This window comes from Nocardiopsis alborubida, from assembly GCF_012396365.1.
Lineage (GTDB): Bacteria > Actinomycetota > Actinomycetes > Streptosporangiales > Streptosporangiaceae > Nocardiopsis > Nocardiopsis alborubida.
Genome location: NZ_JAAXPG010000029.1, coordinates 55,003 through 96,131, shown reverse-complemented (window position 1 = coordinate 96,131; position 41,129 = coordinate 55,003). Strand labels below are relative to the sequence as shown.

General features: G+C 72.3%; 21 protein-coding genes and 1 tRNA gene (1 of these 22 running past the window's edge). 14 read left to right on the top strand and 8 right to left on the bottom strand.

What is annotated here, in order from left to right; all coding sequences use genetic code 11:
- Positions 1 to 99 precede the first annotated feature (99 nt).
- Together HGB44_RS25360 and HGB44_RS25355 are read left to right on the top strand one after the other, a co-directional pair.
- Positions 100 to 10,227, top strand: a complete 10,128-nt coding sequence (locus tag HGB44_RS25360; RefSeq protein ID WP_210752139.1) for a hypothetical protein — start codon at positions 100 to 102, stop codon at positions 10,225 to 10,227.
- 635 nt (positions 10,228 to 10,862) lie between these two features.
- Positions 10,863 to 12,122, top strand: a complete 1,260-nt coding sequence (locus tag HGB44_RS25355; protein WP_061083348.1) for a S8 family serine peptidase — start codon at positions 10,863 to 10,865, stop codon at positions 12,120 to 12,122.
- A 141-nt stretch (positions 12,123 to 12,263) separates the two neighbouring features.
- Here HGB44_RS25355 and eccCa read toward each other — a convergent pair whose 3' ends face one another.
- Positions 12,264 to 16,226: a type VII secretion protein EccCa gene (eccCa, locus tag HGB44_RS25350; protein WP_061083347.1), complete on the bottom strand. Its 3,963-nt coding sequence runs from the start codon at positions 16,224 to 16,226 to the stop codon at positions 12,264 to 12,266.
- 212 nt (positions 16,227 to 16,438) lie between these two features.
- On the opposite strand from eccCa, the gene eccD reads away from it, so the two are divergent.
- The 10 genes from eccD (at position 16,439) to HGB44_RS25300 (ending at position 31,466) form a co-directional block, all read left to right on the top strand.
- Positions 16,439 to 17,857, top strand: coding sequence for a type VII secretion integral membrane protein EccD (gene eccD / locus HGB44_RS25345; protein WP_082768628.1), 1,419 nt, complete (start codon positions 16,439 to 16,441; stop codon positions 17,855 to 17,857).
- Position 17,858: 1 nt separating this feature from the next.
- Positions 17,859 to 19,304 (top strand): type VII secretion protein EccB, encoded by a 1,446-nt coding sequence (gene eccB / locus HGB44_RS25340; protein ID WP_061083346.1) that lies wholly within the window; start codon positions 17,859 to 17,861, stop codon positions 19,302 to 19,304.
- A gap of 22 nt (positions 19,305 to 19,326) precedes the next feature.
- Positions 19,327 to 19,659, top strand: a complete 333-nt coding sequence (locus HGB44_RS25335) for a hypothetical protein (protein ID WP_231972647.1) — start codon at positions 19,327 to 19,329, stop codon at positions 19,657 to 19,659.
- 51 nt (positions 19,660 to 19,710) lie between these two features.
- On the top strand, positions 19,711 to 20,013 hold the full coding sequence (locus HGB44_RS25330; RefSeq protein WP_061083344.1) for a WXG100 family type VII secretion target: 303 nt from the start codon (positions 19,711 to 19,713) through the stop codon (positions 20,011 to 20,013).
- A gap of 138 nt (positions 20,014 to 20,151) precedes the next feature.
- A complete protein-coding gene (locus HGB44_RS25325; RefSeq protein ID WP_168444140.1) occupies positions 20,152 to 22,620 on the top strand; it encodes an AAA family ATPase in 2,469 nt (822 codons plus the stop codon).
- A gap of 32 nt (positions 22,621 to 22,652) precedes the next feature.
- Positions 22,653 to 25,757, top strand: coding sequence for a hypothetical protein (locus HGB44_RS25320; RefSeq protein WP_168444139.1), 3,105 nt, complete (start codon positions 22,653 to 22,655; stop codon positions 25,755 to 25,757).
- Complete coding sequence (locus HGB44_RS25315) at positions 25,648 to 25,986, top strand: YbaB/EbfC family nucleoid-associated protein (protein ID WP_168444142.1); 339 nt, start codon at positions 25,648 to 25,650, stop codon at positions 25,984 to 25,986. Before HGB44_RS25320 ends, HGB44_RS25315 begins: the two co-directional genes overlap by 110 nt.
- Before the next feature lie 47 nt (positions 25,987 to 26,033).
- Positions 26,034 to 26,387 (top strand): hypothetical protein, encoded by a 354-nt coding sequence (locus HGB44_RS25310; RefSeq protein WP_061083673.1) that lies wholly within the window; start codon positions 26,034 to 26,036, stop codon positions 26,385 to 26,387.
- A gap of 72 nt (positions 26,388 to 26,459) precedes the next feature.
- Positions 26,460 to 28,091: a hypothetical protein gene (locus tag HGB44_RS25305; RefSeq protein ID WP_061083672.1), complete on the top strand. Its 1,632-nt coding sequence runs from the start codon at positions 26,460 to 26,462 to the stop codon at positions 28,089 to 28,091.
- 66 nt (positions 28,092 to 28,157) lie between these two features.
- Positions 28,158 to 31,466, top strand: a complete 3,309-nt coding sequence (locus HGB44_RS25300; protein WP_061083671.1) for a right-handed parallel beta-helix repeat-containing protein — start codon at positions 28,158 to 28,160, stop codon at positions 31,464 to 31,466.
- Positions 31,467 to 31,562: 96 nt separating this feature from the next.
- On the opposite strand, the gene HGB44_RS25295 is transcribed toward HGB44_RS25300, so the two are convergent.
- Positions 31,563 to 32,429, bottom strand: a complete 867-nt coding sequence (locus HGB44_RS25295) for a SigB/SigF/SigG family RNA polymerase sigma factor (RefSeq protein WP_168444138.1) — start codon at positions 32,427 to 32,429, stop codon at positions 31,563 to 31,565.
- A 505-nt stretch (positions 32,430 to 32,934) separates the two neighbouring features.
- Here HGB44_RS25295 and HGB44_RS25290 point away from each other — a divergent pair.
- Positions 32,935 to 33,819, top strand: coding sequence for an aldo/keto reductase (locus HGB44_RS25290; protein WP_061081177.1), 885 nt, complete (start codon positions 32,935 to 32,937; stop codon positions 33,817 to 33,819).
- Positions 33,820 to 33,868: 49 nt separating this feature from the next.
- Here HGB44_RS25290 and HGB44_RS25285 read toward each other — a convergent pair whose 3' ends face one another.
- Positions 33,869 to 34,435 carry a type I-E CRISPR-associated protein Cas6/Cse3/CasE gene (locus HGB44_RS25285; RefSeq protein ID WP_061081233.1) on the bottom strand — a complete coding sequence of 189 codons (567 nt, stop codon included), beginning with the start codon at positions 34,433 to 34,435 and terminating at the stop codon, positions 33,869 to 33,871.
- Positions 34,436 to 34,843: 408 nt separating this feature from the next.
- Between HGB44_RS25285 and HGB44_RS25280 the strand changes: the two genes are divergently transcribed.
- Positions 34,844 to 36,097, top strand: coding sequence for an MFS transporter (locus HGB44_RS25280; protein WP_061081178.1), 1,254 nt, complete (start codon positions 34,844 to 34,846; stop codon positions 36,095 to 36,097).
- Positions 36,098 to 36,330: 233 nt separating this feature from the next.
- Here the strand turns inward: HGB44_RS25280 and HGB44_RS25275 are convergent.
- The 5 genes from HGB44_RS25275 to HGB44_RS25255 all read right to left on the bottom strand — a co-directional run.
- Positions 36,331 to 36,404, bottom strand: a tRNA-Pro gene (locus tag HGB44_RS25275).
- Between the two features lie 111 nt (positions 36,405 to 36,515).
- Positions 36,516 to 38,360 (bottom strand): hypothetical protein, encoded by a 1,845-nt coding sequence (locus HGB44_RS25270; RefSeq protein ID WP_061081179.1) that lies wholly within the window; start codon positions 38,358 to 38,360, stop codon positions 36,516 to 36,518.
- Positions 38,361 to 38,671: 311 nt separating this feature from the next.
- The gene (locus HGB44_RS25265; RefSeq protein WP_061081180.1) at positions 38,672 to 39,970 is read right to left on the bottom strand and encodes an erythromycin esterase family protein; all 1,299 of its coding nucleotides are present in this window, start codon (positions 39,968 to 39,970) and stop codon (positions 38,672 to 38,674) included.
- On the bottom strand, positions 39,967 to 40,626 hold the full coding sequence (locus HGB44_RS25260; protein WP_061081181.1) for a dienelactone hydrolase family protein: 660 nt from the start codon (positions 40,624 to 40,626) through the stop codon (positions 39,967 to 39,969). The genes HGB44_RS25265 and HGB44_RS25260 overlap by 4 nt, the downstream gene beginning before the upstream one ends.
- 84 nt (positions 40,627 to 40,710) lie before the next feature.
- Positions 40,711 to 41,129 carry the 3' portion of a phosphoribosyltransferase gene (locus HGB44_RS25255; protein ID WP_061081182.1) on the bottom strand. The gene runs 289 nt beyond the window's last position, so 419 of the gene's 708 nt are visible here — the last part of the coding sequence; the start codon falls outside the window, past its right edge; it ends in the stop codon at positions 40,711 to 40,713.

The following is a 41,129-nucleotide window of genomic DNA, read 5'->3' as shown; positions in this document are numbered from 1 at the left end:
CACGACGACGCCGCGACCACGGCCGCCCTCGACCGGGCGCGGTCCATCGCCGACCTGACCCCTCCGGGTTCGGCGGCGCGCATGAGACTGAACACGCGCATGAACGCGATGGGACTCTCCGGCCCGGACAGCTCCAACAACCTCTTCGCCTTCGCCGTCACCGACATCACCGGACAGGTACGAGACCCCGACGAGAACGACACCGGGACCAGCGGCACCGACCTCGACTCCCTCGCCCACGGCCTGGGACTGACCGACACCGACGGCCCGGAGTCGGATCTGGCGGAGGCGCCCGGCCCTGCCACCGGCGCACCCCCGAGCGACCGGACGGAGCGGGAGCCGGGGGCGCACCCCGCGACGGACTCGCTCCTGGACGCGTTCAGCGGCGCCCTCAACACGCAGTCCCCGCCGGTCCGGAGCGCACCGGCGGCCGGAGAGGGATCCTCCGACCCCGAGGCCGGACCGTCCCCGCGGCCGGTTCCGGCCCGGTCGACGCCCGAACCGAACACGGACGACGGGACCACCGAGGCCGCCCCCGCCGAGACCGGCGTTTCGCGGGAACAGGCAACACCACCAGACCCGCAGACCACCGAAACCGAACAGACGACGCAGGAAGCCACGCGCACACCCACCCCGCCCGAAACCGAAACACGCGTGCCCACGGAAGAGACACGCACCAGAAACGAAGAACACGAGGAAGCCGCACCTCCCCCACCTCCCGCACCCGCCCCGACCCAGAACGACGGCACCGAACCGGAGCCGTCCGTGCGGCCTGTCGACATCGACGCCACGGACACGGAGCACACACCCCCGCCACCCCCGCAGGAGAACACCAACACCACCACGAACACCACGCGCACCGAGAACACGGAACAACCACCCCCGCCCCAACAGCACGAGCACGACACCACCGCAGCGCCCGTCGAGACGGTGGACGCCACGGACACGGAGCACACACCCCCGCCTCCCCAGCAGGAGAACACCGCCACCGTCGGCACGGACACGGAGCTCCCGCAGCCCAACACCGACACCGACACCGGCGACACCCAGCAGCGGGAGGAGCCACCGCCCCGGAACTATCCGGGATCCGTGACGCCGGACCGGACGGATGCCCCCTACGACCTCGGCTACCTGCTGCCATCCAGCCTGGTCAACTCCAGCATGATCCACGCCGAGCACCTGCGTTCGTTCGTGAACGACACCCTCGCCAACGACGCCGGACACGTCGACGCCACGGTGCGCAACGAGGTCAGGGAACAGATCGACGCCCAGGTACGCGAGCAGACGGGCGTGTTCTTCCAACCGGGGGGATTCTCCACGACGGTCACCGGAGCGGACGGCTCCACGTGGCGGGCGGACCTGCGGCTGCGCTCCTCACCTGAGGGCTTCCACCACGCGCCCACACAACCGCAGCGGGGCTCGGCCTCCACCGAACTGAAACTGGTGGACGAGGCCGGGGAGGCCAACCCGGCCGAGGGCAGCGGCAACCACGGCGGCACCAAGTTCGTCGGACTGGGGTTCCAGGTCTCTCCCCTGCTCCTCGGCACGGTGGGCGGCGTCGACATCGGCCCCCGCTTCACCTTCAGCTTCTCGGGGGGAACGCGCCAACGGCAGACCGTGGACACGGCGGTCAGCGTCCACGACAGCTACACCAGCTACGAGATCAAGGGCAAGCCCGAGGTCTACGCCTCCGACCTGGACATGTTCTTCGATCTGACCCCGGTCCACGTCCCCCCGAGGCAGGGACCGGCCAGCGGCACCACCCCGGCGAACGGCAGTGCTCCGCCGAACAGCGGCACCCCTGCCAACAACACCGGCCCCAACAACAGCGTCGCCCCGAACAACAGCGCCCCCGCCGACAACACCGGCCCGAACGACAACGGCCCGGCGAACAACAACACCCCGCCGGACCGGGCCGTGAACGCACGGGCCGAGTCCCCCAACGGGGTGCTCCTGGTCCTTCCGGGCGGGGTCGTGGCCAACACCGGTCCGGAGTCGATCCGCATGCGCGACCCCTTCGCGACCGAGGACCACCAGCGCGGCCGGGACGACGACGCCAGGCCCCTGGGACCGCACGTGGACAAGGGGCACCCCGTGTCGGTCGGCGACATCCGGCTGAGCGACGGGTCCTCCGACAAGTCCTTCCCCGACTGGATCGCCGACCACCTCTGGTCCCCGGAACAGGACCGCGGATGGTGGAAGTCCGCGGTCGACAAGGTGACGCCCGGGTTCTTCGACAGGCGCAGGCAGCAGAGTCTGGACGCCTTTCACGACCAGGTCCGGGAGTTCTTCTCCAAGAAGTCCATCCGCAACAACCTGTCGGAGATGACCTCGGCGCCCGCGGTCTTCAGGGTCACCGACCCCTCGGGCAAGCCCCGGCTCGTGAGCATCCAGTCCGTGCCCACCGCCTACGACGCCAAGCCCCACACCATCCAGCCAGCGAAGTACATCAAGGGCAACAAGGCCGAACGCGAGAGCGGGAACTCGCTCCGGCACAGCGACTTCCTCGGCGGCACCCTGGGCGCGGGCGTCAGCGTCGACGCGGGAGCCGTGGGCGGTACCCACAAGGCCCGTGTGGACGCGTTCGCCGTGGAGGGGGGTGCGCGGGGCCGGTCGACCGTGGAGAACGCGCAGATATCGTCGGGATCGGTCAACCGCATGAACTACGGCAAGACCGAGTCGTCCGCCTACGACGTGCAGCGCAACTACTACGTGCACTTCGACGGCGAACCCGACGTGTACCGCTTCCAGGGCGACACCGTCGAGATCCTCACCGTCCAGGAGGCCCGCATCCTGAACGGGGACGAGCCCTCGGACAAGGTGCCCGCGCCCCCCGCGCCCGTCCGGACCGAGGGGGGGAACACGACCCCCGGGACTGCGGACACTCCCGAGGCCGCTCCCGACACCACCGGGAACCGACAGCCCGGGAACGACGAGAACCGGAGCGCACCGGGCGGCGACGAACGGAACGGGGACACCGGGACCGAGGGTCAAGACCGACAGCGGGAGCGCGGACCCGAGCAGGAACAACCGCCCGGAGAACAGCCCTCCGGGGAGCGTCCTCCCGGAGACGGGCAGGACGAACAGAACGGAACCCTGCGTCCTCCTCGTCCGAACCTGGCCGAGGAGCACCCGGTCACCTTCCACGGGGCCGTGCCCCGCGACTTCACATGGCCCGACGGCAGCCAGTACCGCGACGTCGACGGGAATCAGCGCAGCATCTACCAGCAGATCGCGCACGAGGTGCTGACCGGGCTGGCCGACAAGCTGCCCGGCCTGGTCCTGCCGGATATGGCACGCGACCCGAAGAACTTCGCCCGGCGGCCCGGCCACGAGAACACGGGCCCGTTCACCGGTTCCACGCGCGAGCACCGTCCCTTCCGACGCGACCACGAGATCGCCGTCTTCAACACCCACAGGGTCATAGACGCGATCTCCGCGTCCAGCTTCAAGAGCGGCACGGACAACCTGACACTGCACGGCCAGCCCGTCCACCTGGTCGACACGGGAAGGTTCGACCCCAGCGCGCTCTTCAAGCCGGGCCAGAGAGTGGTGCGCTCCCCGTTCGTCGCGATACGCATCAGCGCGGACTTCTCCTCGCTCACACACGCGGGAGAGACCACGAGGGGCACCGGAGGCGAGTACTCGGGCGCATCCGAGCGCACCACCGCGGACGGCTCGCAGATGCGCAAGACGGCCCGGTTCTCCTCCGGCGGCTACATCCGCCGGATCGACACCGTCGACGCGGCCGACAACCCGAGCGACGGCGGCGTGTTCTCGGTCGCCCTCCAACTGAGCGACACCAAGGGGAAGGGCCGGGGCCTGGGCATGAAGTCCCAGAGCGAAAGGACCATCCAGTACGCGGAGGACTCCAGTGTCTGGAACTCCGTGGTCCGGTTCAAAGCGAGGCTCTACCAGGACGACGACCTCGGCATGGTCCTGGGCGGCGACACGCCGCTGGCCGAGCGCGGACAGGACCTCCTCAACCGCCCGATCGAGGCGCTGGCCACGATGGACACGGCCAAGGCGGTGCCGGGCGGGGAACGCGGCGACCGGGACGACGCCGCCCCGCAGGTCACCCGGATCCGGCCGATACCGGTCGATCAGGCCCAGGAGATGATCGACGGCCCCACGAGGCCGACGCCGGACAGTGTCCGCAAGACGCGCGACGTGACCGGAACGGTCAAAAGGTGGTTCGGCGGGGGGCGGAGCCAGCCTCCCCCGGCCGAGCGGGTCCCCGCCCCGGCGCCGGAGAACTCCACCGGACAGCGCAACACCACCGGACAGCAGAACCCCGGGCAGCAGAACCCCGGCCTCCAGACCGGCGACGACCAGCGGACACCGGCCCCCAACACCAACCAGCCGAACACCGCAACCGTTCAGGACACCACCGGACAGCAGAACCCCGGCCTCCAGACCGGCGACGTCCGGAGACCGCCGGCGACGGAGACCACGGGCGACACCGACAACACCCACACGAACAACGACGGCGCCACCGACCAGGAGAACACCGAAACCACCCAGGCGCCCAACACCGAAGCCGCGCAGGACACTACCGGGCAACAGAACACCGCGGAGAACGCCCCCGACACCCGCCCCATCGAACAGCGCCGGGCCGAGAAGCTCCGCAGCACTCCCACCTCCGTCGAACACGTCAACACCCGGTTCTCCACCGGTGACGGCAACCGGGTGGGCAGTCTGCTCGAAGCCGCCTACGAGAGCTTCTCCTCCACCACGCCCTGGGAGAGGGACACAGGCGGCCAGCGCCCCTCCAGGGGGCTCGGCAACGAACGCAAGCTGCGGCACTTCTTGAGACGGGCCGACGGGAGCCGGGGGCACTACGAGAGCGCGCTCTCCCCGGAGAACCTCGTGGACAACCCCGCAGCGCGTTCCTCCGGCGGCGCGCGCACCCGCAACGAGATGAGCGGTGGCCTGCTCTCCCCGCACCACCTCCGCGCGACGTCGTCCACCCGGTTCGACATCGACTCGGTCGACCGCTTCGAGCAGTCCGACGGCGCGGTCGTCTTCAAGAGCAAGAACACCCTGGAGGCGTTCTCCAGGACCGGGAGAAGGACCGATCTGACCCTCCTGGCCACGGGCGCGGGCCGGGCCAACCCCAATCCCATCCAACCGGCCGAGCAGCCCGCGGGCGGGACCGCGCCCGCGCCCAACTCCGCGGGCGCGCCCCTGCTCCAGTTCGGCCCCTCCGCGGGCAAGAGCCTGTTCGACAACTACACCATCACCAAGCCCACGTCGAGGTTCAACGAGACGATCGAGTTCCACCCCAAGATCCCGATGTCGTACTCCTACTCCGCCTCGGGGCGCATCACGCAGGCGATGGAGTTCGTCAAGAACTGGAGTATCGGGCCGACGTTCTCCCGCGACGCGCGCTACCGGGGCTGGCAGGCCCACTCCGACAACCTGGAAACCGGGCTGGTCCACATCCGCGACGCCCACGCGTCGGGCATGGTCGAGGACAAGGTCCAGGAGGTCGGCGGCGAGCTGGTCCGCGTTCCCCAACCCGAACCGGACCGGCCCGGGACCGTGAGACCGCGCCCGGGTTTCGAGGACTCCGGCATGATGCTCGATCCGGTCGACCCCGGCGAGGCCATCCAGAACCTCGTCGACGACCTGGCCTCGCAGGGCTGGCGGTTGACCAAGGGGAGCCGGGAGATCATCCTCAACGCCCTCGAATCCCACACCGGGCTCAACCCCAACACCGGAATGCCGGTGACGGTGAAGATCATCCCCATCGACCACTCGATCGGGAACCTCAACGCCCCGACGACCGCGCCCCTGTCCCTCGACGCCACCGTGAAACTGCGCCTCGACAGGGACAACGCGAGGGTCGAGTACCTGGGCGGCAAGACGGAGTACCGGCAGCGTCAGGGCCCGGAGGGAGGGGACAGACTCCAGAAGGGCAGTGAGAGCTCCGTGTCCCACGGGGCTTACGGCTCGCTCCTGAACCCGCTGCCCCAGTCGGGGGGCGACCAGCCCGGGGGTACCACCCCGTCGAGCCGCCCCTACCTGATGGGTCTGCAGGGTGACGGCTCCACGACGAACGCGCACGGCGGCGGCGGGATCGTCCGGGACACGAACAAGCGCTCCACCCAGTTGACCATGGAGACGCCCTACGCGCGGGTGTCGTCGGACACGCGGCTGACGCTCGACCTGCACATCTCGGAGAAGCAGGGCGCGGCCAACTCCCTCCTGAGGGAGACCCCGGGCTCGCACAGGCGTGACTTCACCGGCACGGGGAACTCGGGCCGGGCGCAGGAGATGTACCCGGCCTTCTCCCTGGACCTGCGCAACGAAGCGAGCACGGCCGAGGGGAACAACATCCCCCGGACGTCCACCGACGGAAACAACAACCCCCGCACCACACCCGAAGGAAACAACACCACCCAAACGACCGCTCAGGGCGGCAACAGACAGCCCGGCGGCCCGCAGACGGGGAACCGGACTGCTCCGGAGAACCCCTCCAACGACCACCACGCCTCACTGACCGACATGGCGCGCTCCCTGACACCCGCAGGGGGCCCGCAGGCCCGAGACGCCTTCAACGACGCCCTGACCCTGCTCGCGTCCGTCGAGAACAAGGGCAAGGACATCCTCGACCTGGGCCGGATCGTCCTGGCGAAGTCGTGGGGCTGGAACCCGCCCGCGGACGCGGTCCGCGACGGGCGCTACACCCCGGAGGCCGTCGAGAAGGCGGCCAGTTACGCGGCGGACAAGCTCAAGCTGAACTCCCGCGACAACGCCATCGACCAGACGCTCACCGAACTCGGCATCAAGGCCCTCTTCGCCAAGGCCAGTTCGAGGACGGGCGCCGAACTGCCCGAACTGGGCCCGAGCACGTGGATGATGCGCACCATGTCCCATCCGGAGACGGCGCGCATCGTGGACTACAACCCGAGCATGCGCCTGACCGACTCCTCGGAGACGAGCAGGACCTTCTCCCCGTTCCACAACGAGTCGTCCACGACGACCATGGGTTTCGATGCGCGCCCCTCCGGACGCACCGGAACGGGGCCACCGACGACGGCCACCCACTACGGCTCGGTCAACAACACGGGATCGTCCGCGTCCGGAGGCGACACCGCACGGGGGAGCAAGCCGAAGGAGCCTCCCCACTCCGACCGCGTCCGTACCGGCCCCGGCTACCTGGTGGAGATGGACACCGACGTGTTCATCGGAGCCAGGACCGAACTGCAGGGCCCCTGGTACAAGCGCTCAGCACGTTACGTCGGGGACAAGGCCGCGTCCGCGGGCAGGGCCGTGCGCGGCGTTTTCAGCGGCCGGAGCACCCCCTCGTCCGTCCCCTCCCGCCCCGCCCGGTGGCAGCGGGGCGAGACCACCGTCAAGACGACCCAGTGGATCTCCCACGGCGACGCGGTGAGGATGGGCATCATCACGCCCGACCACGCCACCCGGATCGCCCCCCTGACCGAGCGTTTCGCCCAGATCCAGAAGGCGCTCGGAGACGCGGAGAAGGCCTACCTCGAAGCGCGCTGGCCTCTGGACCAGGCGGCCTCCGACCGCATCGCCGCACCCGACGACCCTCGGGTCCGGGAGCGTTACAGGGACCTGGAGGACGCCTACGAGGACCGGCGGAGGAACTTCAACCAGGCGGTACACGACTGGGTGACGGCGCTCCGGGAACTGCGTGACGGCCTGGGCGACCTCTCCTCCCTGCCCAGGCCGCGTACCGCGACCGCACCGGCCCTCGACACCATCCAGGAGGAGCCGCCGTCTCCCCCCGCCCCGGCCCTGCAGCGGAACGCTCCGGACCCCGCCGCCGACCCCGAGGCCATCGAGCTGCCCGAGCGGAGCAACCGGCAGCCCGAGCAGGAGGGCCGACAGCCCGAGCGGGGCACCGGACAGCGCGGCGCCGCCCCGGACCTCCTGGACGCCCTCGGCTCGGATCTCAACATCCGGCCGCGGGAGGTCGAGGTGGAGGCGCCTCCCCAGCCCCCGCAGCAGAACACCCCGGACCCCGCGAACACCGAGCTACCCGAGCACGACACCCGGCCGCGGGAAGACGTGCCGAGGCAGGCACCTCAGCCGAGCGCGGCCGAGGTGCTCGAACGGGCGCGGCAGAGACTGGCGCGGGACCTGGTGATGGGCAGGGCCCTCCAAGGCCGGGACGGCTCCTCCCGCAACGAGGCCGCCCCCGCCGACAACCGCCCGGAACGCCGTTCACGCAACCAGACGGAGGGGCCCCTCAGCCACACGGACCAGCGTTCGGGCCCCTCCTCCGAAACGCACGCACCGCCCGAGTCCGCGACGGTCCGGAGGCCGAGGACGGCGGAGCCGACCGGGGAGAACGGGGCCGGGCCGTCCCAGCACGGCGCGGACCTGTCCACCGAACGGACGGGACCGCCCCCTCCCGACCGGACGGAGGCACGGCGCGTCCCCGTCCCGGAGCGCGTTGACGACCCCGCCGACAGGCACACGGCGAACGTTCCGGAGAACCCGCACGACACCAGCGGCCAAGAGGCCGGTGACGGGGACGGGGACGAGGCACCCCGCATCCGCTGGCTCGACAGGCACTACCCGGAGGCAGCCTCGCTCAGCGGGGAAGAACGCCATCAGCTGGTGCGATCGCTCACGGAACGGTCCCTGGCGGTGGGCCCGCCCGTCCCCGAAGGGTTCCGGTACCCCCTGGACCTGGGCGGCCCCGACGACATCGCCTGGCTCGAGGCCCAGAGAGCACAGCGCTTCCCCCCGGAGTCCGACGCCACCGTCCTTCCCGGGCCCTCCACGGCCCCGAGCGCACCGCAACAGCGGGAACAACCCGTCGAAGACCAGAACCAGCAGCCGCGACCGACACCGTCCGGGGACGACCGTCCGTCCCCGGCGGACACCGGTCCGACGGGCGACCACGGCAGACCGCGCTCACCCGAGCAGACGGAGCCGCAGGGGCTGGAGGAGCGGCCCCGTGCGCAGGAGGACCCGGACGGACGGCAGCCGCTGTCCACCGAGGCGCCCAGGAGCGTGATACACGTCGGCCAGCTGGCCCGTCACCACGAGGCGAGCTTCACCGGCCCCGGAAGCGAACGCGCCCTCCAGCCGCCGGAGACCGATCCCGCACCGGAGGAACAGCGTTCCCCCGACCGGATCGAGAGCCGTCACGCTCCCGAGGACCAGCCCGCCCTCCACCGAACACAGGCCCCTGTCCCGCCCGGCCCCTCCACGGACCCGGGCCGAAGCGAGTGGGACAACCGACTCCAGGCCTTCGACGACTGGAGGACCAACTGGCAGCAGCGACAGGAGGCTCGGACGCCAGAGGGGGAGGACCGTCTACGGGAGGCCTGGAGGGCCAAGTGGTCGCTGCCGGCAAGGACCAGGCCGAGCGGGAACGGACCCGCTCCGTACGACACCGGCCTGACGGGTGGCCACGGCCAGCAGCGCTCCCCCGGCCGGCCCGAGACGCACGGTGCCTCTGAGGACCAGTCCGCCCCGCGAACGGAGACCGCCCCCGCGGGGGAGGGACCGCGCTCCTCCACCCCGACCGAGACGAACCCGGCCCCCGGCAGCCCACCGCGGAGCCAGGCGACCACGCAACCGGCCCGACCAGCCCCCGAGGAAACCTCCAGCGCCCAGCCCCAACCGGCACCCGAACAGGCTCCCGCCACCCGGCCCCTCAGCCAGAACCGGGACGACGGGGGTTCCTCCGCCCTGCCCCAGGACCGCACGGGCACCTCCCGGCAGGAGGGGACCGTGCCTCCGGCGGAACAGGATCCCCCGGCCTCCGACCCGGAGTCCGACCTGTTCGCGTTCTTCGACCAGGAGCTGAACGGTTCCGCGAACAACGGAGGCGACAACTCCGCGCAGGACACCACGCGAACCCCCTCCGGCGAGGAGGTGACGGCCGAGCCCGCCCCGGCCCCCGACGACGGCCGGTCCCCGGAGGCCCCGAGCCCCGAGACAGCGCCCGAGGCGACCGAGGCGACCGAGGCGACCGAGTCCGACCCGTCCCGGAAGCAGCCCGGGTCCGAGGCCGGGGAGGCCGCGAAGGACCCCGAGCACACGCAGGACGAGAAGGAGAAGGAGGACACCGAGGAGGAGGCCGAGGACGCCCCCACCGGCACCAAGGACGAACGCGAGGACGAGGGCGGTGACGACGGCGGTCCCGACGAGGATCGTTCCAGGGGGAACAGCGGAGACCGGACCGGCGGCGACGGAGGCTCCGGCCAGGACCGCTCCGGAGGCGAAGGCGGCTAGGGCGGCAACGGTGACAGCGGTGGCAACGGTTACAGCGACAGGATCGGTGAGGGTGACCGGTCGGGCGACCGTTCCGGGGACCGGGACGGTTCCGGGAAGGGCCGCGGGAAGCGGGAGGAGGAGGACCGTTCCCCGCATGGCGACCAGCGCGGCGGCACGAACCACGGCCGAGGGGGGCCCGGCCCGCCCCGCCCCCTGGCTCTGAGGAGCGGCCGCGCTCCCGGGTCGGGGCGCGGAGCCGCCGTCCGCGCCTTCGTGGAGCCCTCTCCGGAGGGGAAACGACGCGGGCCGGTCATCGGACGCTCATGGAACGTACACGGGAAACCGAGTACGCTACCGCAGTCGGCCCTCTCGCCCGAGGCCCCACCCGCACGGACGGCGGCCCCTCCCGCGGCGACGGTCACAGCCCCGTTCCGCGAGGAAGGGCCCCACGGGACGGCGGCGAAGAGGCCCCCGCGACGGCGCACGCCTCCCGGCCCGGCGTCCCGCGGAGGGTTGGCGTAGGGTCGGGTCCCCCCGCCCCGCTCCCCCGCGCACGGCCTCTGACGGGACGACGCCCCCGCGCCCCGTCCGGGCCGCCCCTCCGGGTGCGAAACGCCCCCAGGACACCCCTGAGAGTCTGGAGCACACGTCAGGTGACCGCACACACCGATCCGGGGACCGCCCGGTCCCGGCGCCGCCGCACCGCCGCCGCGGCGCTGGCCCTCGGGCTCCTCGCACCCCTCCCCGCGGCCCCGGCGGCGGCCGAGGCGCCCCGGGACCCCGTCTCGCTCGCACAGGTCCACCCCTTCAAGGCCGACGACCAGCCGTGCGCGGCCACCGGCGGGGACGTCGTGGAGCAGAGGCCCTGGACGCACCACTTCCTGGGCCTGTCGCGGGCCCACGACCTGAGCACCGGCGAGGGGGTGGGCGTGGCGCTGCTGGCCCCGGAGGTGGACGGAGGCGTCCCCGCGCTGTCCGACGCCGTGGAGGGCGGGCAGTCCGCCGACTGCCTGGGGTTCGGCACGTCGCTGGCCGGAGTGGTCGCCGCCCGGTCCGTGGAGGGCAGCGGACTGGTCGGGGTGGCCCCGGGCTCGTCGGTGACGGCCGTGGCCACCGGCAGTCCCCAGACCGGCCTGGCCTCGGCGCAGGAGATCGCCGCCGGGATCGGGAGCGCGGTGGACGCGGGGGCCCGCGTGGTCCTGGTGGGCACGGGCACGTGGGAGGCGTCCCCGGCGCTGGAGTCCGCGGTGGCCGCCGCCGAGGAGGCCGACGCCGTGGTCGTGGCCCCCGCGACGGTCCCCACCTCCCAGGGTCCGCTGCCGGGCCAGCCCGCCCAGCACGCGTCGGTGCTGAGCGTGGCCGCGCACGACGTGGAGGGCCTGCCCGTGGCCCAGGGACCGCTGGTCCTGCCCAGCGGCGACCTGGCCCGCGTGGACCTGACCGCGCCGGGCGACCGTGTGGTGGGGACCGGCCCGGGCGGCGGCCACGTGGCCGCGGCGGGCGACGGCGTGGCCGCGGCCTTCGTGGCGGGGACCGCGGCCCTGCTCATGGCGCGGGAGCCGGACCTGAGCGCCGAGCAGGTGCGCGAGCGGCTGACCACCACGGCCTACGCATCGCCGCGGGGGGACGCGGACCCGCTGTCGGGGCACGGCAGGGTGGACCCGCTGGCGGCTATGGCCATCGCCCCGGGCGGCGCCCCCGCCGGGGTGGTGGGCGAGGGGTTCGTCCCCGACCCCTCCCCCGAGGGTTCGGTGGACGTGCCGCCCACGGCGGCCGTGGTGTCCGTCGCGCTCCTGCTCATCGTGCTGTGCGTCCTGGGCGGAGCGGTGTACAAGCTCGGACGCGCGCGCAAGTGGCGTCCCGCCGCCGCGGGCGAGCCGGTGCCGATGCGCTCCGACGAACCGGTGCGCTGACACCGGGTCGACGCGGAAGGGGGCGTCCGGCGCACCGGACGCCCCCGAACACGTTCGGGGACCGGGTCCCCCCGCCTGGCCGGGCGGGGCCCGGACGCCCCGCACGGGGATCCGCCCGCGCGGCGCGGGCGGATCCCCGTATCACTCCTCGGCGCCCTCGGCGATGGCCAGCTGCACCTCCACCGGGTCGCGGCGCGCGATCCACAGGGCGCGTCCCGCGGGCATCGTCCGCGCCCGGATGCTGCCGAACATCATGCCCTCCGAGGGCGGGGCGGACAGCAGGATGCTGGGCGTGTTGGAGTCGATGAGCGTCCGGATGACGGGGTCGCCGGAGGCCCGGCTGAAACCGCCCGCGGCGTGCACGAGGACCACGTGCAGGCCGATCTCCGCGCCCTGGCCGAGCATCGGCAGGAGCGGGGTCAGCGGGCTGGGGCCGCTTCCGGAGACCATCTCGAAGTCGTCGATGAGGATGAACAGCTCGGGGCCGCTCCACCAGTCGCGCTTGCGGATGCGGTCGGGGGTGATGTCGGGCCCGGGCAGGCGCGCCTTCATCGCCTGCGCGGCGGCGGCCATCATCTCCTTGACGTTCTCGCCCGACACCGCGTAGCCCAGCTGCATCTCCTTGGGCACCGCGTCGTAGAGCTGGCGTCGCTGGTCGGCCAGCACGACCCGGGCGGTGGTGGGGCCGTAGTGGCTACGGATCGCGTTGGTGATGTGGCGCAGCAGCGTGGTCTTGCCCGTCTCGGTGTCGCCGACCACGAGCAGGTGCGGGGTGACGCCGAAGTCGTGCCAGAACGGCTGCATCCGGCGGCTCTCCAGACCCATGGGCACCTTGAGGCCGTTCGCCTTGGTGAGCTCGGAGCCGGGCAGCTCACGGGCGTGCAGGATCGGGGGCAGGGTGCGCACCGCCGGGGCGGAGGGCCCGTCCCAGGCCGCGCGCACGCGCTCGACGAGCTCGGTCATGCCCTCGGACAGCGTGACCGAGTCGGCGCTGCCGTCTGCGCGGGGCAGGCCGGTGAGCAGGTGGTGCTTGCTGTCGGTGATGCCGCGCCCGGGCACGCGGGGCACGGTCTGCGCGGCGCGCATGTGGACCATGGAGTCCACCGGGTCACCCATGCGCAGCTCGAAGCGGGTGCCCATGAGGTCGCGGACGGCGGTGTGGAAGTCGGCCCAGCGCGGGGAGGCGACCACGACGTGCACGCCGTAGTTGAGGCCGCGCTGCACGATCTGGACGATGGAGCCCACCAGGTCCGCGTAGTCCTGGCGGATGGTGCCCCAGCCGTCGATGACGAGGAAGACGTCGCCGTGGGACTGGTCGGCGAACTCCCCGGCGGCGCGGCGCCTGCGGTAGGTGCCCATGGAGTCGATGCCGTTCTCGGCGAAGAAGACCTCACGCTTGGTGAGGATCTCGTTGATCTCCATGATGGTGCGGGTGATGCGCCGCTCGTCGGTGCGCGTGACGACGCTGCCCACGTGCGGCAGGCCCTTGAGCGAGGTGAGCACGCCGCCGCCGCAGTCGATCCCGTAGAACTGGACCTGGGCGGGGGTGTTGCACATCGCGAGGGTGAGGATGAGTGTGGCCAGCAGGGTGCTCTTGCCGCTCTGGGGGCCGCCCGCGATGCCGACGTGTCCCCCGGCTCCGGTCAGGTCGGCGACCAGGGGCAGGCGCTTGTGCTCGAAGGGGCGGTCGATGATCCCCAGCGGCACGCGCAGGGTCGTCTCCTTCCTCCAGGCCAGGCCGCCCTCGGGCAGGCGGGTGCCGACCATGGCGAGCAGCTCGTCCACCAGCGGCGGCACCTCCAGCGGGGGCAGCCACACCTCGCGCGCGGAGGGCCCGAGGTCGTCCATCCGCGCCAGCGCGGTCGCCAGGAGGGATTCGCTGCTCTCCTCCACCTGGACCTCGGGTTCCTCGGGTTCGGGAGCGGCCGCGGCCACGGCGGTGTCGGAGAAGAGCACCACCTCGCCGCCGACCGTGCTCCTGCGGGCGGCGCGGCGCTTGACGCGGTAGGGCCCGGAGACGTAGGCGGCCTTGAACCGGGTGAGGGTCTCTGTGTCGGTCTTGAGGTAGCCGTTGCCGGGGGCGGAGGGCAGCTGGTGGGCGTCGGGGACGCCGAGCACCCCGCGGCTCTCGATGGCGGAGAAGGTGCGCAGCGCGACCCGGTAGGACAGGTGGCCCTCCAGTTGGTGCATGCGGCCCTCGTCCAGGCGCTGGGAGGCCAGCAGCAGGTGGACGCCGAGGCTGCGGCCCAGGCGACCGATCATGACGAACAGGTCCATGAAGTCGCGGTGGGCGGCCAGCAGCTCGCTGAACTCGTCGACGACCACGAACAGCGTGGGCATCGGCTCCATGTCGGGGTTGGTCTCGCGGGCCCTCTCGTACTCCAGCGCGGAGCTGAAGTTTCCCGCGGAGCGCAGCTGCTCCTGGCGGCGGACCAGCTCGCCGTGCAGGGCGTCCTGCATGCGCTCGACCAGGATGGCCTCGTCGGCGAGGTTGGTGATGAGCGCGGAGGTGTGCTGGAGCTTGTCGAGGCCGATGAAGGTCGCGCCGCCCTTGAAGTCGACGAGCACGAAGTTGAGGGTCTCGGGGGAGTGGGTCAGGGCCAGGCCGAGCACCAGGGTGCGCAGCAGCTCGCTCTTGCCCGATCCGGTGGCGCCGATGAGCATGCCGTGCGGGCCCATGCCGCCCAGCGCGGACTCCTTGAGGTCCAGCTCCAGCGGAGCTCCGTCGGAGTTCATGCCGATGGGCACGCGCAGCCGGTCCTTCTCGTGCAGCTCGCTCCACATGCGCTCGCTGTCGTGCCGGTGCAGGTCGGGGATGCCCAGGAGCGTGGTCAGCTCGAAGTCGGTGGTGAGCGGCTCGGTGACCTCGACGACCATGCCGATCCGGTAGGGCGAGAGCAGGCGGCCCAGGGAGGTGGCGCGGGACAGGCTCAGGGTGTCGGGCCGGCCCAGCACCTCCTCGGTGTCGCGGCCGCTGTTGTCGCGGGAGAGCATCACCAGGCGCTCGGTCTCCACCCGCAGGGCCAGGGTGTAGGGGTCGTCCTCGGGGGGCATCGGGTCGGCGACGTCGATGACGACGGCGTTGCGGTAGCCGCCGCCCAGCATGCGCGAACCCGGGGGCACGCGTCCGCCGTCCACGACGATGACGGTGAAGGGCTCCTCGCGGCTGGGGGCGGCGGTGGGGTCGAAGCGGGGGCGGTCGGCCAGGTCCGGGATGAGCTGTTCGAGCTCCATCGCGTCCGTGCACAGCAGCCGTGCCTGGCCCGCGCCGTCGCGGGCGGTGGGGTGCTGGCTGTGGGGCAGCCACTTGGCCCACGACCACAGGGGCAGGGAGTCCTCGGAGCAGCACACGGCCACGCGCAGCTCGTCGTGGGCGTGGAAGACGGTGAGCTGGCCGAGAAGCGCGCGGACGAGGCCTCTGCTGGTGTCCAGGTCGCCGCGCATGGTGATGCGGGAGTACCCGCGCAGGTAGATCTGGACCGGCTGGTCCTCGACGGTGCCGTAGGCGCGGATGAAGCGGCGCAGGGCGTGGGCGCTGAGGGGTTCGAGGTCCTCCACCGGTTTGGAGGAGACCGGGGAGATGGTCATGGACAGCGCCTGTTCGCCCACGGCCATGCGCGCCTCGGCGAAGTCGTCGTCGGTCCCCCTGCGCTCCCACAGCCGGGAGGTGCGCACGATCGACCACAGGGCGTCGGGGTGGGGCGCCCGCCAGAGCATCGCGTCGCGCTGCTCGGTGACCACGCCCCGCAGGCGGGTGCGCATCTGCTTGAGGTAGCGCAGGTAGTCCCGGCGGTCGTCGTTGAGCTGGCGGCGGCGCTCCAGCATGCTGCGCAGGTACTGGCCGCCGAGCATGACCACGGCGCCCACGAGCATCATGCCGCCCGCGAGATAGGGCATGATGCTGCTGCCGTCCCCCATCCGGCCGGGGCGGATGAACATCAGGAGCATCGCCATCGACGTCATGGCCATCGGCAGGTAGGTGAACACCGACGAAACGTTGGCCTGCGGTTCGGGCAGCTCCGGGGGCTCCTGGAGGCTGACCTCGCCCGAGGGCAGGTCCGGCCCGGGGCGCCGCGGGGGGCGCCGGACGAGGATCGTACTCACAGGACGGGGTCCTCCCTTGCAGGGAACAGCGGGGAACGGTCCGGAAGCCGGGACCGGAACGGGGCCGTAACCGACGTCCGGAACCGGACGCTGGAAGCAGAACACTACTGTTGCCAACTAAAGTGACAGACACCAAAATTTAAAACAACACACCTCCAAAATGGGTCGTCGGAGTGTTACCGTCACTTCCGCCCCTGTCACGACCCCGCCTCATGATGGGCCCCCACCGGATGAACGATGTCGCCTCCCCGGACCTGTGCCGACTGCTGATCCGCGCTCCCGCGCGCTCCTTCGAGATCGCGGCGCCCACGGAGGTCCCCCTCTCCGAGATCCTGCCCACCCTCGTGCTCTACGCCGAGGGGGACAACGGCGAGGACCTGGACGAGAGCGGACTGGAGCACGACGGCTGGGTCCTCCAGCAACTGGGCGACGAGCCCCTGGAGGAGGACGAGACCCTCCGCTCCCTGGGACTCTGCCACGGAGAGACCCTCTACCTGCGCCCCCGCCGCGACCAGCTGCCACCGGTGCACTTCGACGACCTGACCGACGGCGTCGCGACCGGCATGGGCGAGCGCCCCGACCGGTGGCGCCCCGAGGCCACGCGCGTCCTGCTCCAGGCGCTGGGCCTGGTCGTGCTGTTCACCGGTCTGGCGGTCCTGGTCAGCGGCGGCCCCGGCCTGCTGACCGCGGTGTCCGCGGCCTGCTCCTCGATCCTCATGCTGCTGTCGGCCTGGGCCGCCTCGCGCGCCATGGGCGACCTGGCCGCCGCCACCGGCCTGGCCGCGGCGGCCACCCTGTACATGGCGGTGGCCGGCGCGTCCGTGCCCTCGGGCGATCCCGGCACCGCGCTGACCGGAGCACGCCTGCTCACGGGCTCGGTGACCGCGGCGGGGGCCAGCGTGCTCGGCCTGGCGGCCGTGGCGGGCTCGGTGCCCTTCTTCGCCGGCCTGTTCACCGCCGAGGTGCTGTGCGCGCTGGGCGCGCTCGCCCTGATGTTCATCCCCGGCGCCACGGTCCCGGCCGTGGCGGCGCTGGTGGCGCTCATCGCGCTGCTGCTGGGCACGTTCGCCCCCCAGCTGGCCTTCCGCCTCTCCGGCCTGAAGCTGCCGCCCCTGCCCTCCAACCCCGACCAGCTCCAGGAGGGCATCGACCCCTACCCCGCGCGCGGCGTCCTGGACCGCGCCGCGCTGGCCGACCGGTTCCAGACCGCCCTGTACGCCTCCACCGGCGCCGTCCTGACGGTCTGCCTGGTCGTGCTCGGCGCCTCCCCCGGATGGGCGCCGATCACGCTGTGCGTGATCGTGTCGCTGGTGCTGCTGCTCCAGTCGCGCGGCCTGGCCAGCGCCTGGCAGCGGTCCTTCGTGGTCGCGCCGCCCTGGATCGGCCTGACCGCGCTGGTGCTGGTCCTGGTGTGGACGGCCGACCCCCTGCCCCGCACGCTCGCCATGGTGGGCCTGTTCGCCGCCTCCGCGATCCTGGCGGTGGTGTCGTGGAACCTTCCGGGCACACGGCCGCTGCCCCACTGGGGCCGGGCCGCCGAGATCATCCAGTCACTGCTGACCGTGGCCATCGTGCCCCTGGTCCTGGCGATCTTCGGCGTGTTCTCGCTCCTGCGCGGAATCGGCGGCTGACATGCAGTCACGTCGCGACAGGGTGATGGCCCACAACTTCACGGTGGGCCGTCTGGGCACGGCCATGCTGGAGGGCGACCCCGACGCGGTCGACGCCCCCATGCGCCGCACCCGTACCGGCACCTACATCGGCATCGCCATCGGCGCGGTGCTGTGTATCGGCTTCCTCGTGTTCGGCCTGATCTTCCCCGGGGGCGCCACCAGCTGGCGCCAGGAGGGGCGGCTGATCGTGGACCGCGACACCGGGGCCTCCTACCTGTACTCGGCCGGGACCCTGCGTCCCGTGGCCAACGGCGCCTCCGCCCGCCTGGTCCAGGGCGCCGACGCCGCCGTGAGCCTGGTCTCGGCCGACTCCCTGGAGGGCGTGCCCGTGGGCGGCCCCGTCGGCATCGCGGGCGCGCCCGACGCCCTGCCGACGGCCGACGGCCTGGAGCAGTCGGTCTGGCGGGTGTGCGCGCTGCCGCCCGAGGGCGAGGAGGACGAGCGGGGCCGCACCGCCCTCGTGGTCGGCACGGCCGCCGCCCCGAACCCGCCCTCCGCCGAACAGGCGGTCCTCGTGACCGGACCGGACGGCGCCCCGCACCTGCTGTGGAACGGCACCCGCCTGCGCCTGGACGAGGAGGGCGGCGCCCTCCAGGCCCTCGGCTACGGCACGAGCGACGCCCTGGCCGTCACCTCGGCGTTCCTCAACACCGTGCCCACCGGCCCGGACCTGACCGCGCCCGAGGTCCCGGGCGCCGGTGAGGACGCGGGCGAGATGGCGGGCGAGCCCCGGCGCGTGGGGCAGGTGTTCGCGGTGTCCACCCCCGGGCAGGAGGACCAGCACTACCTGCTCACCCGGGACGGTCTGGTCCCGCTCTCCGTGACGCACGCGCTGCTGCTGCTCGCCGACCCCGACGTCTCCGGCGCCGCCTACCCCGACGCCCCCGCCGAGGCTCTGCCCCTGCCCGCGGGCGAGGCGCACGCCCGGCTCTCCGACGGTCAGGGCCCGCGCGAGGAGCGCCACCCCGCCGCCCCGCCGGAGCTGGTGGGCCTCGGCGTGGGCGTCCCGTGTCTGCGGCTGGCCCCCGACGGCTCGCTGTCGGTGACCATGGACGACCCCGCCGGTGTGGAGGCGTGGCCCGTGCAGGAGCGGCCCGGCATCGCCCCCGGGTGCCCGACCCCCGACCTGGTGGGCATCGCCTCCGGCCGGGGTTCGCTCGCCGCCGCCCAGCCCGTGGGCGGCGGGGGCGCGGCCACCACCCACTACCTCGTCACCGACAGCGCGGCCAAGTACCCGGTGCTCGACGAGACCGCCCTGACCTCACTCGGCTACCAGACGGCCCAGGCCGTCCCGGTACCGACATCCCTGCTGCGGCTGCTGCCCTCCGGGCCGGTGCTCGACCCGGAGGCGGCCGCCCTCCCCCTGGCGCCCTCATCGATGGTCGAGGACGCCGGATGCCCCTGATGGAACCGACAGAGGAGATCCCGTGAACCAGAGGACAAGGACTACAGACGAGGCCGAGCGGCAAGCCCAGGAGGCGATGACCGAGGCCTACAACAACTGCAACACCATCTACACGAACGTGGACCACACGCGCGACAGGCTGCGCGCGTCCTGGCAGGGTGCGGCCTCCAACAGCTACAGCGAGGCGGTCGTCGGCTGGCTGGAGGAGCTGCGGCTCATCACCAACGACATGAACCGGATGATCGGCACCTACGGCGGCACCGTCCACGCCATGCACGCCACGGAGGACGCGGCCGTCATCACCGGTTCGCGGTGGATCAACGAGCTCAACCTCACGGACAACCAGCCCGGCTGAGGCCGGGTAGCCGCTCCGACCCACACGAGACCCTCCCCGGAAGGTGAAACCATGACCATCAACGGTTTCGACGTCAGCTACGGCGAAGTCGACCAGGCCACCATGGACCTGGACACCCAGACCAAGGCCGTGCGCAACCAGATCGAGTCGCTCGACACCACGATGCAGTCCCTCAAGGCGCAGCTCGACGGTGCCATGTTCGAGCAGTACCAGATCAAGGTCGAGCAGTGGCGGAGCAACGTCGCGGACATGGAGAAACTGCTGGGCGCGGCCAAGTCCTCCCTCGACCAGATCCGCCACGAGTACTCCGGCACCGACAACCGCGAGGCCATGAACTGGCAGGGCCTGCTGTAGTCCACTCCCCTCCCCCGGGGCGGGCGGCCCACCACTCCCCTCGCGGCCGCCCGCCCCACCTCGCCTCACCCCATCCCCCGCCACCCCCGACACAACCCAGACGAACTGCCGCCCTACGGGCGGTGAGGAGGTCCTGACGTGGAGTCCCCCCTCTTCGACTTCCGTGCTGCCCTCTCCGGGGAGGAGCCGGATCCGACCGAGACCGAGGAGGCCACCCTCCAGGAGCAGAACGCCAGCACGAACCGGTCGGAGTCCGCCCCGATCAGCGTGGACCTGACCAGCGGCCTGCTCCTTCTCCGGCACGCCGGCTCCTCGGTCGAGGTGGACACCGCCACCCAGAAGGCGGTGCTCGACCCGGGCGAGTCCGAGGTGACCGTCGGCGAGGACGGCGTGATGCTGTTCGGCACGCAGCAGTCCGGTGACAGCGCCTCCCCGCACGTGCTCGCCGGCCAGGAGACCGCCCGCGTCGTCACGGTGTCCGCACCCGATTCCGGGGACGTGTCCGGCCAGGAGCTCCACACGGAGAGCCAGTTCGAACCGGCGTCCCAGGGGACACCAGCGCTCCCCCTCGAACCGCAGGACACCTCCGTCGGAGTATCCGCCAACGCGGAGCCCTTTCAGCTCCTGGAGCCGATGGAAGCACTGACTCCGTTGGAACCCGGGGTCGCCGCGGAGCCCGACCACCCCCTCCTGGAGCCTCTGGAAACCAGGGAGGTCGAGCAGGGGGAACTGCTGGAGCCGCTGGCCGCCCAGGTCACCGCGGCCGCGGAGCCGATTCCCGGTGTGGAGCCCATCTCCGCCGACATCGACGACCCCGCCTTCGGCGAGACCGTCTCCGAGATTCCCGGGGCGCCGGTCGTGACCCTGGACCCCGAGACGGGGATCACCACCGTCGAGGCGGGCGAGCTGAAGTTCGTCCTGGACTCGGACGCCGGCACGATCAGCATCGAGCCCGGGGACAGGAACGTGCCCCTCGACCCCGAGGCGGCGCCGGTCACCATCGAGGCCGGACACCTGGGTCTGACCATCGACCCGGCCGAGGGCACCGTCGGGATCGAGACGACCGGCTCCGGTGACGGCGAGGAGACCCTGCCGACCACGATCGAGATCGGCGACCTGAAGCTCACCCTGGACCCCGAGACGGGCGAGGTCTCCCTCGACCCCGGCAGCGGGGACGTGGAGGTCGACCCCGAGACCGGTCTGATCACCGTGTCCGAGGACCTCGACGGTGACGAGGGCAACGGTGGCGAGGAAGGCCGTGGTGGTGAGGAGGGCACCGACGGCAACAAGAGCACCGACCGCGACGAAGACACCGACGGCAACAAGGGCACCGACCGCGACGAAGGAGATGGCCGTACCGGCGGCGACGGGCCCGGCAGAACCGGTCAGGACGACTCCTCCGAGCACAACCGTCCCGGCGGCGACGGCCCCGGTAAGCCCGGCGGCGAGAACTCCCCCCAGCACGTGGAGAGCAACCGCCCCGGTGTGACCGACCCGGGCAGCGGCGGAACTCCGGGCGTGCCCGTGGGCACCACCCCGCCTCCGGTCACGGGCGACGCCCCCCGGGACGAGCACGGGCCCGGCACAGGCGACGGCTCCGACAGCTCTGAGGGCGAAAACCAGTTCTCGCACCTGAACCCAGGCCCCGGAAACGAGGAAGACAACAGCGGTGACGGCTCCGGAGGCGACCACGAGGGAACCGGCCCCGGAAACGAGGAGAACAACGCCGGGGGCGACGGCGACAACGGCGGCGACACCGACGGCGAAGGCACCGACGGCGAAAACGGCGACACCGGCGAAAACCAGTTCTCACACCTGAACCCAGGCCCCGGAAACCAGGAAGACAACAGCGGTGACGGCTCCGGAGGCGACCACGAGGGAACCGGCCCCGGAAACGAGGAGAACAACGCCGGGAGCGAGGACGAAAACGGCGACGGCGACGGCGAAGACAGCAACAGCGGCGGCGGCAACAGCGGCGGCGAAAACGGCGGCAGCAACGGCGGCGAAGGCGACGGCGAAGGCGACGGCGAAGGCGACGGCGACGGCGAAGGCGACGGCGACGACACAGACGGCGACGGCGACGGCGAAGACGAAGGCACCGACGGCGACGGCGAAGACGGCGACACCGGCGGCGGCGACGGTAACGGTAACGGCGAAAACGGTGGCAACGGCGACGGCAAGGGTGGTGAGGGCACCAAGATCGACCTCGACCAGATCCAGAACTTCCGCAAGAACATCGTGACCCCGCTCCGGGAGGCGATCGACGCCCAGGTCACGGCGTTCATCGGATACGAGGGTGTCGGCGGAGAGGGCGGAGGCGGCTACATCCGTCTCGGCGATCCCGCCCTCCTCCCGGAAGCCGGAAATCTCGCCCGCAAGATCGACACCTCCGTGGGAAACATCTACCAGTTCCTCAGCGGGCTACAGGAAGAACTCTCCGACATCGAGACCCGTCTCTCTGAGAGCCTCCTCGTCTTCCGGAACATCGAGGACGAGCAGAACCTCACCGCACAGGAACTCAGCAACCTCCTCACCGGAGGGCCGGGCAGCACCCCCGGGTCCAATGGCCAGGGCAACAGTAACGGAGGAAGCACGAACAACTCCTGAGTCCGCGGTCCAATCCACAGAGGGAGGTAAGCATGCCAGAAGACGTACCCAAGAGACCCCTGCACGAGATCATGAACATCTTCGCCAACACCGAAGGCGAATACGGTCCCATGATCCCTCTCAGCGATGTCACGGCGGACAAATGGGTCGACGGCGGCCGCTACCACTTCTGGGAGACCACCAAGCCCTTCGTCGGGTTCGAGTGGAAGGAGTTGGACCGCTGGTGGGACTACTACGACTGGTACACGGCCTACACCGGTTACGGCCACGCCTACGAGACCTACGGCATCGACTACGCCGGCTACGACATGCAGGACCACCTGTGGGAGGCGGGCAACGAGGCGAACAAGCAGGACAAGTACCGTGAGGGCCTGCGCAACCTCACCCTCATGGCCGACTACTCCGCAAACCAGATGACCTCCGACAACTGGAACCTCAAACGGCTCCAGGACACCATCGACGATCTGGACGGGCTGAACAAGGCGCTCAATCCCTACCTCGTGGCCGAGGGCGGCAGCCTGAACAAGCTCTGGCAGGACATCGACACCCCGGAGGGCCCCATGGCGGGTTCCGCGGCGGGCGTCTACAAGTACATCCTCCAGAACCTGGCCTACCGCCTGACCCAGATCAACGAGGCGATCCCCGACTTCAAGAAGGAACTGGAGCGCATCGCACCGGAGATCAAGCCCAAGACCACCAATCTCACCACCCAGGTGAACGCCGCCCTGGAGGGCAACGCCGGGACCATCAAAGGCGTACTCGACATCTGGTATTCCGGAACCTCGGTGGGCTCGCAGAGGTTCGTCGAACACCGCGAGCAGTTCGACATCAGAGTCCGTCATGCCGGGGAGGACGCGGACGGCAACCCCACGCCGGAGGTTCGCGGAATCGTCGGTGACGAAATCACCGACAACAACGTCAACAACACGCTCTACGAGATGTTCGAAAAGCACTACCGGGGTGCCTACAACGCGGCGAACGAACTGCACGCACATATGGTGTCCAAGTTCACCGAGATCCATCAGAGCCTGCAGAAGATCGACACCCCCGAAACGCTCTCGTCGCCGACCCCCAACATCACGAACAACGACCCCAACAACCCGAACGGCGACCCCAACCTCCAGGACATCCTCGACAACCTCTTCGGAGACGGAGACGGCGACGGCCCCGGAGGCGAGGGCCCCGGAGGCGGCGACGGCCCCAACATCCAGGACATCCTCGACAACCTCTTCGGAGACGGAGACGGCGACGGCCCCGGAGGCGAGGGCCCCGGAGGCGGCGACGGCCCCAACATCCAGGACATCCTCGACGAGCTGGGCATCGAACCTCCACCGGAACACCAGGGCTTCACCGGTCCGGACGGCCTGGGCGGCGGCCCCAACAACATCCCCGGTCCGCCTCCCCCACCGCCGCACCAGGGCCTCGACGGCCCCGGCAGCGGGCTGGGCGAAGGCGGTTCCTTCACGCCCCCGCCGCCCGTCCCGAACTTCGGCCTCAACGGCCCCGGGGACACCCTCGGCAACCCCAACGCCCTCCCACCCAACGGGTCCTTCACACCCCCGCCTCCGCCCCCGTCCAACCTCGGCCTCAACGGCCCCGGGGACACCCTCGGCGGCCCGAACTCCCCCGACGGCAACGGCCCCATGGTGCCCCCGCCGATTCCGCCGCCCCCGTCCAACCTCGGCCTCAACGGCCCCGGGGGCGGCCGCGGCGGCCCGGGCGGCTACAACGGTTCGCTGGAGCGCGATCCCGCGACGGGGCTCCCGCTCAACCCCGAGACCGGCGAGCCCTACCCCGTCGACCCCGAGACCGGGCTGCCCTTCAACCCCGACACCGGCCTACCGCTCAACTTCGACCCCTCGACCGGGCAGGTCCTGCCCATCGACCCCGTCACCGGACAACCGGTGGCCAACGGGGAGACCGGCAGCTCCCTGGAGTTCGACCCCGCGACGGGGCTCCCGCTCAACCCCGAGACCGGCGAGCCCTACCCCGTCGACCCCGAGACCGGGCTGCCCTTCAACCCCGACACCGGCCTACCGCTCAACTACGACCACGAGACCGGGCAGGTCCTGCCCATCGACCCCGTCACCGGAGAACCGGTCGGCATCGACGCGGAGACCGGACTGCCGACCGACTACAACATCCCCGAGCCCCCGCCCAACCTCGGGCTCACCGGTCCCGGGCAGGACGGCTACGGGTACGGGAACGGTCTGCCCGCGCCCCCTCCCAACCTGGGGGCCAACGGCCCCGGCACCGGGCTGGGCGAGGACGGCTACGGGTACGACATTCCCGCGCCCCCTCCCAACCTCGGGACCAACGGCCCCGGCACCGGGCTGGGCGAGGACGTACCCATCAACCCGATCACCGGTGACCCCTACGTCATCAATCCGGAGACGGGCCAGCCCTACCCGATCGACCCCGAGACCGGGGAGCCGGTGATCGGCGATCCCAACGCGCCCCAGGTACCGCCCCTCGACGAGCTTCCGCCCCTGCAGTCGCCCGACGACGTGGGCCTCAACTACGGCGGCCTCACCCCCGCACCCGGCCCCTACTCCAGCGACGGACCGGGATCACCGGACGCCTCCGACCGTTCCTCCCTGTTCGCCAACCCCGACGGCACCCAGTACCCGGCGGGCGGGCCCCCGGGGACCTCCGGTGGACCAGGCACCCCCGGCGGCGTCGGCGGGCTCGGCGGCGTGGGAGGTCTGAGCGGCCAGCCCGGCGCGGGCACCGGAGGCGCGGGCACCGGAGCCGGCGGCATGGGAGGCATGGGCGGCATGCCGATGATGCCCCCCATGATGGGCGGCATGGGCGGCGGTGCGGGCGGCAGCGGCGGTGACAACAACCGCGACCGCCAGCGCTCCACCTGGCTCTCCGAGGACGAGAAGGTCTGGGGAACCACGGCCGACGCGCAGAGATCCGCACTGGGACGCCCCGTCCCCGGTCAGAGCAAGAAGGGAACATCCCGGCATGAGCTCGCAGATGCAGCGCCAGATGGAAGAGGAACTGGCACAGCTTCACAAGACGATGGGCCTGCTGGCGGACGCAAGCGCAAACCTGGAGGCGGCAACAGAAGAGGTCGTGGCCAAGAACAGGCTCGTGGGCGCGAAGGTGAACGCGACGGGGGAACTGGTTGAGCTGAAGTTCCACACCCAGGCCTACCGGGACATGGCCCCCACCGAGCTGGCCGCCGCCATCACCGAGGTGGTCAACAAGGCGCGGAGCCAGATGGCCGAGCGCGTCTCGAAGGCCTACAGCCCCTTCATGCCGGACGTGGCGAGCGCGGAGGAGATCATGAGCGGCGACCTCGACCCGTTCAAGCTGCTCGACCGGCTGGGCATCCCCTCCGAGAACCCGCGGCACTAGGCGTCCCGCGCCACACCCGTGGCTGAGGCGCGAGAGAGGAGACGGACATGACGAACCGCGGCGACGGCTTCTTCGCCGACTTCGACGGGATGGACAGGAACAGCTGGAGCGTCAACGACGCGGCCGAGTACGCCCGTGAGCTCCAGCAGTGGCTGAGCAGCGAACTGGCGGTCCTGGACCCCATCTGGGGCGAGGGCGACAAGTTCGCCGACGACATGGACCAGTCCCTGGGTGTGCTCAGGACCTCCATCGACGAGTACCTGGGTTTCCTGGTCATCGCCGCGCAGGACACGAGCGCCATCCTCAGCGGCAGCAAGGAGCAGTTCGGCCGTGCGGAGGAGAACAACATAAACGCCGTCCCGGACATGGACACCCCGGGCGGGCCCGGAGGACGCCGGTGACCCCCGACCCCACCCCCACCTCCCCGTGCGGCCGCGTGAGCGGCCCCACGGGTCCCCCGAGAAGGAGTTTCGATGTCTGAGAGTGCGCAGGCTCGTGGCGAGGCCGAAGGCCGTCCCGCACCGGCGCCCGACTTCCGGTCCACGCTCTCCGGAGAAGCCGACGGCACGGTCTCCGGAGGGGCCGCGGGCTCCGCGGCGCACGTCGAGGCCGCTCCCTCGTCCGGAGCAGCCGAGGGGGCGGCCGAGGCCGTGCCCGGACCCCGGATCACCGGTGCCCTGCACGAGCCCGCCGCCCCCCAGGCCCCGGAGGTGGCCCTGGACCGTCCGGGCAAGCCCGTCCTGGCGGGTGCCGCCATCGCGGGCCTGCTGCTGGTCGCCGCTCCCTTCGCCATGACGGCGGGGGTTCCCGGAGTCACCCTGGACACGACGCCGCTCGCCTCGGGCGCGGGCGGCGCGGACGGCACGGGCGGCCAGAGCTCGGGCACCGCCGAGTCGGGTGCCTCGGCCGGCGGCGAGTCCGGGGGCGGCGCTGGACAGGCGGACACCGGGGCCGCGGCCGTGCCCCAGGAGACCGGCTACGTCCCCGAGGTGGGCGGGGACGGGGTCTCGACCCCGACGATGCCCGACCCGGGCACCGCCGCCACCGGAGGGGGGAACCCCGTGGAGACCGCCCCCGCGGCACAGGATGTCCCGGACACGGCGGCCGCCGGCGCCCCGGAGACCGGGGGCGGCGCGGGCGAGGCGACCGCGGCCGGGGAACCGGGGTCCGGAGGCGCCGCGACGGCAGCGGGAGAACCGGGGACCGGGAGCGCCGCGACCGAAGGCGGCGACACGGCCACCGGTCCCTCCGCTGGCGAGGAGGGCGCGGCCGGAGCGGACACGGCAGCCGGAGGAGACGAGGGCGCCGGAACCTCCGGGGAGGGTGAGACCGACGGAGCGGCCGGAGAGGGCTCCGGAAACGGCGACACCGGCACCGGAGACAGCGGCACCGGCACCGCCGCGGAGGAGATGAACGCCCCCCTCGCCGACACCACCGGAACCGGCGGCACCGCGCGGGAGAGCGGGGCCGCCGGGAACGGCGACGCCGCAGGCGGCGGGGCGGCCGCCGACCCTCCGACCTCGGAGGGCGGGGGCTCCGTCCTGGCGGACTCGGGCGCGGTGACGGCGGCCTCGGAACCCGAGTCCTTCCTCGCCGTCGCGGGGCCCGGCTGTCAGGCCTCCCCCGGCGCCTCCTACGCGAACGAGGGACGCTGGGACAGCGCCGAGGGCACCGCCAGTTGGGCCACCCGGCCCGGCGGGTACGCTCAGGAGGGCTGTGACGGCGGCTACGAGGCCCTTCCCGTCTCGGGTGACCCCGAACGGGGCAACGGCCAGTACGCCACCTGGACGTTCACCCCCGGGGAGGCGGGGGTCGCATGCGAGCTCTACGTCCACGTGCCCGACGACGAGAGCCCGCTGTGGATCTCCCCCGGGGAGGCGAAGTACCAGCTCTTCTCCGGCCCCGCGGCCGAGGGGTCGCCCGTGGCGGTCTTCGGGATCGACCAGGCGGGGATCCGGGGCGGCTGGGTCCAGGTGACCGGGTTCACCTCCCCCACGGAGGAGTTCACCGTCCAGCTCACCAACGCGGGGACCGACGCCCTCGCGGACCAGGAGCACGCCAGCTCGCACGTGGCCGCCTCGGCGGTGCGCGCGTCCTGCTCCTGACCCACCCCCGGCGGGGCGGCTCCGGCCGCTCCGCCACCGCCCCTCCCCCGACTTAGGAAGACACCGATGACCAGGCAGCTCCTCACCGTCGACGCCGACGCTCAGGACGGGCACGCGACGATCACCGAGGCGGTCGAGGCCGCTGACAGCGGTGCCCTCATCACCATCGCCCCAGGCCGCTACGAGGAGAGCCTCGTCCTGCGCGACGTGGTCACCCTGATGGCCCGCGACGGCCTGGGCAGCGTGGAGATCACCACCGCCAGCGGCTGCGCCGTGGTCTCGGGCGCCGAGGCGGTCAAGTTGTCGGGGCTGGTCCTGCGCGGCCGCCACGCCGACTACCCCGCGGTGGACATCCCCCTCGGACAGCTGGAGATGGCCGACTGCGAGGTGGAGGGGGCCTCGTGGACCGCGGTGTCGGTGCGCGGCGGCGGCGCGCTCGCCATGCGCGACAGCCGCGTCACCTGCTCGGCTGGGGCGGGCGTGGTGATCGCCACCTCGGGGCCGAGCGTCATCGAGGACTGCGTGATCGAGGAGGTCGACACCAGCGCCGTGGTCATCGGTGAGCAGGCCCGCCCCACGATCCGCTCCTGCGTGCTGCGCGACGCCGGGGGCAACGGCGTGTTCGCCAGCGGGCAGTCCGGGGGCACGATCCGCGACTGCGAGATCTCGGGGACCAAGAAGCCCGCTGTGGCTCTGGAGGAGGGCGCCGCCGCCTCACTGGTGGGCACACGCGTGCACGACATCGAGGGCGACGGGCTGGTGGTGTCCAGCAGGTCGCGCCCGGTGGTCGAGGACTGCGTGTTCGAGGACGTGGGCGGGCGCGGCGTCGTCGTGCACAACGCGTCGGACCCGCAGGTGACGCGGGTACGCGTGGCGCGTGCCAAGGGCGTGGCCATCCACCTGTCGGGCCGGGCGCGCGGGACCTTCACCGAGTGCGAGGTGGAGGAGTCGGGCGGCGACGCCGTGCGCGCCGAGGAGCGCGCCTCCACCACCTTCATCGGTCTGGTCGTGCGCCGCGGTCTGGGACTGAGCCTGGGCGGCGACAGCGTCGTGGAGTTCGACCGCGGGCTGATCAGCGAGACCGCCGGTCCCGGTGTGGTGGTCGAGCAGTGCGCCCCGTTCCTGCGCGCGACCGCGATCACCGGGACCCGGGGCCAGGGCGTGGTGTTCGGCAAGGGCGGCCGCGGGCGCCTGGAGGACGTGACGCTGGAGCGCACCGGCAAGAGCGCCGTGTCCGTGGACGAGGGCGGCGCTCCCCTGCTGGCCGGCGTGCAGATCTCCGGGAGCCGCGACGCCGGGATCTCGGTGGGCTCGGGCGCGTCCGCCGACGTGCGCGACTGCGACGTGTCGGAGTGCACGGGCGACGGCATCGCCGTACGGGCCGGAGGCAGGGCGACGGTCCTGCGCACCCGGGTGTACAACGGCCGCCGCAACGGCGTGCTGGTGGCGGCCAAGGCGAGCGCCACGCTGCGGCGGTGCGAGGTGTTCGGCAACGGCGCCGACGGCATCCTCGTGCACTCCGCCGAGGACGTGGCGGTGGAGGACTGCTCGGTACGCGAGAACGGCCGTTCCGGACTGCGTCAGACCGTCGCCAGCCAGAGCATGCGCACGGAGGAGCTGCTCAGCCGCGACAACGGGGCCCCGGACGCCTTCGGCGACCTGGCGGGCGCGTCCGTTCCGATGCCGGAGGTCCCGCTCCCCGAGGAGGGGGACGAGGAGGTCGAGGAGGTCGGCCCCCTGATGGAACTGGACGCGCTGGTGGGCCTGGCCGGGGTCAAGCACGAGGTCAAGACGCTCGTCACCCGCAACCAGATGGCCCAGCGCAGGGCGGAGATGGGCCTGCCCACACCGCCCATGAGCCGCCACCTGGTCTTCGGCGGCGCGCCCGGTACGGGCAAGACCACCGTGGCGCGGCTGTACGGGCAGATCCTCGCCGAACTGGACGTGCTGCGCTACGGGCACGTGGTGGAGGTGGCCCGCGCCGACCTGGTCTCGCAGTACGTGGGCGGCACGGCGATCAAGACCACCGAGGTGTTCGAGCGGGCCAAGGGCGGCGTGCTGTTCGTCGACGAGGCCTACACGCTGGCGAACGGCAGCGAGGGCGGCGGCAGCGGCCCCGACTTCGGCCGGGAGGCCATCGACACCCTGGTCAAGCTCATGGAGGACCACCGCGACGAGGTCGTGGTGATCGTCGCGGGCTACACCGAGGAGATGCAGAACTTCCTCGACACCAACCCCGGCCTGGCCTCCCGGTTCAGCCGGACCATCGAGTTCACCAACTACGCGCCGGAGGAGCTGACGGAGATCGTGCGCAACATGTGCGTCTCGCACAGCTACCGGATGGCGAAGGAGACCGAGGCGGCCCTGCTCGCCCACTTCGAGCGGGTGCCCAAGGGCCCGGCGTTCGGCAACGGCCGCGAGGCCCGCAAGCTGTTCGAGGAGATGATCGACCGCCAGGCGTTCCGGCTGGGCGGGACCATCCCCGACAGCCCGGACTCGCTCACCCTCCTGCTACCCGAGGACCTCGGTGCGGCGGCCGAGGAGGAGCAGCTCGGCGGCACGGCGGACGGGATCGCGGCCCTGCGCGAGGAGCTCAACGCCATGGTGGGCCTGGCCAGCGTCAAGGAGACCGTCAACGACCTGGCCAACCTGCTGCTGATGTCCCAGCAGCGGCGCGCCATGGGGCTCCAGGTGGCGGCGATGAGCCACCACCTGGTGTTCGCCGGTCCCCCCGGTACCGGTAAGACGACCGTGGCCCGGCTGTACGGCAAGCTCCTGCACGCCCTGGGGGTGCTGCGCAGTGACCACGTCGTGGAGGCGGCCCGCTCGGACCTGGTCGGGCGCTACGTCGGACACACCGCCCAGCTGACCGCCGAGGTGTTCGAGCGGGCCAAGGGCGGCGTGCTGTTCGTGGACGAGGCCTACTCGCTGGCGCCGCGCGGGTCGGGCAACGACTTCGGCCAGGAGGCCATCGACACCCTGGTCAAGCTCATGGAGGACCACCGCGACGAGGCCGTGGTCATCGTCGCCGGGTACACCAACGAGATGCAGCGCTTCCTGGACTCCAACCCCGGTCTGGCCTCGCGGTTCAACCACCAGGTGGAGTTCCCCGACTACAGCGACGACGAGCTGGTCACCATCGTCGAGCGGATGGCGAAGGGGTCGGGGTACACCTGCGGCGAGCAGACGGTGGCCGCCCTGCACGAGCACTTCTCGGGGGTGGTCCGCGACGCGAACTTCGGCAACGCCCGCTACGCGCGCCAGGTGCTGGAGCGGATGATCACCCGTCAGGCGGGCCGCCTGGTCAACGGCGTCCAGAACGCCACCCGGGAGGACTTCACCACCCTGCTGCCCGAGGACATCCCGGCCCGCTGACACCCGCGGCCCGCGCGGGGCGCTCGGTGCGGCGGGGCGGTTCCCCCGGAGGACGGCCCCCGCGGCGTCCTCCGGGGAGGGAGTCCGGTCACGGACTCAGCCGTGGCCGGGCGCGTGCCCGCCGACCTCCTCGCGCAGCTGTTCCAGCACCCCCGACAGCAACCGCGACACGTGCATCTGCGAGTACCCCAACCGGTCCGCGATCTCGGACTGGGTGTGGTCCCCGAAGAACCGCAACCGCAGGATCTCCCGCTCACGCGCGGGCAACCGCGCCAGCGCGGGCTTGAGAGACTCGCGCTGGACCACCCGCTCCAGGCCCTCGTCCTCACTGCCCAGGTGGTCCTCCAGACGCGTCCCCTCCTGACCGTCGGCGTCGGAGGAGTCCGGCGCGTCCAACGACAGGGAGCGGTAGGACTCCGAGACCTGCGCCAGCTCACTGACCTCGGCCTCGGGCAGCCCCATCTCGTGCGCCAGCTCCGCGATCGTGGGCGTACGCGCGTGCTCCTGCTGGAACTCCCCCGTCACCCGGCGCAGCTTCACCCGGTTCTCCTGGTGGCGGCGCGGCACCCGCACCGCCCAGGTGTGGTCGCGAAAGTGCCGCTTGATCTCCCCCGTCACCGTGGGCAGCAGATAGGAGATGAAGGGCTTGCCGCGGGCCGGATCGTAACCGCGCACGGCCTTGACCAACCCCACCATCGCGGTCTGCTTCAGATCCTCCAACGGCTCACCGCGACCCCCGTAGCGGCGCGCGATCTTGTTGATCAACGGCTGGTAGAGCACGACCACCCGCTCACGCAGGTCGTCGGCCCTCGGGTCGTCGTCGGCGAGGTCACGCAGCCGGGAGATCAGCTCCTCGGGGCGGACCTCCCCCGCCTCCTCGGACTCCCCGGCTTCCCGGGCCTCTCCGGTTCCCGTGTCCCCGGGGACGGTGTCCTCGACCGGCCTGCGTGGTCTGGGGATCACGGGCAGTCGGTCGGTGACGGTCGTTGACGTGTGTGTTTCGGTGAGAGACGTGGACAAGAGGAAACCCCCCGGTGCTCTGTCCTGTGTGCTCATGTACCTGCCTGGGCAGGACATCGGCGGCGCGATCCCGCGCGCGGCCCGCGGGGCCGGTGGCCCTGTGGCTGGCGGGACAGCCGCGATGCACAGACTAGGTTCCCTCAGGAACGGCTTCAAAAGCCGCGAATCCAAATTTTTGTTGCTATACGACAATTATCTTGCAAAAAGCGGCAAAGTACCTCAAATTCGACACGGAGCACCCGCCCGGACCGCGACTCCGCTCCCCGTGCTCCCGAGGCACCGCGGCCCGCTCCCCCGCCCCGGGGCACCCGCGTCGGTCGGATACACAGTCGCACGGTTCCGGGCGCCGGACGCGATCCGACACGTGCGGGCCGCCCCGAAGGACCCTCGCGACACGGCCACTCCAGGCGACAGAGGCAATACCGAGAGTGACATTAGGGTGGGTGCCATGACCGTTCCGCACCTGTCCCTGAACAACGGCGTCGAGATCCCGGCCCTCGGTTTCGGCGTCTACCAGACACCGCCCGAGCAGACCGTCTCCGCCGTCGAGACGGCCCTGGCGACCGGTTACCGGCACGTCGACACCGCGGCCGCCTACGGCAACGAGCGCGAGGTCGGGGAGGCGATCCGCCGCTCGGGCCTCGACCGCTCGGAGGTCTTCGTCGAGACCAAGGTCTGGATCAGCGACTACGGGTACGACGAGACCCTGCACGCCTTCGACAAGAGCGCGGGCAAGCTCGGCGTCGACCGGATCGACCTGTTCATCCTCCACCAGGCCCTTCCCGGCGAGTTCGACCGCACCCTCGCGGCCTACAGGGCGCTGGAGAGGCTGCTGGCCGACGGCGTGGTGCGGGCGATCGGGGTCAGCAACTTCACGCCCCAGCACCTGCGGCGGCTCCTCGCCGAGACCGGGACCGTGCCCGCGGTGAACCAGATCGAGGTCCACCCCTACTTCCGGCAGTCCGACCTGCTCGCCTTCGACACCGAGCACGGAATCCTCAACCAGGCCTGGTCGCCCATCGGCGGCATCACCTTCTACCGCGACGGGAGCAACGGCTCCACGCTCCAGGACCCGGTCATCGGCGGGATCGCCCGGGCGCACGGCAGGACACCCGCCCAGGTGATGCTGCGCTGGCACCTCCAGCAGGACCGGCAGGTGATCCCCAAGTCGGTGACGCCCTCGCGGATCGCGGAGAACTTCGACGTGTTCGACTTCGAGCTCACCGCCGACCAGCTCGCCGCCGTCGACGCGCTCGACACCGGGGTACGCGGCGGGCCGGAGGCGGAGGACGTCACCCGGGAGAACGCCTGGATCGACGTCCCGGAGGCCTGAGGACGCCGGGTTCCCGGCGATCGGGCCCGGGAGGAGCGAGAACCCGGGTCTACCTCGGGGCCAGCGGGCTGGCGAGGAGCAGCCCGGCTCCCGTGGCCGTGCCCGCGCCGACACCGTCCAGGCACAGTTCCTGGAGCGCCTCGCTGTCGCGCACCACGGCCTCGCCGGTGAAGTGGTACCGCGCGGGCCTGCCGCCCAGGTGCTTCCACTTCACCGAGGTGACGTCCAGCACGCCCGCGAACTTGCCGCCCAGCCAGCCCTCGAACTCCTCCTCCGGAAGAGGGGCCCGCTTGCCGCGCGGGCGCGTCCCCCCGCCGGCGGGCTCCGAGCCGCGCGGCGCGGTGGGCGCCGTGATGAGCTCCCAGCGGACGGTCTCGCCCTCGGAGTAGCGCGGCATCGGGTGGATCGCGGCGGAGGTCGCGCCGGGGACCTTGCCCCAGGCGGGGGCGGTGTCGGAGCTGACCACCAGCGTGCTCGGCGAGGTGCGCGCCCACAGCACGCGGGCGTCGGACTCGGGGTCGGGGTCGACCGCTCTGCGCACGGCCTGCCCCATGAGCGCCCACTGGTCCATCCGGGCACTGCGCTTGGGGTCGAGGTTGATGCGGGACAGGTACAAGGAGTTCCCCTCCGGGGCGTCCCCGCCGGGGCGGGGGTTCGTGTTCGTGTTGGGTCGCGGGCCGTCGGGGATCACCTCCGCCCGGCACGGAGTTCCCACTGTACGAGGCACCGGACCCCGGGTCGGCCCGTCCCCGGCCCCGCCGTCGGGCCCGTCCGGAGTACGCACCGTGCGCGAGCACGGCGGTCCGCCTTCCCGGGGCCCGCCCGGATCGGCTACGGCTGCGCCGCGCTCCTCCCCAGCGGCCCCGGGAGTCTTTGCCGGTACCCCCATCAACCGGGGCTCCCTCCTCGCCCCCGCGCGTGGTGACCTGGAAGAAATCGCCGGTTCCGCAGCCGTCCCGCCGTTCGGCGGCCCGGCTCCTCTCCCGGCGACTCTCCCAGCGACAGGAAGGGACCGACCTTCGCCATGCCCACCACCACCCCGTCCGCAACCAGAACCGGCCGGCTGCCGTTCGTGACCTACATCCTCGCCGCGGGGGTGTTCCTGATGGGCACGACCGAGTTCATCGTCGCCGGCATCCTTCCCGAGATCGCCGCCGACCTCGGCGTCGCGGTCGCGGACGCCGGACTGATGATCACCGTCTTCGCGGTCGGCATGATCGTCGGTACCCCGACGATGGCGGTCCTCACCCTGAGACTGCCCCGCCGCGTGACCCTGACGCTCTCGTTGGCCGTGTTCGCGTTCGGACACGTCCTCGTCGCCCTCACCTCGGACTTCACGCTCATCCTCGGCGCCCGGTTCCTCACCGCACTGGCCACCGGCGCGTTCTGGGCGGTCGCGGCGGTCGTGGGCGCGAAGGCGGCCGGCCCGGCGCTGTCCTCCAAGGCCCTGGGCGTCATCCTCGGCGGCGGCATGCTCGCCAACGTCATCGGCGTACCGCTCGGCGCGTTCGCGGGCCAGGCCATCGGGTGGCGCGGCCCGTTCTGGGCCCTCGCGGTCCTGGCGGTCCTCGCCGCCGCCGTGATCCACCGCCGGGTCCCCGCCGACCCCGCCTCCGGGCCGCTGCCGTCGGTGCGGGCCGAGATCGCGAGCCTGCGCGACGTGCGCATCTGGCTGGTCCTGGCCGGTGCCGCCATCGTGTGCGGGTCCTCGCTCGCCGCCTACAGCTTCATCTCCCCGCTCCTCACGGAGAACACCGGCCTGGACGCGGCCGCGGTCCCGCTCGTGCTCCTCGGCTACGGGCTGGGGGCGTTCGTGGGCTCCAACCTCGGCGGCGGCCTCGGCGCGCGCCGCCCCTACACCGTCCTGTTCGCGGCGGCGGCAGCGACGTTCCTCGTACTCGGCGCGCTCTGCCTGTTCTCCCACGACCCGGTCGTGACCATCGCCCTGGTCGTCCTGCTGGGGCTGTTCGGCATGTCGACCAACCCGGTCCTGATCGGCATGGCCGTCCGGTACGCCGATGACGCCCCCACCCTGGCCTCGGCGCTGAGCACGGCCTCCTTCAACGCGGGGACCGCGGTCGGTTCGTGGATCGCCGGGTTCGCGATCGCGTCGACGCTCGGCGCCACCGGGCCCGTGCTGGTGGGCGCCTGCGTCGCCGCGCTCTACTTCCTGCCGCTGGCCCTCCTGTTCGCCAAGGAGCGTCGCGCCGTACGGGGAGGCGACCGTGGGACCGGCGACAGCACGGCCGTGGTCCCCCCTGAGACGGGGCGCGGGTGAGCGCATACCCATGGGGCCGGTGACGGAGTGCCGTGGCGGCCGCGGGCGAGCGGACGCGTGGCGAAGCCGGGGACGTGGCCCGGGGAGTCGACGGCCGCCCGCACGCGGTCGCGGGTGGCGGCGGAGACCGCTCCGGCCCGCCGGGGCCCGGTCCAACCCCACCCGAACCCCACCTGGAACGCAGAAAAGGGCCCGCCTCACGGCGGACCCCTCGCTGACCTGCTACTGCTCTGTCGGGACGGCGGGATTTGAACCCACGACCCCTTGACCCCCAGTCAAGTGCGCTACCAAACTGCGCTACGTCCCGTCCGCTGCGCGGACGCCGTTCCCGGCGCCGCCAACAGGTGAAACTGTATCGCATCCGGCAGGGCGCTCGGACCGGATATCCGGCCGCGGGCACCAGGTGCGGGGGGCTCCCTCAGGGCACCAGCCCCTCGACGAGGGACTCCTCGTCCTCACCCGTGTGCACGACGACCGCTCCCGGGGCCGCGAGCATGTCGACCAGCACCTGCCCCTCGGGGGTGATCCACCGCGCCGTGTCCCAGGACACCGACTCGCCGAAGGGCGCCACCGCGACCTCGGTCCGTCGGTCGTCCGCCGCGAGGGGGGCACGCGTGCGCGGGACGAGCACCACGTCCTCCAGCGCGACGACGTTCTCGGTGCTCGCGTACCCGCCCAGGAGGCCCTCCGTGTCCGCCGTCGCGGTGATCCCGCCCGAGGCGTCCACGCGGTGGAACAGCGAACCGTCGTGCAGACTCTCACGGAGCACACCGCCAGCGGTGTCGACCCGCACCACGCTCTCCGGTTCGTAGTCCCCGTCCCTGCCCCAGGCCTCGTCCGCGACGAGTGCGGGAAGGCGGTCGAGCCGCTCCCCGGTGGCGGCGTCGAGCACGCGCAGGGCCGGATCGGCGTCGTACTGCTCCAGCGCGATCACCGGGGTGCCGTCTCCGGCGGGGTGGGGGCGTCCGACCGGCTCGGGGGCCGTCTCTCCCGGGGCGGCGGCCCACGCGTGGCGCCAGGACTCCTCCCCGGTGGTGAGGTCCACCGCCGTGACCGCGACCTCCACCCGGTTCCCGCCCGTGAAGAGGCTGAAGAAGCTCTCGTAGTCCGAATGGTCCCCTATCCGGCTCTGCCTCTCGGGGGCGCACCCGTGCAGGGTGACCAGCAGGTCGCCGTACCGCAGGGGGTCCTCGTGGCGGCAGGCCCGGCCGTCGTCGGCCTCCACCAGCGTGCGCGACCACAGTTCCCCGCCGCCGTCCAGCGATCTCGCGGTCAGCGCGAGCGAACCGCCGAGGTCCGTCCGGACGAGCCCGATCCGGGCCTCGGGGGTCATCGCCACGAGGCCGCCCCACCCGTTCCGCTGGAGCACGGTGTGCTCGCCGGTGACCTCACCGGTCGCGATGTCGAGCACCGCCGTGGTCCACTCCACCGGTTCCCCGTCCGCGCCGGGTTCGGTGCCCTCGGGAACGTCGCCGTGAACGTAGTGCACGTACACGTGCGCGTCGTCGGCCCACACGCTCCGGCCCCGGTCGCGCGGGCGCCGGAAGGACCACCGCTCCTCGCCGGTCGCGCCGTCCAGGGAGACCGCGCCGTCGCCGAGCAGGACCAGGGGCCCGTGGGTGCCCGCGCGGACCTCGTCGATCCGCGTGCCCATCGGGGGCGCCCAGCTCCACCCCACCCGGCTGACCGACTCCGGCACCGGCGGCGGGTCGCCGCCCTCCGCCGCGGTGGTGTGCGGTTGCCGGGGGAAGGCCGTCACGCCCACCAGCGCGCTGACCAGCACGACCGCGAGGACGCCCGCCGTGACGGGGGGCAGTGAGCGGCGCAGGGGCGTGAGCCTCTGCGGCTGCACTGACGCCAGCATGGACAGGCACCCCAGTACGACCGCGCAGACGACGAGCCACATGGCGGCCGCCGCGGGCGAGGGGTCGTAGTGCCAGGCCGTCTCCGCGGTCGCCTCGAAGGCGTCGCGCGGGAAGCCCGCGATAGCCGGGTACACGCCGCCGAGGGCGGCCAGGGCGAGCCAGACCACGTACGCCCGGCCCTCGGGGTCGTCGTCGAGGCGGCGGGAACGCGTCAGGTTCCAGCGGATCCCGTAGAACAGGGCCATTCCGGCGACGACCGCCCCCGGGACCCACCAGGCGCCGGTCTCCTCCAGCAGGCCGTCCTCGTACCTTCCCCAGTTCCGGACCACCGTGGTGACCGCCAGGAGCAGGGCGCCCGCGAGCAGCCCCGCCCCGGTCCACGCCAGGGTGTTCCTCACCTGTCCGCGCCGATCCGGCGCCCCTGCCCCGTCCACTGCTCTCCCTGGCCTCGGGCCGCGCGCCGGAGACGGCGGCGCCGTGTCCGCACGGCCGCACCGTCCGTCAAGTCGCGGACAACCTAGCAGCGGACGGAATCCGGACGGCAGGGGCGTCCGGCCCCGCCCACCGGGTCCCCGTTCGGTTCCGGGTGCCCGGGCAGGATCCGTACACACAGACGGAAAACCATGCACACGAACGCAATTCGCGCACACGACTGGAATCCGTGCATGCGACCGGAAACCGTGCACACGTCAGGGGCGGCCGGTCAGCGTCACTGGCCGCTGGGCCAGGTCTCCTCCTCGCCCGAGTCCTCCTCCACCGCGTGCAGGGGTGTGAGCGCGCGGGTGCGGTCGACGAACACGAAGGCGTCGTATCGCTCCCCCAGCACGGTGGGGACGTAGTTGCGCAACCCGTCGCGCCCGGGGTGGTAGATGACGCCGACGGCGCGGTGCGGCAGGACCTCACCCGCGAACGGATCGACCGCCCCCTCCCCGGTCAGGACCAGCAGGCCCGTCTCCCCCTCCAACGACTGGTGCAGCAGTGCCTCCACGCTCCCGTGGCGCGCCGCGGGAACCGGCATCGGCTCGGGGGTCCCGCCCCACGCCCGTGCGGCCATGACCCGGCCCTCGTAGGTGCCGAAGCCGACGAGGACCGCGTCCTCGGCCCCGTGTCGCTCGCGCACCAGCTGCCCCACGTTGACCATGCCCGCTGCGGCCATGTCGGTGGCGCGCGCGTCGCCGACGTGGGTGTTGTGCTCCCACACGACGGCCTTGGCGCCAGGCCCGTGGTGCTCCATGAGCCGGTCGAGTGTGTCGGCCATGTGGCGGTCGCGCACGTTCCACGACTCGGGTCCGCCGCGCACCATGGCCCGGTAGTACTGCTCCGCGCCCGCGAGCACCTCGGCGTTCTGGCGTGCGGCGAAGTCGGCCAGGCCCTCGGCGGGCGACACCTCCCCCGCCCGCTCGCGCAGTTCGGCCAGCAGGCGCACGACCTCCGCCTCACAGTTCTCGGGCACCAGCCGCGTGGCGCGGGCGTAGGCCTGGGGGTCCTCGCCGTAGGGCTGGAAGCAGCGGTAGGCCCTCAGTGCCGGTCCCACCTGCTCGGGCATGTTCTCGCGCAGCCACCCCAGCACCGCGTACAGCGACTCCCACAGGCTGTAGACGTCCAGGCCGAAGAACCCCGCGCGCCGCTCCGGCGCGAGATCCAGGTTGCGCCCGCGCAGCCACCGGGCGAACTCCAGCACCTCGGTGTTGGCCCACATCCACTGCGGCCACCTGCGGAAGCCCTCCAGGATCTCCTTGGGATCCTCGGGCGCGCCCGGCGCGCCCACGACACCGCAGTGCAGGTCCTGGAAGTCCGGCCAGTCGCCCTCCACCGCGACGAAGGAGAAGCCCGCCTCGTCGATCAGCCGCCGGGTCAGTTCCGCCCGCCAGCGGTAGAACTCGGCGGTGCCGTGCGAGGCCTCGCCCAACAGCACGTGGCGCGCGTCGCCGATCCGTTCCAGAACCGGGTCCAGCGACCTCGGGCCGGTCAGCCGCAGGAGGGCGTCCGGCCCGGTCCCGGGGCTCACCTCTCCACCTCGCCCAGGATGCCCGCGAACCAGCCGGAGGCGGCGTCGGCCACCTCCTCCAGCGCGCCCGGTTCCTCGAACAGGTGGGTGGCGCGGGGGACGACGTGGATCCGGTGCGGGGCGCTGAGCCGGTCGGCCGCGTCCTCGTTGAGCCGCAGGACCTCGGTGTCCGCGCCGCCGACGATGAGCAGCGTCGGGGCGCGCACGACCTGGAGCGCCTCCGTGCCCGCGAGGTCGGGACGGCCGCCGCGCGAGACCACCGCGGCGACCAGGTCCGGGCGCTCGGCGGCGGTCCTCAGAGCGGCGGCGGCACCGGTGCTGGCGCCGAACAGGCCGATGGGCGTCCCCGCGGTGTCCTCGTGCGCGGCCAGCCAGTCCACGGTGCCGGTGAGCCGCCGGGTGAGCAGGTCGATGTCGAAGCGCTGGCGCCCGGTCGCGCTGTCGACGCGCTCCTCCTCGGGGGTGAGCAGGTCGAGCAGGAGCGTGGCGACCCCGATCCGGTTGAGCTCCTCGGCGACGGCCTGGTTGCGCGGGCTGTGGCGTGAGCTTCCGCTGCCGTGCGCGAAGGCCACGACGGCGGTCGCCCCGGGGAACACGGCCAGCCGCCCGTCGAGCCCCGCGTCCGGCGTGCGTACCGTCACGTCGACGGCGGTCATGGTGGTCTCCCTTCGTGGGGGCCGGGCTCCCGTGCGGTGCTCCGGCCCGGTGTCGTCCGCCGCGTGCACGGCGGCCGGTGGCGGTCAGGGACGGCCGGGAGGGCCGCCGCCGGGGCTGCGGGAACCGCCGGGCCCGTCGGGGCCGCCGGAGCTGCCGGGTCCCCGGGGAAGCCTCACCAGCAGACCGCGGACCTCGTCGTCGGTGACCTGGGGAAACCTCTCGTACCAGAGGCTGACCGCGCCGAAGTCCGGCGGCGTCTCCAGGCAGACGACCCGGTCGCAGACGTCGGAGAGCGCGCGCACGGCGCCGGGCGCGCCCACGGGAACGGCCAGCGTCAGGGACGCGGGGCGCCGGGCGAGCACCGAGATCAGCGCCGCCCGGGCGCTCAGCCCGGTGGCCAGGCCGTCGTCGACCACCACGACGTCGTATCCGCCGACCTCGGGCTCGGGGTCCTCCCCGCGGTAGGCCAGCAGCCTGCGCCGCGCCTCGGCCTGTTCGGCCC

Coding starts and splice junctions, on each gene's coding strand:
- HGB44_RS25360 (WP_210752139.1), top strand. CDS start 100: ATGAACGCGATGGGACTCTCCGGCCCGGACAGCTCCAACAACCTCTTC.
- eccD (WP_082768628.1), top strand. CDS start 16,439: ATGATGGGCCCCCACCGGATGAACGATGTCGCCTCCCCGGACCTGTGC.
- eccB (WP_061083346.1), top strand. CDS start 17,859: ATGCAGTCACGTCGCGACAGGGTGATGGCCCACAACTTCACGGTGGGC.
- HGB44_RS25330 (WP_061083344.1), top strand. CDS start 19,711: ATGACCATCAACGGTTTCGACGTCAGCTACGGCGAAGTCGACCAGGCC.
- HGB44_RS25320 (WP_168444139.1), top strand. CDS start 22,653: ATGCCAGAAGACGTACCCAAGAGACCCCTGCACGAGATCATGAACATC.
- HGB44_RS25315 (WP_168444142.1), top strand. CDS start 25,648: ATGGGCCTGCTGGCGGACGCAAGCGCAAACCTGGAGGCGGCAACAGAA.
- HGB44_RS25310 (WP_061083673.1), top strand. CDS start 26,034: ATGACGAACCGCGGCGACGGCTTCTTCGCCGACTTCGACGGGATGGAC.
- HGB44_RS25305 (WP_061083672.1), top strand. CDS start 26,460: ATGTCTGAGAGTGCGCAGGCTCGTGGCGAGGCCGAAGGCCGTCCCGCA.
- HGB44_RS25300 (WP_061083671.1), top strand. CDS start 28,158: ATGACCAGGCAGCTCCTCACCGTCGACGCCGACGCTCAGGACGGGCAC.
- HGB44_RS25290 (WP_061081177.1), top strand. CDS start 32,935: ATGACCGTTCCGCACCTGTCCCTGAACAACGGCGTCGAGATCCCGGCC.
- HGB44_RS25280 (WP_061081178.1), top strand. CDS start 34,844: ATGCCCACCACCACCCCGTCCGCAACCAGAACCGGCCGGCTGCCGTTC.
- HGB44_RS25260 (WP_061081181.1), bottom strand. CDS start 40,626: ATGACCGCCGTCGACGTGACGGTACGCACGCCGGACGCGGGGCTCGAC.